We start from the raw sequence: 56106 nt of genomic DNA on the forward strand, positions 1-56106 counted from the left end.
CACGAGATCCTGGAGCACCTGGACGAGCACGCGGTCGAGGCGGACTGCATGGCGACCTGCGTGTACGCCATCTACGACCCGGTCTCGCACCGCATCACGATCGCCAACGCCGGGCATCCGCCGCCGATCATGCTGCACCTGGGCGGCCGCGCCGAGGTCCTGCGGGTCCCGCCGGGGGCGCCCGTCGGGGTGGGCGGCGTGGACTTCGAGACGGTCGAGCTGGACGCCCCGTCCGGCGCCACGCTGCTCTTCTACACCGACGGCCTGGTCGAGTCGCGCCTGCGCGACGTGGGCAGCGGCATCGAGCAGCTGCGGGAACGGCTCGCCGCCACCGCGCAGTTGACCGGCCCCGACCACCCGCCGCCCCTCGAAGCGCTCTGCGACGACGTGCTGGACATGACCGGACACGGGGAGCGGGACGACGACATCGCGCTGCTCGCCGCCCGCTTCGACGGGATCCCGCCCAGCGATGTCGCGTACTGGTTCCTGGACCCGGAGGACTCCGCGCCCGGCCGCGCCCGCCGCCTCGCCCGGGGTGTGCTGGCGCGCTGGGGCCTGGAGGAGCTGTCGGACTCCGTCGAGCTGCTCGTGAGCGAGGTCGTCACCAACGCGGTGCGCTACGCCTCACGGCCGGTGACCCTGCGCCTGCTCCGCACCGACGTGCTGCGCTGCGAGGTCGGCGACGACGTCCCGCAACTGCCGCGCCAGCGCCAGGCCCGCGCCACCGACGAGGACGGCCGCGGCCTGTTCCTGGTGAACCGGCTGGCCAAGCGGTGGGGTGCGACGCGTCTGTCGACGGGGAAGATCGTCTGGTTCGAGATGCCCGCGCCCTGATCCTCTTCGGCGATGCCCGCGCCCTAATCCTCTTCGGCTGCGATGAGGGTGGTCACCCGGACCAGCGCCGGGCGTGGGGGAGTGGAGCCGAAACCGAAGCGGACCGGCGGGGTGACGCTCGTGAGCGCGCCCTGGTCGTGTCCCTCCACGCGGACGGACGCCGAGGTCAGCGCGTGCTCGTCGAGGGCGCAGTAGTACTCGTGGCGTCCGCCTCCCGCCGTGCCGACGGTGCGGACGCCGCGGCGTGCCAGGCGGGCCACGGGGTCGATCAGCCGGCACCAGGCGCGGGTCCGCGCGAGCGGCCGGGGGACGAGGGTGAGCAGGAGCCCGACGCCCGTACGGGCCCCGGTGGCCAGCGTGAGGTCTACCGAGGAGGACCGGACGGCGATGCGGCCGGGGCCCTCCACGGTGAGCGCGACGGGTTCCACCCGGACCTCGTCGAACGTGTACGTGGCCGCGATGTACGCGGCGAGCTCGGCGGTCGGGGCGATGAGGACGCGGTGTCCGTCGGGCCGCTCCATCATGAGGTCGGTCACCGGTCCGAACGGTGACTCCCGCCACATGCCGACGACCAGCCGGACACCGGCCCGGGTGCCGAGTCCCGCGATCGCTCCGTCGAATCGGTCCACGCCGGCCAGCCTAGGCGCTGCGGCGCGGGGTCACGACCGGGGCCACGGCTGGCCGCTGAGCCGCTCGATGCTCGTGTTGAAGCGCTGGAGGTACTGCGCGAAGGCCCGCACGTCGTCCGCCGGCCAGTCCTCGAAGACCTTGTCCAGCTGCTCGACGTGCACCCGCTGCTCCGCGTCGAGGCGGCGTATGCCCTCCTCGGTCAGCCGGAACTTGCGGGCCATGCCGCCGTCGGGGTCCGGGATGCGTTCGAGCAGGCCCGCCCGCATCGCGTGGGCCGTCTGCCGGTTGACGGTCGAGGCGTCGAGCACGAACGCCTCGCTGAGCTGGCCGATCGACATCGGGCCCTGCACCCGGATCCGGCTGAGCATGATGTACGCGCTGCGTTCGAGGCGGTCCGCCTCCCGGCGGCGCTTGTCGTTGCCGAGCTGATGCCAGCCGAGCACCATGTGCTCGAACTCGACCAACTGCGAGGGCTTCTCCATGTGCGTGCGTCCTCCCAGGTCCGACGGTATCGCAGGGTGTGAGCCCGCTCCCGTGTGTGCCCTCTGCATGTGATGTGCACGATACATTGCATGTGTATGCTGCACATCGCTGCACGTGCCGTGCCGACGTGACGCACGAAACGACGCACGTGTCGAAAGAGACTGAGGAGTCCGTATGGATGCCCCCGAGACGACCAGCCGCTCAGGCGCTGTCGTCGCCACGCTGGCGCTCGCCGGTACCGTCGCCGCGATCATGCAGACGCTGGTGACGCCGCTCATCGCCGAGCTGCCGCGGATCCTGGACACGTCGTCCTCGAACGCGGCCTGGGTGATCACGGTGACGCTGCTCGTGTCGGGTGTGTGCGTGCCGGTCTCCGGCCGCCTCGGCGACCTCATAGGCAAGCGCCGCATGATGCTCGTCTGCGCCGTGCCGCTGATCCTGGGCTCCGTGGTGTGCGCGCTGTCCTCCTCCCTCGTACCGATGATCGTCGGACGGGGACTGCAGGGCATGGGCATGGGCATGGTCCCGCTCGGCATCGCGCTCCTTCGCGACGTCGTGCCCACCGAGAAGCTCAGCGGCTCCATCGCCCTGGTCAGTGCCTCCATGGGTATCGGCGGCGCCATCGGCCTGCCGATCGCCGCGGCCGTCGCCCAGTACGCCAACTGGCGCGTGCTGTTCTGGGGCGCGGCCGTGCTCGCCCTGATCGTCAGCGTGATGATCTTCGTCATCGTGCCCGACGTCCCGGCGGGCGCGAAGGGGCAGCGGTTCGACGCGCCCGGCGCCGTCGGTCTCGCCATCGGCCTGGTCTCGCTGCTGCTCGCCATCTCCAAGGGCGCCGACTGGGGCTGGGCCTCCGGCACCACGCTCGGCCTGTTCGCGGTCGCCGTCGTCGCCCTGGGCGTCTGGGGCCTCTACGAGCTGCGCACCCGCGACCCGCTCGTCGACCTGCGCACCACGGCCCGCCCGCGCGTGCTGTTCACCAACGCCGCCTCGATCCTCATCGGCGTCGGCATGTACTCCTTCATGCTGATCGCGCCCCAGCTGCTCCAGTTCCCGAAGGCGACGGGGTACGGTCTCGGCCAGTCGATGCTCGCCGCCGGTCTGTGGATCGCGCCCGGCGGCATCATGATGATGCTGATCTCGCCGCTCGGCGGGAAGCTGATCAACGCGCGCGGCCCGAAGACCGCGCTCATCCTCGGTGCCCTGGTGATCGCCGCCGGCTACGGCGTAGCGCTGCCGCTCATGGGCACGGCCTGGGGCATCATGGTCTCCGGCATCGTGATCAACAGCGGTGTCGCCCTCGCGTACGGCGCCATGCCCGCCCTCATCATGAGCTCGGTGCCGCTCTCCGAGACGGCCGCCGCCAACGGGTTCAACACCCTGATGCGCTCGCTCGGCACCACCATCGGCTCCGCCGTCATCGGTGTCGTCCTGGCCCAGATGACCATCAGCATGGGCGGCTTCACCTTCGCGTCCGAGAGCGGGTTCCGCACCGGCCTGATGATCGGCTGCGGCGTGGCCCTCGTCTCCGCCGCCGTCGCGACCCTCATTCCGGGGCTGCGCGAGCCGGCTGGGGACGCGGCCGCCAAGGGCGAGCCGGCCGACGCCGACCAGGCGCCCGCCGCGGCCTGACCCTCCCAGGTGTGCGCTGTGCCGTCCCACGTGTGTGCGGGTACCGGGTGCCGGTGTTCACACGTACAGCCGCTTTCCGCATGAGGAACGCGTGTGCGGGGAACTGCACGTGGGTCGGTCGACCGCAGCGACACGAGGAGCACGCACGTTGGCACCGCGCACCATGCGTTCCCGTGGAGCGTTCCTCACCCTGGTCAGCGCGTTCGCGTGTGTGATGCTCGGAGCAACGCTTCCCACGCCCATGTACCCCCTGTGGCAACAGGAGTTGGGGTTCTCACCCGTCGTCCAGACGGTGATCTTCGCCTCCTACGCCGTGGGGGTGCTCGCGGCGCTTCTGCTGTGCGGCGGCTGGTCGGACCTCAGGGGGCGCAGGCCCCTGCTCCTCGCCGGACTGCTGTTCTCCCTGGTCAGCAGCCTCGTCTTCCTCGGCGCGGAGGAGGTCTGGATCCTGCTGGTGGGGCGGCTGCTCTCGGGCGTCTCGGCCGGCATCTTCGCGGGGACGGCCACGGCCGCGGTGATCGAGAGCGCCCCCGAACCGTGGCGCGGCCGGGCGTCGAACGCGGCGACGGCCGCCAACATCGGCGGCCTGGGCCTGGGATCCGCGCTCGCCGGGCTCTTCGTCCAGTACCTCCCGGCGCCGCTGAAGCTGTCGTTCGCCGTGCACGCCGCCGCGACCTGCGTCCTCGTCGTCCTGCTGAGGTTCGTGCCGGAGACGGTGGAGCGCGACCCCGCCGCCCGGCTGCGCCCGCGCAAGATCAAGGTGCCGCAGGCGGCCCGGTCCGTGTTCGTCAGCGCCGCGACGGTCGGCTTCGCCGGGTTCGCCGTCACCGGCCTGTTCACCGCGGTGTCCCCGCGCATCGTCTCCGAGGTCGTCGGCGACCCGAACCACGCGCTGGCCGGGGCGATGCCGCTGCTGCTGCTCGGCGCGTCGGCACTCACCCAAGTGGTCCTTCCCCCGGCGCGGACGCGCCTGTTCCTCCTGTCCGGGTGCCTGCTCCTCGCGACGGGCATCCTGCTGGTCGCGCTCTCGGTGCACCTGGCGTCCCTGCCGTTGCTGGCGGTCGGCGCGGTGATCGCGGGGTGCGGGCAGGGCATGTCCTTCGCCAAGGGTCTCGCCGCCGTCAACGACCGGGTCGACTCCGCCGACCGGGCCGCCGTCTCCTCCGCCTACTTCCTCGTCCTGTACGTGGCGATCTCGCTGCCGGTGGTGGGGCTCGGCGAGGCATCGCAGGCGTGGGGGCTGCGCCCGGCGGGCATCTGGTTCTGCGTCGCGGCCGCGGTGCTCGCCGTGGCGGCGTGGGGGTCGCTGGCGTGGCGGCGGGAGGGTGATCGTACGGGTGAGGGTGAGGGTGGTCGTACGGGTGAGGAGCGGGTTCACCGGCCCTGAAGGGCCGCATCGTACGGGTGAGGAGCGGGTTCACCGGTCCTGAAGGGCCGCCCGTTTCCGGCGCTCGCTCGGGTGCCTACCCGCCCGTACGGGATCCGTGGCATATACCGGCGCGAGCCGATCAGTGCGCGGGGTATTGACGCGTACACGCTTAGTGGCTTCCATGGGCGCGGCCCCGGTTTTGACGGGCGGGCGGTGCGGAGCGGGACGCTCCGGACGGTCCGCGGCAGCGTCATGCCGGGTGCCTCGACCCTCCCGTCTCCCACACTCCTCGTCAATCCTCCGCCGCAAAATGGGAGCGCTCCCAAGCTCCGCCGCAGCTCACAGCCCCGCCTCGACGCCCCCTCGAGAGGACCCCCCATGAGACACCCGCCCGCCCGCCGCTCCCGCAACCTCGTAATCGCCTTCCTCGCCACGCTCGCGATCGCCCTCGTGCCCCTGCTCGCCGTGCCCGCCCAGGCGGCTCCCGCGCGCACCGCCTCTTCCCCCTCTTCCTCGGACGCGGCGCTCGCGGCGGCGGGCTCCGGTTACTGGCACACCAGCGGCCGCCGCATCCTCGACGCGCAGAACCAGCCGGTACGGATGGCGGGGATCAACTGGTTCGGGTTCGAGACCGCCAACTACGTCCCGCACGGCCTCTGGTCCCGCGACTACAAGTCGATGCTGGACCAGATGAAGTCGCTCGGGTACAACACCGTCCGCATGCCCTACAGCGACGACATCTTCAAGGGCACGACGCCGACGGGGATCACGTACGCGAACGGGTTGAACAGCGACCTGGAAGGCCTGAACTCCCTCCAGGTGATGGACAAGCTGGTGGACTACGCGGGCTCCATCGGGCTCAAGATCGTCCTTGACCGGCACCGTCCCGACTCCTCGGCGCAGTCGGCGCTCTGGTACACCGCGTCGGTACCCGAGACGACCTGGATCGCCAACCTCAAGGCGCTCGCCGCCCGGTACAAGGGCGACACCGCCGTGGTCGGCATCGACCTGCACAACGAGCCGCATGATCCGGCCTGCTGGGGCTGCGGCGACACGAACACCGACTGGCGGCTCGCCGCCGAGCGGGCGGGTAACGCCGTGCTGTCGGTCAACCCCGACCTCCTCATCTTCGTCGAGGGCGTACAGACCGTGAACGGCCAGTCGACGTGGTGGGGCGGCAACCTCGCGGGTGTGGCCACGGCCCCCGTACGGCTCGACGTGGCGAACCGGATCGTCTACTCGGCCCACGACTACGCCACGAGCGTCGCGCAGCAACCCTGGTTCAACGACCCGTCGTTCCCCGCGAACATGCCCGGCGTCTGGGACAAGAACTGGGGCTACATCTTCAAGCAGAACATCGCGCCGGTGTGGCTGGGCGAGTTCGGCACGACGCTCCAGTCGGGCATCGACCAGAAGTGGCTCGCCGCGCTGGTCGACTACCTCCGTCCCACCGGGACCTACGGCGCGGACAGCATCAGCTGGACCTTCTGGTCGTGGAACCCCAACTCGGGTGACACGGGCGGCATCCTGAAGGACGACTGGCAGACCGTCGACACTGTCAAGGACGGCTACCTGACGTCCATCAAGGCGCCGGACTTCGGCGGCGGCGGGGGAGGGGGCGGGGACGACACCACGGCGCCCTCCACGCCCGCCGGGCTGAAGGTCACCGCCACGACCTCCTCCAGCGTCTCCCTCTCCTGGACCGCCTCCACCGACGACACAGGCGTCACGGCCTACGACGTCTACAGGGGCACCGGCAAGGTCGGGTCCGCGACCGGCACGACCTACACCGACACCGGACTCACCGCGTCGACCCGCTACGAGTACACGGTGCGGGCGCGCGACGCCGCGGGCAACACGTCACCGGCCTCGGCGTCGGTCGCCGCGACGACCTCGGCCGGTTCGGGCGGCGGTTCGTCCGGCTGCACCGCCACGTACAAGGTGAGCAGTGACTGGGGCGGCGGCTTCAACGCCGACGTCACCGTCACCAACACCGGCACGTCGGCCACCACGTCCTGGCAGGTCACCTGGGACTGGCCCGGCAGCCAGACCGTCACCAGCATGTGGAACGCCGTCCACACGCAGACCGGCAAGACGGTGACGGCCCGCAACGCCGCGCACAACGGCACCCTCGCCGCCAAGGCCTCGACCTCGTTCGGCTTCGGCGCGACGCCGGGCGGCGCGGGCACGCCGACGCTCGTCTGCCAGGCGAGTTAGCACGTCACGGCGTCCGCGGCCGGCCGATCGAACCCGGTGGCGGACGCCGGGACACTGGACGGCCTGCGGCGCGTCCACGACCATGACCCGCGTGCCTGCTTCCTGGACGATCAATGCCGAACCCGTCGACGACCCGGCTGTCGACGCCGTGATGCGGCAGTACTTCACGGAGATGGGGCAACGGGTCCTCGGACGAACCGCGACGGACGCCGAACTCCGGACGGTGCTGGCGAGGGACCCGCACCGCGACCTCACCCCGCCGAACGGACAGTTCCTCGTGGCACGGGGCGACGGCCGCGCGTTCCTCGGCTGTGTGGGCCTGCGTCTCCTCGGCGGCACCCCGGGAACCGCCGAACTCAAGCGGATGTACGTGCACCCCGCCGGACGCGGTGCCGGCCTGGGCCGCGGCCTGCTGCTCGCCGCGGAGGAGGCCGCCAGGCGGCTGGGCGCCGAGCGCATCGTGTGCGAGACCAACACGCAACTCACCGAGGCGCGGGCCCTGTACACCCGTTACGGATACGTGGACACGGAGCCGTACGAGGGTCATGGCCGGGCCGATCACTGGTACGCCAAGGAGATCTGAGTCAGGGCGTCACCGGGTTGGTGCGCAGGTGGGCCGTGCCCGAGCGGACCGCCCAGGTGAAGACCGCGAAGGCGAGGGCCGCGACCGTCAGGGAGTCGTAGGGGGCGGGCAGGTGTGCGGAGCCGCCGAAGGTGCCGAGCCAGGAGAGCAGGGTCAGCGCCGCGAGATGGACGACGAGCCAGGCGCCGTGGCGTAGTTCCTGGGCGGGGGAGCGGCCCGCCTCGCGGCGCTGGAGCAGGTACAGGGGGACGCCGACGAGGACGAGCGGCAGGGCCAGGCGCAGGTCGTCCCAGCCCGACCAGTAGACGAACTCGGTCGCGACGGCGAAGCTGACCGGCGCGATCCAGCGCACCCCCGGCATGGCACCGTCCGCGAGCGGCAGCCCACGCGCGCGGTCGTGCGCCCGGAAGGAGGCGACGGCCACCGCCGACGCGGCGTAGATGATGAGATACATGTCGCCCATCACGCTGACGATGTCCTGCCAGCCGCCGAACGGCAGCATGAAGACGATGATGACCGCGAGGTTGAGGACCAGGGCGCGGCGCGCGATCCCGGAGCGCGGGTCGATGCGCATGAAGAAGCGGGGCAGCAGGCCGTTCTTCGCGAGGGCATACGTGTGACGGGCGTCGATCGCCACACCCACGTACGCCGAGCCGCCCGGCGAGACCACCGCGTCGGCGTAGAGCAGGGTGGCGAGCCAGTGCAGGTTGAGGACGAGGGCGAGCTGCCCGAACGGCGACTCGAAGTTGACTCCCTGCCAGCCGTGCGCGAGCAGGGAGTCGGGCACCGTGTAGAGGAAGGCGAGCTGCAGCCCGAGGTAGACGAGGACCGCGAGGCCGATCCCGGTGAGGACGGCGGCGGGGACGGTGCGGCGCGGATTGCGGGCCTCGCCGGAGAAGTCGAGCGGAGCCTGGAACCCGTTCACGGAGTAGACGATGCCGCCGCCCGCGAGTGCGGTGAGACAGGCCGCGTACCCGTACGGCGCGAAGCCTCCGTGGTCGGTGAGGCGGCCTGAATGCGTCCCGGAGAGGAACAGGGCGGCGACGGTGAGGACCGGCACGACGACCTTGAACACCGAGACCAGGTTGTTCATGCGGGCGAAGAGGCGGACCGCGAACCAGTTCAGCGCGGTGAGTAGCACACTCAGCGCGGTGGCGACGCCCAGTCCTGACGCGGTGATGCTGCCGTCGCGGTAGAGCCCGGGGACGTAATGGGCTGCGTACTGCATGATCGCGCTGATCTCGGCGGCGGTGCCGCCCACGGAGAGCAGCACGGACCAGCCGACGACCGTGCCGACGAGCCGCCCGTTCGCGTACAGCGGCCAGCGGACCGTGCCGCCGCCCTCCGGCCTGGTCGCGCCGAGTTCCACCATGACCAGGGCGACCAGGGCGCAGAGCAGGCCCGCCGCGATCCAGGAGAGGAGCGCGGCGGGCCCGGCGGTCTGGGCGGCGTACATGGCGGCGAACAGCCATCCCGAGCCGAGGATGTTGGAGAAGCCGATCGCGGTCAGACCCCAGAACCCGAGGTCCTTGCGCAGCCGGCCCTCCTCGGCGCGGACGTCGGGAGACCCCGCGACCTCCGTCGGCTGTTGCTGCGCCACGTGGCGGACCTCCTCGACGATCACGGACGACGTACGAGGTCAGCGTGCCACGCATGGCGCCGGGTATGCCGAACCGCGGCCCGCGCCGCCCTGTCGGGAGCGGCCGGGGTGCCCGGCGCGGCGGTTTCAGCAGGTGTCCCGTCGGCGCATCGGCGAACTCAGCAGGCGCCCTCGTCGGTCCAGGGGCCCCACTCGGCGGCGCCGGGCTTCTCGTTCTGGGTCCACCACTTGGCTTTCCAGTTGTGCCCGTTGTAGCCGACCTCGTTGCCGGCGGTGTAGACGGCCGTCGCGCTCCAGGCGGTCGCGCAGTCCCCGGTGGGCGGCGTGGTGGGAGGGTCGGTGGGCGGCGTGGTCGGTGGGTCGGTGGGCGGATCGCTGGGCGGGGTCGCGCCCGCGAACTTCACCGAGTACTTGGCGAAGTCCCAGGTGTTCTGCGGGACGCTGGAGCAGGTGCCCGAGGTGCGGCCGCCGTTGTCGGCCGGGGTGCACTGGCGGTCGCGGTTGAGGGACCAGAACGTGAAGCGGTCCATCTTGTGACTCGTCGCGAAGTCCAGGACGGTCTGGAAGTCGGCCTGGGGGAACATCTCGCCGGTGTCGCTGCGGCCGTTCATCCCGGAGAAGCCCTCGTGGGCGTAGGCGGTGGCCTCGTCCCAGCCGAAGGTCGACTGGAGGACCTGATTGAACTTGGTCAGCGCGCTGGTCTGCGAGGCCGCGCCGTTGAAGCCGCCGTCGAACGGCATGATGGAGAAGTTGTTCGGCGTGAACCCCTGCGCCTTGGCCTCCAGCAGCATCTGCTTGCCGAACCAGCCGGTGCCGTCGGCGGTGCCGGCCGTGGTGACAGAGACGTAGAGCCCGGGGTTGTTCTTCTGCAGGATCTTGGCCGCGCCGAGTTCGTTCTTGATGGCGGCGGTGTTCTCGTACTCGGGCTCCTCCAGGTCGAAGTCGATGGCGTGGAGCCCGTACTTGGTGATGACCTGCTGGTACGCGGCGGCGGTCGAGGCCGCGTCCGCACACGCCTGGCCGAGCTTGGTGCCGCCGTAGCCGCCGATGGAGACCGACACGTCGCCGCCCTTGGCGCGGATCTTGTCGATGACCGCGCCGACCTTGGTGTCGGAGGACACCGGCGCCGTCCCGTCCCACGTGGGCGTACAGCCGCCGCCGTTCGGCGCGAGGACGAAGGCGAGCTGGAACGCCTTGAGCCCGGTGGCGTCCATGATGGTGCCCGCGTCCGGCGGGTCGTTGTCCAACGGCATCAGATACGGGGCGGCGGCGTACCACCGATTGCTCAACGCGGCGGCGGCACCGGCCGCGCCCGCGGCGTCCGCCGAACTCGACGCGACGAACGCCGTGGCGGCGAGCGCGGTGGTGGCGACGGCGGTGGCCGCGCCCAGGCATGCGCGCATACGTCTCACTCTGTGACTCCTGTCGTGTCCACTCTCCGGGGGAGAAGGCACAGCTTGTGGAGTGTGAGTGGGACACGTCAATGGATTGGACTGGACCACAGAATGCTTTGGACTAGACCATGCCAACTCTTTGCCACCTGGCGAGGCTCGTGGTGGCGCGACACTAGGTTCGTGAACAGCGCAGGCCGACGAATCCAAGTGCGGCCTCGACCGCCGGCCAGTCCACGATCAGCAACTCGATCTCCACGCCCACCGCTGCGGCGTACGGAAACTGCGTGGCCGCCCCACGTGCGTGATCGATACTGTCGGGCTCCCGGGTCGGCCGTATCGGCGGCTGCCGCGTTCAGGGAGTTCTTGTCGTGACCACTCGGCGAACGACCACTTTGTGGCGTCCCACCGGCCCCGCTGAGCTGGAGTTGCTGCGTGAGGCGGAGTGGCGGGCGTGGCCGCCGCGGTTGCCCGGGCAGCCGATCTTCTATCCCGTGCTCAATGAGGAGTACGCCGTCGCGATCGCGCGGGACTGGAATGTGAAGCACGACGGGGCCGGGTTCGTGACCCGGTTCGAGGTCGACTCGGAGTACCTGCGCAGATACCCGGTCCAGCAGGCGGGCGGCCGCACGATCCTCGAACTGTGGGTGCCCGCCGAGGAGCTTGAGGAGTTCAACCGGCACATCGTCGGTGAGATCCAGGTTGTTCACGAGTTCCGCTGAGTGGCGCGATGCCGTCAGGTTGTGGTCCGGTTGTCGTCAGCTCCACGTCTGGCCGGCCGGTTCCTTGCCGACGCGGACGACGCGGTCCAGGAGGCATGGCTGCGGTTGTCGCGCCAGGACGCCGGCGCCATCGACAACCTCGGTGCGTGGCTGACCACCGTGGTCGGCCGCATCAGCCTCGACCTTCTGCGGTCGGGCCGCACGCGTTCGACCGTTCCTCTCAACCTCGACGACCAGCAGTCAGGGGTCACTGAGGCCACAGAGGTCGCCGTGACACACGACCACGGTCCCGCCCCGGACGAGGTCGTGGCGCTGGGCGACTCCGTGAGCCTCGCCCTGTTGACAGTTCTGGACGCGCTGCGCCCCGACGAGCGCCTGGCCTTCGTCCTGCACGACGTGTTCGCCGGCCCGCACGGCGAGATCGGAACCATCCTCGGCAAGTCGACCGACGCGACGAAGATGCTCACCAGCCGCGTCCGCTGGAAGGTGCGGGGCGCCCGGAAGTGCAGTTCACCGTGCACACCCCGGGCGGACGGTTCGTCACGATCGGGGCGACCGAGGTCGCGGGCCGTGCCCGCGTGGCCGGCGGCGCGGCGCACTGATCCATGCGCAGCCACGGAACGCGGGTTCGCGGCACGCGTACCTTGGGCCCATCATCAGCGAACTTCCCGACCACCCGACGTCAGGAGCATCCGTGCCGGAAGACCGTCCTCCCTACCCGCCGTTCACGCGGGAGACCGCCCTGCGGAAGGTCCAGGCCGCCGAGGACGCGTGGAACACGCGCGACCCGCACCGCGTGGCACTCGCCTACACCCCTGACTCGCAGTGGCGCAACCGGTCCACGTTCCTCACCGGCCGGGAGGAGATCGTCGGCTTCCTGACGCGGAAGTGGGAGCGCGAACTCGACTACGCGCTGCGGAAAAGCCTCTGGTCGTTCGACGAGAACCGGATCGCCGTCCGTTTCCAGTACGAGTGGCATGACGCGGACGGCGCCTGGTGGCGCAGTTACGGCAACGAGCTGTGGGAGTTCGACGAGCGCGGGCTGATGCGACGCCGCGAGGCCAGCATCAACGACATGGCCATCTCGGAATCCGACCGCCGCATCCACGGACCCCGGCCGGCGGACGAGCATGGGCTTGACTTTCCACTGCGGTAGAGCGGTAGAGCAGCCGGGAGTCAGCCACTGACGCCGTCGCCGTCGCCGGGATCCGCCGAAGTCGCGTCAGAACCCGCCGCTCACTGCACGGCGCCGTCCGGGATGCACACGTATCCCTTGCCCCAGCCGTTCCGTTCGACATGGTCGTGCTCCGCGGAGCGCAGGCAGAAGAGCCACGCCTCGCGGTAGGACGGGTCCGTCGCGAGGAGCAGCGGGTCGTTCTGGTCGGTGCGCAGGAGGCGGTCGTACGTCTCGTCGGACAGGACGGCCGTGCCGTTGCCGTTGCCGTGGGTGGTGCCGGTGTCCGTGCCCGGCTCAGGGGTGACGGCCGAGGCGGGCAGGGACCAGAGCCCGGACGCGGCCAGGGCGAGGGTGCCGGTGGCGACGGCGGTGCGGAAGCGCATGGGGATCTCCGAGGGAGGGAGGGGTTGAGGGGGTGGGCATCGCGTGCCCACCCCCTCAACCCCCCGAGCCCCGGCTTGGTCACGGTTGCGCGGGTGGCGCTGTGTCGCGCACACGTGTGCCCCGTCAGCCGCCCGGGCGGCCATTGGCGGCCATTGACCCGCACCCGATTGCTTCCTATGTTGTTTGGAACCAAACGAGTTGGAAGGCCGGTGCGCCCGCACCCCCTTCACGCGCCGGGGCCCCGGCCCACAGGAGGACAGGCCCATGAAGGTCGTCGTCGACAGGAACAAGTGCCAGGACCACGGCCAGTGCGTCTTCGCCGCCCCGGACGTCTTCGGGTTCGACGACGCCGGTCACCTGGCCTACGTCGCGGACGCGGACGACGCGCTGCGCGACGAGGTCGAGGAAGCCGCCGACATGTGCCCCCTCCAGGCCATCCGGATCGAGGACCGCCCGTGAGCGCACCCCTCGTGGTGGTCGGCGCCTCCCTGGCCGGACTGCGCGCCGCCGAGCAGCTGCGCGTCGCGGGCCGGCGCGAGCCGATCACGCTCGTCGGCGCCGAACCCCACATGCCCTACAACCGGCCGCCCCTCTCCAAGGAGGTCCTCGCGGGGACGGCGTCCTTCGACTCCCTCGCCTTCCGGCCCCGCGCCGGCGTGGCCGACGTCGAATGGCGCCTCGGCACCCGGGCCGTACGCGCTGACCTGGACCGGCGCACCGTCGAACTCTCCGACGGCGGGACGCTGACGTACGCCGGGCTCGTCGTGGCCACCGGGATGCGGCCCCGCCGGCTGCGCTGCCCCGGTCCCGCCGCCGGACGGCACACCGTGCGCACCCTGGACGACGCCCGCGCGTTGCGGACCGCCCTGACCCGGCCGGGGGTGCGCGTCGTCGTGGTCGGCGCCGGGTTCATCGGCTGCGAGGTCGCCGCCACCGCGGTGCGGCTCGGGGCCGCCGAGGTCACCGTCGTCGATCCGCTGCCGCTGCCCATGGTCGGGCCGCTGGGCGAACCGCTCGCCCGGTCGCTGCGGGCGCGCCATGAACGGCGAGGCGTCCGTTTCGTCCTCGGCACCGGCGTGGCCGGGTTCGAGGGGGACAGCCGGGTCACCGGCGTACTCCTGGCGGACGGGGCCGTCCTCGCGGCGGACGTGGTGGTCGAATCGGTGGGCTCCGTCGCCAACACCGAGTGGCTCCAGGGCAACGGGCTCGATCTGACCGACGGCGTACGCACCGACGAGCACCTGCGTGTGGGCGATCGCCCGGACGTGGTCGCCGTCGGCGACATCGCACGCTTCCCCAACGCCCGCTACGACGGGGTGCCGCGCCGCGTCGAGCACTGGTCCATCCCCACGGACACCGCCAAGCACGCCGCCAAGGTGCTCGCGGCCCACCTGTCCGGTGCGGGGGCGGACGGGGCGGACCTCGCGCCGTTCGCCCCGCTGCCCACGTTCTGGAGCGATCAGCACGACTTCCGGATCCAGTCGTTCGGCGCACCGGTCCTCGGCAAGGACGACATGCGTGTCCTGGACGGCGACCTCGACGGGGACCCGGTGGTCGGCTACCACCGGGCGGGCCGGCTCGTCGGCGTCGTCGCGCTCGGCGGCCAGGGCGCGGCAGCGGCGGCCGCCCGCTACCGCGCCGCGCTCCTCGAGCCGCCCGTCCCGACAGCCACAGGAGCATGAGATGAGTGGTGTGCGTGGGTACTTCCATCCGAAGACGGCCACGGGCGCCTCGTCCCTGATCCCGTCGCCGCCCTGGCGGTACTCCGGCGATCTGCTCACCGTCGAGTACCGCACGGACCCCGCGTGCGTACGTGAACTGCTGCCCCCGCCACTGGAGTTGACGGACGACGACCCCGGTGCGGTCGCGCTCATCTGGGCCGACTGGCAGTCCTGCTCCGCCGGCGGCCGCGAACTGCTCGACCCGGTGCGCGCCCAGTACAAGGAGGCCTTCGCGGTCGTCCGCTGCCGGTACCGGGGCCGGACCTTCACCCGCTGCGTGTACATCTGGGTCGATAAGGACTTCGCCGTCGCCCGCGGACTGCACCAGGGCTATCCGAAGAAGCTCGGCTCCATCCACCAGACCCGCCCGCACCCCTACGGACCCGCGCCGCGCATCGAGGCGGGCGCCCGGTTCGGCGCCACGCTCGCCGCCGCCGACCGGCGCCTGGCCGAGGCCGTCGTCACGCTGCGCGAGCCGTGCGCGACCAACGGGTTCGTCAACGCCCACCCGATGGCCCACCACCGGTGGCTGCCCTCGATCGAGACCGGCAAGGGCCTGGCCCTCGACGAGCTGATCGAGACCGGCGCCGCTTCCTTCGAAGGCGGCCAACCCTGGACCGGCGAAGCCGAGTTGCACCTGTTCGAGGCGCCGACCGAGGAGCTCGCCCGGCTGGAGATCCGCGAACCGATCGCCGCGTACTACCGCCAGGTCGGCGTCGTCTGGGACGGCGGCCGGCTCCTCGAGTCGAACACGTCCGGGGCCGGATGATGCCCGCCCGCCGACACCCTCAGGAGGCCCGGCACATGCCCGATCCCGCGCACACGCTCACCGTCGCCGGGGTCGCCGTCGACACCCGGCACTGGATCGGCGGCGAGCGGATCGCCTCCGCCGGGACCTTCACCGACGTGTCGCCCGTCGACGGCACCGCCCTGGGCGAGATCGCTCGCGGCACCCCGGCCGAGGCCGACGCGGCCGTCGCCGCCGCCCGAGCCGCCTTTCCCGGCTGGGCCGCCACCCCGCGCACCGAACGCGCCCGTGTTCTGCGCGCCGTCGCCGACGGGGTCGACAAGCACCTCGAAGAGCTGGCCGCCGTCGAGACCGCCGACAACGGCGCGCTGCTGCGCTCGCACCGCCGCGGCGTCATGCCGCGCGTCGCGCACAACTTCCGCTTCTTCGCCGACCGGCTGCTCACCCTCGACCACCCGGACTTCGCGACCCGCGGCCACACCAACCACGTCACTTGGGACCCGGCGGGCCCCTGTGTGCTGATCACGCCGTGGAACGCGCCGCTGATGCTGGAGTCGTGGAAGGTCGCCCCGGCGCTCGCGGCCGGCAACACCGTCGTCCTCAAACCCGCCGAGTGGACCCCGCTGACCGCTTCGCTGCTCGCCGACATCGCGGACCGTGCCGGACTGCCCGCCGGTGTCCTCAACGTCGTACAGGGCTACGGCTCCGAGATCGGCGACGCCCTGACCGGCCATCCCGACGTGCGCCGCATCAGCTTCACCGGCTCGGTGCCCACGGCCCGCCGCATCGCCGCCTCGGCCGCGCCGCACCTGACACCGACCAGCTTCGAGCTCGGCGGCAAGTCCCCGCTGCTCGTCTTCGCCGACGCCGATCCCGACCTGGCCGCCGCTCTCGCCGTGGAGCAGTACGACAACGCGGGGCAGGTCTGCCTCGCCGTGACCCGCATCCTCGTGGAGGAGTCGGTCGCCGACGCGTTCGTGCGCCGCTTCACCGACAAGGTGCGACGGCTGCGGCAGGGCGACCCGCGCGACGACTCCACCGACATCGGGCCGACCATCCACCCCCGCCAGCTGGAGCGCATCGACGGCTTCGTGCGGCGGGCTCTCGCCACCGGCGCCCGCGCGGTCATCGGCGGCCACCGCGTGGCCGAGCGGTACTACGCCCCGACCCTCCTCACCGACGTGGACCAGGACGCCGAGATCGTGCAGGAGGAGGTCTTCGGACCGGTCCTGACCCTGCAGACCTTCCGCGACGGGGACGAGGACGAGGCCGTCCGGCTGGCCAACGGCACCCGGTTCGGCCTGGCCGCCACCCTCGCCACCGGCGACCCCGCGCGCGCCGAACGCGTCAGCGCACGGCTCGTCGCGGGCACCGTCTGGGTCAACTGCTTCTTCGTCCGCGACCTCCAGGCACCCTTCGGCGGCTCGCGCCGGTCCGGCGTCGGACGCGAGGGCGGCAACTGGAGCTTCGACTTCTTCTGCGACCTCAAGAACACCGTCACCGCGCCGAAGGGATGGCAGGGCCATGGGTGAGATCGTCGGGGCGGGGCTGCTCGCCCACGTCCCCACCGTCGTACTGCCGGAGAAGACCCGACTGGAGCTGAACGAGGGCAAGGAGATCACCCTCGTCACCGGGCTCCGGGAACTGCGCGCGGACGTCTTCGAGCGCGACGGCCGCGACGGCCGCGATGACTACGACACCGTGGTCGTCCTGGACTCCCACTGGGCGACCACCGTCGAGTTCGTCGTTACCGCGCACAGCCGCCGCGCGGGCCTGTTCACCTCGGAGGAGCTGCCGCGCGGCATGTGCCGTATGCCGTACGACTTCCCCGGCGACCCCGAACTCGCCGGAAACATCGCGCTGTCCGCCGACCGGCACTCCACCTGGATCACCGCGATCGACGACCCGTACCTGCCGATCTACTACGCCACCGTCAACCTGTGGAAGTACCTCGGCGAGGGCCTGCCGGACAAGCGCTGGGTGACCATCGGCGTCTGCCAGACCGGTGACACGGAGGACCACCTGCGCCTGGGCCGCGCGCTCGCCGACGGCGTCGCCGCCACCCCCGGCCGCCGCGTCCTGCTGATCGCCTCCGGCGCGCTCTCCCACACCTTCTGGCCCCTGCGCGAGCTGCGCGACCACGAGGCCAGCGACCCGGCCCACATCTTCACCCCCGAGGCGCGCGAGGCCGACCTCGAACGCATCGCCTGGTTCAAGGAGGGCCGCCACGACAAGGTGCTCGACACCATGGACGCCTTCCGGCGGTTCAGGCCCGAGGCGAAGTTCTTCCACTACCTGATGATGGCGGGCGCCCTCGGCGGCCACGCCTGCACCGCGACGGCCCGCCAGTACGGGCAGTACGAGAACTCGATCGGCACCGGCCAGGCCCACCTCTGGTTCGACCGCCCCGCGAACGGCTGGACCGGCACCGGAGCCGGTACACCCACCGAGCCCGCCACGCCTCCTCGCAGTCGCGCATAGAAGGGTCCGCCATGACCGAGTACCGCCGCATCCTTCTCGACGGCGCCGCCGTGCAGGTCACGGTCGACGGGGACGAACTCGTCGCCGGTGACGGCCGCCGCGTGAAGGCGGGGGAGGCCCGGCACCTGCCGCCCGTCGTCCCTTCCAAGGTCGTCGCCGTCCACCTCAACCACCGCAGCCGCGTCGAGGAGTTCGGGATCGCCCTGCCGGGCACTCCCACCTACTTCCACAAGCCGACCTCCGCGCTCAACAGCCACCAGGGCGCCGTCGTCCGCCCCGAGGGCTGCAAGTGGCTCAACTACGAGGGGGAGGTCGCCGTCGTCATCGGCAGGAACGCGCGCAACATCGCCCCCTCCGACGCGGGCGCGTACATCGCCGGGTACACCATCGCCAACGACTACGGCCTGCACGACTTCCGCGACACCGACGCCGGGTCCATGCTGCGGGTGAAGGGATCGGACACGCTGTGCCCGCTGGGTCCGGGGCTCGTCACGGACTGGGACTTCCGGGGCAAGCGGCTGCGGACGTACGTCAACGGCGCTGTCGTCCAGGACGGTTCGACGGACGAGATGAAGTGGGACATGCACTACCTCGTCGCCGACGTCGCCCGCACCATCACCCTGTTCCCCGGGGACGTGCTGCTCTCCGGCACCCCGGCGAACTCCCGGCCGGTGCGTCCCGGCGACGTCGTCGAGGTCGAGGTCGAGGGCTTGGGGCGGCTGACCAACCACATCGTCACCGGGCCCACCGCGATCCGGACCGACGTCGGCGCCCAGCCGACCGAGTCCGAGGAAGTGCTGTCCACCGCGCTCGGCGGCGACTGGGAGTTCCGCGGTGTCCGGCCGCCGAAGCGCTGACCGTAGTTCCGCCGACGGGCCAGACGCCCCGCCGAAGCGCTGACCGTAGTTCCGCCGACGGGCCAGACACCCCGCCGAAGCGCTGACCGCAGTTCCGCCGACGGGCCAGGCACCCCGCCGAAGCGCTGATCACAGGTCCACCGACGGGCCAGGCACCCCGCCCGCGCCGCCTTCCGCTCCCCGGAGGTCCGCATGACCACAACCCCCACCCACCACACCTGGCTCCAGCGGGCCAAGGAATTCCGGCCGCCCGGCGCGCACCTGATCGACGGCGCCGAGGAGCCCGGCGACAGCGGGGAGTTCCCCGTCGTCTCACCGCGTGACGGCCAGGTCCTCGGGCCGGTCGCCGACGGCGGCGAGGCCGAGGTGGACGCCGCCGTCGCCGCCGCGCGCCGCGCCTTCGACCTCGGCCCCTGGCCCCGCCTGGCCCCCGCCGAACGAGGCCGCCTCCTCCTCCGTGTCGCCGAACTCCTCGACGCGCACCGGGCGGAGCTGGCGCTCGCCGTCAGCCTGGAGATGGGCAAACCCGTCACCGACGCGTACGACATCGAACTGCGCGCCGTCATCAGCACCTTCCGCTGGTACGGCCAGCTCGCCGACAAGCTCACCGACACCGCCCCGCACACCGCGCCCGACGCCCTCGCCCTCGTCACCCGCGAGCCCACCGGCGTCGTCGGCGCGGTCGTGCCCTGGAACTTCCCGCTGACGCTGGCCGGCTGGAAGATCGCCCCCGCGCTCGCCGCGGGCTGCACGGTGGTCCTCAAACCGTCGGAGAACGCGCCCCTGTCGGCCCTGCTCCTCGGCCGCATCGCCCTGGAGGCCGGACTGCCGCCCGGCGTGCTCAACGTCGTCAACGGCACCGGACCGGTGGCCGGGCGCGCCCTCGGCCTGCACCCCGACGTCGACGTCCTCGCCTTCACCGGGTCCACCGCCGTCGGCCGCCACTTCCTGCGTCATGCGGCGGACTCCAACCTCAAACGGGTCTGGCTCGAACTGGGCGGCAAGTCGCCGAACATCATCCTCCCCGACGCCCCCGACCTGGAGAAAGCCGCCGCCACCGCCGCCTGGGGCATCTTCTTCAACCAGGGCGAGATGTGCACCGCGCCCTCCCGCCTCCTCGTCCACACCTCCATCGCCGACCAGGTCACCGAGGCCGTCGTGGACCGCGCCCGCGCCCTGCGCGTCGGCGACCCCCTCGACCCGGCCACCGAGATGGGCGCCCTCGTCGGCGAGCGGCACCTGGCCCGCGTCCTCGACCACGTCCGCGCGGGCGCCGACGACGGGGCCCGCCTGCGCACCGGCGGCGCCCGCACCCTCACCGGGACCGGCGGTGCCTACCTCGAACCCACCGTCCTGGACCGGGTCTCCCCGGACAGCCGCCTCGCGCGCGAGGAGATCTTCGGCCCGGTCCTGTCGGTACTGACCTTCGACGACCTCGACGAGGCCGTGGCCCTGGCCAACGCGACCGAGTACGGCCTCGCCGCCGGGCTGTGGACGGCCGACCTGTCGACGGCCCACCAGGTCTCCCGCGCGCTCAGGGCGGGCACGGTGTGGGTCAACTGCTACGAGGAAGGCGATTTGACCGTCCCCTTCGGAGGCGTGAAGCGGTCGGGCAACGGCCGCGACAAGTCCGCGCACGCCCTGGACAAGTACACGGACCTGAAGACGACCTGGATCCAGCTGTGACGGCCGACGCCCCGCGGCCGGCCGCGCATCCGGCGGCACGCCCGCTCATCGCCGTCCCCGCCCGCTTCGCCGCCACCACCTCCGCCCTGCGGTACGCGGCCGAGGTCAACGCCCGCGCCCTGATCGACGCCGTCTGGCGGGCGGGCGGCGAACCGGTCGGCGTCCACCCCGCCGACCCGGCCGACCACGACGTGGCCGCCCGGCTCGCCCGTTTCGACGGCGTCCTGCTCCCCGGCGGCGGCGACCTCGCCCCGCACCGCTACGGCGCCCACCAGGCCCACGCGGCGGTCTACGACGTCGACGACGTGCAGGACGCGTTCGACCTCGAAACCGCCCGGCACTCCCTGGCGAACGGGCTCCCGCTGCTCGCGATCTGCCGCGGACTGCAGGTGGTCAACACCGCCCTGGGCGGCACCCTGCACCAGGACATGGGCGGCCCGCGGCGCGAGCACCGGCACATCCGCCAGTCCGTCTCCCTGGCCCCCGGCTCGGTGGTGGCACGGATCACCGGGACGGACAAGATCGAGGCGTCCTGCTACCACCACCAGCACGTGGACCGGCTCGGGGAGGGGTTACGGGTGACGGCCCGCGCCGCCGACGACACGGTCGAGGGCGTCGAACTCGCGGACAGCCCGGCCCTGTTCGTGGCCGTGCAGTGGCACCCTGAGGACACCGCCCACGAGGACCCGGCCCAGCAGCGGCTCTTCGACGCGCTCGTACGGGCCGCGGCGGACGGACGCTGACCGGATCACAGCGCGCCGCGTGCCGTGTCCGCGCCGCGCCCAGTGAAGAAAGCGATTGACCCCCACCGCCCCGTTCGTGCAGCATTCCCGGCCGTGACGACGACCGACAGCGCGCAGGAACAGCCCGCCTCCGGACCGGAACGCGGGCCCGGCCGCCGCCCCCTCGCCCTCGTCACCGGCGTGGGCCGCACCGTCGGGATCGGCGCCGGTGTCGCCCGCGGGCTGGCGGCGTCCGGGTGGGACATCGCCTTCACCTACTGGAGCCCGTACGACGACCGGATGAGCTGGGGCCGCGAGCCGGGTGAGAGCGACGCGATCAGCCGGGAGCTGGAGGGGCTCGGGGCCTCCACCGCCGCGATCGAGGCGGATCTCGCCGACCCGGACGCCCCGGCCCGCGTCTTCGACGAGGTCGAACGGCGGATGGGCCGCGTCACCGGCTTGGTGATGTGCCACTGCGAGTCCGTGGACTCCGGGCTGCTCGACACCACCGTCGAGAGCTTCGACCGGCACTTCGCCGTCAACGCGCGCGCCACCTGGCTGCTCGTCCGGGAGTTCGGGCGCCGTTTCGACGGCGCGCACGGGACCGGCCGGATCATCGCCCTCACCAGTGATCACACGGTCGGCAATCTGCCGTACGGGGCGAGCAAGGGCGCCCTGGACCGGATCACACTGGCCGCCGCCCACGAACTGGCCCACCTCGGGGTGACCGCCAACGTGATCAACCCGGGCCCCGTCGACACGGGCTGGATGCCGGACGACGTCCGGGAACACTGCGTCCGCGGAACCCCGCTCGGCCGGCTCGGCACACCGCGCGACACCGCGCACCTCGTGGACTTCCTCTGCTCCCCGGAGGGCGGATGGCTCAACGGCCAGCTGCTGATGAGCAACGGCGGGCTCGCGTAGGCGGGCGGTTCACAGGCGGCCCGCCTCCACGATCCGCCGCAGGAAGCGGCGGGTGCGTTCGTGCCGCGCGTCCTCGAACACGGCCTGCGGCGTGCCCCGTTCGAGCACGACCCCGTCCTCCAGGAAGCACACCTGGTCGGCGATCTCGCGGGCGAACGCCATCTCGTGAGTGGCGAGCACCATGGTCATGCCCTGCTCCTTCACGTCGCGTACGACGTCGAGGACCTCGCCCACCAGCTCCGGGTCGAGCGCGGCCGTGATCTCGTCGAGGAGCAGAAGACGGGGGCGTACGGCGAGCGCCCGCACGATCGCGGTCCGCTGCTGCTGGCCTCCGCTGAGCCGGTCCGGGTACTCCCGCGCCTTCGCGCCGAGGCCGAGCCGTTCGAGGAGTGCCATGCCGCGCTCCTCCGCCTCCTCGCGGCTCAGTCCGTGCACCCGGCGCGGCGCGAGGGTCACGTTCTGCAGGACGGTCAGGTGCGGGAAGAGGTTGTACGCCTGGAAGACGACGCCGATCCTGCGGCGCACGGCGTCGGCGTCGGCCCGCGGGTCGGTGATCTCCTCGCCGTCCAGCCAGATGGCGCCGTCGTCGATCTCCTCCAGGAGGTTGGCGCAGCGCAGCAGCGTCGACTTGCCCGAGCCCGAGGCGCCGATCAGCGCGGTCACGGTGTGCGGGGCGACCTTCAGGTCCACGTCGCGCAGTACCACCGTGGCGCCGAACGACTTGCGCACGGACTCCATCCGCAGCACCGGCCCGGTCATACGAGTCCTCCTTGTGCCCGGCGCCGGTCCATCCGGGCCGTCACCCAGTCCGTGAACCGTGTCATCGGGATGGTCAGCGCGATGAAGGCGAGGCCGGCGATCACGTAGGGCGTGTAGTTGAAGTCCTTGCCGGCGATGATCTGCGCCGCGTACACGGCGTCCACGGCGCCGCCGATCGAGACGAGACCCGTGTCCTTCTGCAGCGACACCAGGTCGTTGAGGAGCGGCGGCACCACGCGGCGCAGCGCCTGGGGAAGCACCACGTAGCGCAGCGCCTGGCGGCTGCTGAGCCCGAGGGAGCGCGCCGCGGCCCGCTGGGAGGGGTGGACCGCCTCGATCCCGGCGCGGAACACCTCCGCCACGTAGGCCGAGTACGTGAGGACGAGCGCGGCCCCGCCGAGCAGGACCGGGTCCGTCGTCACCCCCTGGAGGCGGAGCGCCGGAACCCCGAAGATGACCATCAGCAGGCAGATGATGAGCGGCAGTCCGCGGAAGAAGTCGGTGTACGCGGTCGCCAGCGCGCGCAGCGGGAAGAAGACGGGGCCGCGCAGGGTGCGGGCGAGGGCGAGCAGCAGGCCGAGGACGAGCACACATGCCCCGCACACCACGAGGAGACGCAGGTTCAGCCAGAGCCCTTCCAGGACGTCGGGGAGGGCCACGCGTGCGTAGTGCGCGCTGAAGAACGTCTCCTTCGTGCGGTCCCAGCCGGGGGAGTTGACCACGATCAGGGTCAGCGCCGCGACCGTCAGGACGGTGCTGGCCACGGCCAAGCCGGCGGAGCGTCGCGCGCGGGTCCTCTTGTAGCGGTCCCGCGCGAGACGGCGTGCGGACGGGACATAGGTGTCGTCGACCGTGAGCGGCTGTTTCTCCGCACTCACTTGAGCACCGGGGCGTCGACCGCTTCGGACAGCCACTTCTTCTCCAGGGCGGCGAGCGTGCCGTCCTCGCGGAGTGCGTCGACCGCGCGCGTGACGCACGACGTGAGGGTGGACTGCTTGTCGAGGACGAGACCGAACTGCTCGGGTGTGCCGGTGCCGTTCTCGAACTGGCCCACCACCTTCGCGTCGGTGACCTCGGCCCCGGTGATGTAGAAGGCGGTCGGCAGGTCGACGACGATGGCATCCACCTGGCCGTTCTTCAGCGCGGACTTGGCGAAGTCGTTCTTCTGGTAGACGGCGGGCTTCTCGCTCGGCCGCACCACGTCGTTGATGTAGTCGAGGCTGGTCGTGCCCACCTGGGCGCCCAGCTTCACGCCCTTGAGGTCGGCGACGGTCTTCGCGCCCGCGGCCTTGGAGGACTTGAGGGCGACGACGGCCTGCCTGACGTCGTAGTAGCCCGACGAGAACGCGACAGCCTTCTTGCGCTCGTCACTGATCGACACCTGGTTGATGTCGAAGTCGAACTTCTTGGCGCCGGGCGCGAAGGAGCTGTTGAACGGCACGGTCTGCCAGACGACCCGGTCCTTCGGGTAGCCGAGGCGGTCCGCCACCGCGTAGGCGACCGCGGACTCGAAGCCCTTGCCGTTGGCCGGGTCGTCGTCCTCGAACCAGGGGGCGTAGGCGGGCTTGTCCGTGCCGACGGTCAGCTTGCCCGAGGCCACCGTCGCGAGCTTGCCGGACGCACACGAGGCGGCGGTCGTGGGGGCGTCCCCGGTCTGGTTGTCGGGCTCGGGCGCGCAGGCCGCGACGGCGGTGAGGAGGAGGGCGGAGCAGACGGCGAGCCGCGCGGTGCGGTGGACGGAATGCATGCCGGGAGACTGTCAGCGCGACGCCCCTCCTGTCGAGGTCGGACGGTGTGAAGTCCGCTATGTGGGAACGGGTGTTGCGGGTGTGTGAAGCCGCCGGCGGAGCGTCCCGCGCAGGTGTCTTCATGTCGCGGAAGTGACGTGCTGTGTCCGCCGTGCCACGTGTGCGACGCGGCTGTGTGCACGCATGACAGACGTGTGACATGTCCATGGAATCCCTTCACCGGCGCCTGTCCGGAGGCGGAAGGTCGCTCTGCGGCACCGACCCGGGTGCCGCGCCCCGCACCTCTCGCAGAGAAGGACATCTCTCATGGCAGCAGTGCGTACGACGAAGCGGCGGATCGCCGCGTCCCTTGCCTCGACGGCCGCGGTGGCGGCGGTGGTCGGAGCCCTCGCCGTGCCTCCCGCGCAGGCGGCGGCGCCGGCCGGGCCGACGGGCACGGTCCTCGGAGCGAACTCCGCGCAGGCCGTGCCCGGCAGCTACATCGTCACCCTCAAGAAGAGCGCCGGCTTCAAGGCGACCGCCGCGCGGGGCGAGAACCTCGTCTCCGCGTACGGCGGCACGGTCAGGCGGACGTTCACCTCCGCGCTCAACGGCTACGCCGCCACGCTGACCGCCGCCGAGGCCGGCAGACTCGCGGCCGACCCCGCCGTCGCGTCGGTCGAGCAGGACCAGCGGGTGCACACCACCGGCACCCAGACCAGCGCGCCCTGGGGCCTGGACCGCATCGACCAGGCCAACCTCCCGCTGAACGGCAGCTACACCTACCCCGACAGCGCGGGCGGCGGCGCGACCGTCTACGTCCTGGACACCGGCGTCCGCATCACCCACAAGGACCTCGCGGGCCGGGCCTCGTACGGCTATGACTTCGTCGACAACGACGCCACCGCGCAGGACGGTTACGGCCACGGAACGTTCGTCGCCACCGTCGCCGCGGGCAGCACCTACGGCGTGGCCAAGAAGGCGAAGGTCGTCGCGGTACGGGTCCTCGGCAACGACGGCTCCGGTACGACGGCCGGGGTCATCGCGGGCGTCGACTGGATCACCGCGCACCACGGCGCCGACTCCGTCGCCAACGTCTCCCTGGGCGGCGGGGCCAGCACCGCCCTCGACACCGCGGTGAAGAACTCCATCGCCTCGGGCGTCACCTACTCCATAGCCGCCGGCAACTCCGGCGCGCCCGCCGCCAACTACTCACCCTCCCGCGTCCCGCAGGCGCTCACCGTCGGCGCGACGACGAGCTCGGACGCCCGCGCGAGTTACTCCAACTACGGCTTCACGGTGGACCTCTTCGCCCCCGGCTCCACCATCACGGCCGGCTGGAACAGCTCCGACACGGCCACCTACACCGGCAACGGCACGAGCCACCAGCGAGGCATGCCGCGCTCCGCAGGGGGCGCGGCATTGCGCTTGCCGCGCGGGGAAGGTCACCGGGTCACGTCGGCGCGGGTCGTGCCCATGGAGAGGGCCGCGACCCAGTTGATGGAGGCCGTGCCGGTGTCGGTGCCGAAGTAGGTGCCCCAGCGGGGCTTGTTGCCCAGGTCGTCCCAAGTGCGGGCGCCGGTCCGGGAGGCGAACCGCGTGCCGTCCAGGTAGACGGACAGGGTTCCGGCGCCGCCCGCGTCCGTGGTGATGCCGAGCTGGACGGAGTGCCATTCCCCGGCCGTCCACGGGGTGGTCCCGATGGATATCCAGGTTTCGCCGGGAGCCACGTACCAGACCTTGAGCCGGTCGTCCTCGACCTTCATCAGGACCGGGTAGTTCTGGCTGTTCTGGTCGTTGGTGCCGTTGGACTTCCACTGGAAGACGGTCTGCGCGTCACCGGTCTTGGTCATGGAGTCCCAGCCGAACCAGTACGTGCTGTCGTCCTCGAAGGCGTACTCGCCGGCGGAGGTGCGAACACTGTGCGCCTCGCAGCGCGGCGTCCCGACCGGCTTGTTGAACTTGAAGAAGGTGCCGTGGCCGTCGCCCCAGTTGCCCGTGGTGACGGAGCCGGGGCTGTCGCAGAGCGTGGTCGCGAAGACGCCGACGCCCTGAGCCGCATCCGCGTCCCAGATGACGGACGCCTGAGCGGGGGACGCCGCCAGGACGGTGGCGCAGGCGGTGGCGGCGGCTGTGCAGATCCAGGCACGCAGTGGGGTGCGGTACATGGGTCACCTCTTCGATCGGTGGGTCGATGCGCGCCCCGTTCTAACGAAGACAGTCGAAACGCTCAATAGTTTCCACGAAGTTGATCGTTTCGATCGTTCGGGGGCGTGGTGGCTGCCGTACCGTGTCAGCCGCAGGTTCCAGCAGTCGACGACGTCATCTGGGGAGCGGACCGTGGCCGAGAGAGAAGCGCTGGTCGGCGGGGCGGTCAACGCGGGCGCGGTCTTCCGCGTCGGAGACCTCGTCGAACGCCCCGCACCGCGCACGGCACGCGCCCTGCACGCTCATCTCACCGCGCTCAAGGAGCAGGGGTTCGACGCCGCCCCGGAGCCGGTGGCTCTCACGGCGGACGGCCGGGAGAGGCTGACGTTCGTCCCCGGCGATGTCGCACTGCCGCCGTTCCCGCACTGGGCGATGACCGAGGGAGCGCTGTGCTCGGTGGGCCGTCTGCTGCGGCGCCTGCACGACGCCGCGACGGCCGTCGAGGTGGACGAAAGCGCCGAGTGGCCGCGCGCGCTGAGCGATCCGGCCGGCGGAACCATGCTGTGCCACAACGACGTGTGCCCGGACAACGTCGTGTTCCGCGACGGCCGGGCCGCGGCGCTCATCGACTTCGACATGGCGGCGCCGGGCCGGCCGGTGTGGGACGTCGCCATGACCGCCCGCTACTGGGTACCCCTGCTCGACCCCGCCTCCAGGGCGGACCTCTACCCCGCGGGCCTCGATGCCCCGTCCCGTCTGCGCACCCTCGCCGACAGCTACGGCCTCTCCCCGCGGGACCGCGCCGACCTCCCCGCCGTCCTCGAACAGGCCACCGCCTCCTGCCGCGCTTTCGTCGCGGCCCGCGTGGCCGACGGCGACCCCGTCTACGTCGAGACGCTGGCACGGCGCGGAGGATGGCAGCGGTGGGACCGCGTGCAGGAGTGGCTGGCGGCGCGGCGCGGGGCGTTGGCTGCCGCGCTGTGACGGCCGCGCGGACGGCCGCGCGAACGGCCGCCGGCCGCGTCGGTCAGGCGCGGACGAGCGGGGTGTCGACCAAGTGTTCCGCCAGGAACCACGCCTGGCGTTCGCCGGTCCTGATGATTTGGGAGACCAGGACGTCGTTGGAGCCGTCGTCGCCGAGTTCGGCGGTGCGGGCGGCGGCGTCATGGGCGTCGATCAGGATGGTCTCGTGGGCCTCCAGCAGGCGGGAGAGCATCGCCGGAACCTCCTCCACGCCGTCCGGGGGCCGCGGGATCGAGGTGATCTCGGCGACGTGCCGGGCGTCACCGATCGCGACGCCGCCCAGGGACTGGACGCGCTCGGCGAGGGTGTCGATCAGTTCGAGCTGTTCCCCGGCGTGCTTGTCCAGGACGATGTGCAGCTGGTAGAAGGTCGCGCCGCGCATCAGCCAGTGGTGCTTCTTGTAGAGGCCGTGCAGGATCTGGGTGTCGGCCAGGACCTTGTTGAGGCGCTGGCAGGCGTACATCCGGGCCTCGTAGGACAGGCCGACGGGGAACTGCTTGACGGTGCCGAACTCCTGGATCACCTCGCCCTTCTGGTGCAGCCACGGCTGACTGCCATGCGTGGGCGTGGAGTTGCTGGTCATGGTCGGTCTCCTGGGGTGCGGTGGTACGGAGGTGACGACGTTAGGCGGCGGCGGACGGAGGACTTGCCGGTGAGCGCATGGGTATGTGTCCGCCAGTGCACTCGACATGTGTGTGCGCTGTCAGGTCACACCTCGTGCGCTGACGGTCAAGTGGCCCGCTCCTCCCCTTCTAGCTTTTCGGCATCGCCCGCCGGAGTGTCCGGCGTGGGCGAACGAAGTGCTGAGGAGCTCTCATGTCCGATGTCGTCGAGCCGGTCACCCCGGTCCTCGAGCCCGCGGCGGCCGCTTTCGCGGAGGCCACCGCCCGTCCGCCGTTCCTGTTCGAGCTGGCGCCCGCCGAGGGGCGCAAGGCGGTCGACGAGGTGCAGTCGGGTCCGGTCGAGCTGCCCGAGGTGGACGAGGAGTGGGTGACCGTCCAGGGCGGCCCCACCGGCAGTGTGCGGGCGCGGATCGTGCGGCCCGCCGGGGTCGCCAGAACGCTTCCGGTGATCTTCTACATCCACGGCGCGGGCTGGGTGTTCGGCAACGCGCACACCCACGACCGCCTGGTACGCGAACTCGCCGTCGGCGTCGGCGCGGCCGTAGTCTTCCCCGAGTACGACCTCTCGCCCGAGGCCCGCTACCCGGTCGCCATCGAGCAGAACTACGCGGTGGCCCGCTGGGTCGTCACCGAGGGCGCCTCGCACGGCCTCGACGGCCAGCGCCTCGCGGTCGCCGGTGACTCGGTCGGCGGCAACATGACCGCCGCCCTGACGCTGATGGCCAAGGAGCGCGGCGACGTTCCCCTGCTCGGCCAGGTGCTCTTCTACCCGGTGACCGACGCGAGCTTCGACACCGGCTCCTACCACCAGTTCGCGGAGGGCTACTTCCTGCGCCGCGACGGCATGCAGTGGTTCTGGGACCAGTACACGACCGACGAGAGCGAGCGCGCGCAGATCACCGCGTCGCCGCTGCGGGCCACCACCGAGCAGCTCGCCGGGCTGCCGCCGGCCCTCGTCATCACGGGCGAGGCCGACGTGCTGCGCGACGAGGGCGAGGCGTACGCGAACAAGCTGCGCCAGGCCGGGGTGCCGGTCACCGCGGTCCGTTTCCAGGGCGTCATCCACGACTTCGTGATGCTCAACGCGCTGCGGGACACGCACGCCGCCGAGGCCGCCATCACCATGGCCGTCCGCACCCTGCGCACCACCCTCGGCACCCGCTGACGCGCGCGGCCTCCGCCCACACCCCCGACCTCCCACCCTCTCCCAGGAGACACACCGATCATGGCCACTGAAGCCACCGCCACCCCCACCGTCGTCCTCGTGCACGGCGCCTTCGCCGACGCCGCCAGCTGGTCCGGCGTCATCGCCGAACTGCAGAGCCAGGGCGTCCCCGTCGTCGCCCCGCCCAACCCGCTGCGCGGTCTGGCCTCGGACGCCGCGTACATCGCCTCCGTGGCCGCCCAGATCGACGGCCCCGTCGTCCTCGTCGGCCACTCCTACGGCGGCGCGCTGATCACCGTCGCCGGTACCACGGAGAACGTCGTCGGCCTCGTCTACGTCGCCGCCTACGTCCTCGAAGAGGGCGAGAGCCTCGGCGAGCTGCAGGGCCGCTTCCCGCTCTCGCCGCTGGTCAGCAACTTGAAGGAGGCCACCTACCCGGTCGACGGCGCCGCGCCCGCGACCGAGGTGACCATCGCCGCCGACGCGTTCCCGGCGATCTTCGCGGCGGACGTGCCCGCCGACGTCACCAAGGTCCTCGCCGTGGCCCAGCGGCCGCTGGCCGCCGCCGCGTTCGAGGAGAAGGCGAGCGCCGCCGCCTGGCACACCAAGCCCGCGTGGGCCCTCGTCGCCGGTGGCGACCAGGCCATCAACCCCGAGGTCGAGCGGTTCGGCGCGGAGCGCGCCGGCGCCACTGTCGTCGAGCTGGAGGGCGCCTCGCACGCCGTCGCCGTCTCGCGCCCCAAGGACGTCGCGGGCCTCATCCTCGACGCCGTCCGCGCCACCAGCTGACGTACGGGGGCCCGGCCGCGCGGCCGGGCCCCGCTCACCGTGCCGGTGCGGTGCGCAGGCTGCGCCACTCCCGCGGGGAGACGCCGTAGGCGCCGCGGAACACCCGGCTGAAGTGGGCGGGGTTGACGAACCCCCAGCGCTGCGCCACGGACGCGACCGAGGGCCTGGCCCGGCCGCCCCGGGCCAGCTCACGGGCGCACTCCTCCAGGCGGCGGCGCTGCACCAGGCGGCCGACGGTGATGCCCTCGTCCTGGAAGAGGCGGTGCAGGTAGCGCACGGAGATGTGATGCGCCCTCGCGATGTCCTCGGGGGACAGCGCCGGGTCCGTCAGATGCCGGTCGATGTGGTCGCGGATGCGCGTCACCAGGTGGGCGCGGCCGGTGTCCGCTCCGGCCCGGTCGTTCCTGGCGTGCTCGGCGACCAGGACCGCGAAGAGGTCGACGACGCTGGAGGCCAGCCGGGTCGCGACCGCGGGGGAGTAGGCGCCGGCGGAGTCGGTCAGTGTCGTCAGGAAGGGGCGGAGGACCGCACCGCAGCCGTCACCGGTGCCGAGCGCGGTGGCCGTGACGCGGCGCAGGTCCTCGTCGGCGACGGCCAGGGCGCGGCGGGGGACGTGGACGAGCCGGGCCGCGAACGGTTCGGGGTGGTCCATGAAGAACGGGCGGGCGGTGTCGTACACGAACAGGCCGCCCCGGCCCACGTCGGCGCGTCGGCCGTCCTGGGTGAGGACGGTCCGGCCCGTGAGCTGGACACCGATCACGACGAACCGGTCGGTGGAGCGGGCGATGTGCTGGGCCCTGTGACTGACCTGGTGCGGGTCCGCCTCCACGGTGCGGATGCGCAGGCAGCCGACCCGGGCGGTGACGAAGCGTCCGGTGAACGGGCCGTCACCGCCGTCACGGGTGACGGCGGTCGGTATGTCGACCGTGGCCATCGCGGTGCGCCAGTAGTCGAGGCGGTCGCCCTCGGACACCGCGTCAGTGGTCAGCACCGGAGTCATCCGGCTCTCCTCTCCATGCACACCCCTGGCGGAGAGCTCGGGTCCGCGGCGCACATGGATCCGGCCGGGAGTTCGGTGCCTGGTCCTGCGCGGATGCCCGGACGGCAACGTCGTCGCCCGGTTTCTCCGCCATGTCCAGACAATCAGGGCGCGCGGACGGTCGCCAGGCAGGAAGCAGGCAGAAGTTCTGCCGGTGACACCGGGCTACTGTTCCCGTTCCATCCCGGCCAGGTGCTGCCGCGCGTCCGTGAGCGCCTGCGGTGCGGCGTCGGAGCCGAGCGCGAGGCAGCGCGTGAAGGCTTCCCGTGCCTGTTCCTCCCGCCCGGCGGAGAGCAGCAGCAGCCCGAGACGGACGAGTTCGCTGCTCTCCTGCGTGAAGTTGTCCGCGTCGTGCCAGAGGTCCGCCGCGATCCGGCGCTCCGCGACCGCCTCGTCCCACTCCTCCAGCCTGGCCAGGGCGTGCGCCATGCCGGAGTGCAGCCCTGCCCGCACGAAGTCCGCGATGTGCGGGGCGATGCGGTCTCCCGTCCGGTCCAGGAAGGCGAGCGTGGAGCGGAAGGACGCGAGGGCTGCCTCGGCACGGCCGTCCTGGGCCAGGGTGAGGGCGTGCCCGTGCCGCGCGTTGAGACTCCCGTGCAGATCGCCTGCCGCCTCGAAGAGCCGGCCGGCCCGCTCCATGTGGTCGACGGACGACGCGTACTCCTCCAACTTGCGCAGCGCCCAGGAGCTGTAGAAGTGCGCCCACGCCTCCTGGACGGTATCGCCCGCGCGCTCGGCGGCGGCCAGCGCCTCGGCGGACCGGGCGAGGCTGTCCTGGAAGCGGCCCTCGCACAGCAGCAGGGCCCACGCGTGGTAGTTGAGCTGCGTCGCCTCGATGAGCGGGTCGTCCAGGGCGCGGGCGGCGCGGACGGCGGTGTCGAAGACCTCGGGCCAGTGCCCCCAGAAGATCCACTGGTCGGAGAACCAGTGCAGCGCCTCGGCCACCTCCACGACCAGGCCGTGCTGACCGCCGGCGGCGACCGCGCGCAGGGCAGCCAGCCAGTTGGCGCCCTCGGTCTTCAGCCACCGCATCGCCTTGTCGGCGGAGGACAGGTCGACCGACCCCCGCCAGTCGGCCGGCGGCGCGCCGTGGCCGGGTTCGAACCAGCGGCCCGCCACCACCGTCGTCTCCAGGAGCCAGTGGTGCAGGTCGGTGCGGGCCCGCTCGACGTCCCCCGGGTCCTCCTCGGCGGTCAGCCGCGTACGGGCGAAGAGGCACACCAGGTCGTGCAGGCGGTAGCGGTCCTGCTCGCCGCCGAGCAGGCCGACCTCGACCAGTTCCTCCAGGGTGTCCTCGGCGTCGTACAGGCGCTGGCCGGTGAGGCGGGCGGCGGCAGCGGCGCTCGTGTCCGGCCCCGGGACGAGGGAGAGGCGCCGGAAGAGGCGGGCGGCCGTGGGGGTGAGCTGACGGTAGGACAGGTCGAAGGCGGCGGAGACCCGGAGGTCACCGGCGGCCAGCGCGTCCAGGCGCCGCTCGTCGAGGGCGAGGCGGTCGGCGAGGCGGCGCAGGGACCAGCCGGTGCGGGTGGCCAGCCAGTTGCCCGCCACTCGCAGCGCCAGCGGCAGATGGCCGCAGCGGTACGCGACCTCGGCGAGCGCCGCCGGATCGGCCCCGGCGCGCTCCGCCCCGACCAGGGTGGTCAGGAACGCGGCGGCCTCCTCCGGGCTCAGTACGCCCAACTGCAGCCGGTGCACGCTCTCGAGCCCGGTGAGCATGCGCCGGCTCGTCACGAGGACCATCCCCGCACCGGCGCCCGGCAGGAGCGGGCGGACCTGGGCCTCATCGCGGGCGTTGTCCAGGACCAGGAGCGTGCGACGCTCTGCGAGCATCTCCCGGTACAGCCCCGGATGCCCCTGCGGCCCGGCCTTCGCCAGGTCCCGGTCGGGCACCTGGAACGCCTTGAGGACACTGAGCATCAACTCGGCGGGCGCGGGCGGCTCGTCGTCCATGCCACGCAGATCGAGGACGAGCTGCCCGTCCGGAAAACGACCCGCGAGCGTACGGGCGGCGTGCAGCGCGAGGGTGGTCTTCCCGGTACCGGGCGGCCCGGAGACGGCGACGGTCACGGGGACGCGGGCGATCGTGGCACCACTGGGCCTCCCGGTCCCGTCGGCCACCGCCACGGACCTAGCGGCGCTCTCGGGCCCACCGGCCGTCTCGGGATCGCGGGCTGTCACGGGCCCACCGGCGCTCTCGGGCCCGCCAGCTGTCATGGGCCCGCGGGCCGTCTCGGGCTCGCCCGCTGTTACGGACCCGCGGGCTGTCATGGGTCCGCGGGCCGTTTCGGGATCGCGGGCTGTCACGGGCCCGCGGGCGCTCTCGGGTCCGCCAGCTGTCTTGGGCCCGCGGGCCGTTTCGGGATCGCGGGCTGTCACGCGCCCACCGGCGCTCTCGAATCCGCCAGCTGTCATGGGCCCGCGGGCCGTCCCGGGGTCGCTGGCTGTCACAGGCTCGCCCGCTGTCTCGTGCTCGCCCGCTGTCTCGGGCTCGCCGGCTGTCACGGGATCGTGGGCGCTCTCGGGCCCACCGGCGCTCTCGGGCCCGTCGGCGCTCTCGGGCCCACCGGCTGTCACCGGCCCACGGGCACTCACGGGCCCACCGGCCGTCACGGGCCCACCGGCCGTCACGGGATCACCGGCCCCCACGGGACCACCAACCCCCACGGAACCACCAGCCCCCACGGGACCACCGGCCCTATCGGGGCTGTCGGTCGTCACCGGCCAACCAGACCCCACGGGACTGCCGTCAGGCACTGGCGGCGTCGCGAGTGCGACGAGTTTTGCGATTTCGGGCTCGCGGCCCACGAAGTCGTCGATGCCGCGGGGGAAGGCGCGCACCCCGGACGGGCTGTAGCCGGCGTCGCGTCCGCTGCGCGCGACGGACAGGAGGCGCTCGCGCTCCGCCTCGCCGAGGCCGAGCCCGTCCGCGAGGGCGGCCACCGTACGGCGCTGCGGAGCGGCCCGCCGCCCCCGCTCCAGGTCCCCGATGCCCCGGACGCTGACGCCCGACGCCTCCGCGAGACCCTCGATGGTCAACGACGCCGCGAGCCGCAGCTCCCGCAGCGCGGCCCCGAACGCCCCGCGCTCCCCGCTCACCCACCCGCTCCTTCCCGCACGCCCTTGCCGTTCCCCCGGCGTGACCCGTAGATCTTATGCAAAACCCGAGGTCGGGGGCGTAGCGGGCCGGTTCGGGTACGGTCCGCCCGCCGCGCCCGCCGACAAAGACGTGGACAACGACCGCGGTGATCGTGGACGCTTCGCGCGATGACCAGAACCGATGACACCCCGCCCGCCTGGGACGAGCGCACGCAGCTCACCACGTTCCTCGACTACGCGCGCGACACCGCCCGCGCCAAGTGCGAAGGCGTCTCCGCCGAGAACGCACGCAGAGCGCTCCTGCCGGGATCGCCGCTGATGACCCTGTGCGGGGTGATCAACCATCTCCGCTGGGTCGAGTACTACTGGTTCCAGGTGGTCCTCCTGGGCGAGGAGGACCAGGGCCCGTGGACCGACGAGGACCCCGACAGGGAGATGCGGATCGCCGTCGACTTCCCGCTCGCACAGTTGCTTGACGAGTACGCGGAGCAGAGCGCCCGCTACCGGGAACTGGTGGCCGGGAGCGACCTGGACCGGCGCGCCGAGCGAACCGTCCGCGACGGGCTCCACGTCGACCTGCGCTGGATCCTGCTGCACCTCACCGAGGAGACGGCCCGGCACAACGGCCACCTCGACATCCTGCGCGAGCTGCTCGACGGAACGACGGGCGACTAGAGGCACGTTCAGGTCACGCGTCGACGATGTCGACCGCGATGCCCGTCGCGCGGCGGGCCGCCCCCGAGGGCGTGTGCGCCGGCCCGGCCGCCGTGTCGGTGCCGTTGGCGACCGCCGCGGACTCGGCGCCGGCCCAGCTGAACACGCCGCGCGCCATGGTGGAGGTCTCACGCGCGGCGCGGTCGCGGTGGACATCGGCACGGACCCGGCGATCCACTGGTCGTCGGGAGCGGCGAGCGCCGCGGCCTCGGCACACCGCACGGGGCAGCGCTGGCCGTGGGGTCACTCCTCCTGCATGACGGCGACACGGATACCGGCCCGACCGCCTCTACTGCCCCGATGCCGCACCGGAGTTGAGGGACGCCGCCCCCACCCCCACCCGCAGCATCGGACGCGGCGTCGACGTCACCACCAGTACCGCCGCCACGACCACCACCGCCCCCTCGACAGGATCGGCCAGCGTCCACAACGCCCCGGGCAGAAGCACCCGTTCACACAGGTGCAGGGCGATCGCCCTCCCGGTCCACGTCCGCGCCCCGCACACCACCACCCCGGCCGTCGACGTCGCCCCGAGCAGCAGCACCCAGAACACCGGGGGAGCATGCCGGTCCAGTACCAGCGGGGTCAGCGCGGACGCCCCGTACGACATCGCCGCCAGCGTGCCCAGGACCCGTACCGAGGTCCGTACCCCGCACCGCACCGGCAGGGTACGGCTGCCCGCGCGGCGGTCCTGGTCCACGTCGTGGATCGCGAGCAGGAGATTGCTGAACGTGCCCTGCAAGCCCAGTGCCAGTGCGGGCAGGAGCAGTGCGGGCTGTGGCCAGACGGAGCTGAAGCACGCCCCGGCAAGCAGCGGGCACGTCCAGCCCGCGAAGCCCGAGGCAGCGTCGCCCCACAGTCCGCGGCCCTTGAGCCCGGCCCCGTACGCGGCGTAGGAGACAGCGGCGAGCAGCACGAACAGCAAGGAGTGCCACGCGACGACGGCGTCGAGCACCAGCGTGCCGGACGCCAGCACGACCGCCGCCCACTTCGCGGCGCTCGCCGTCAGCCGCCCCGACGGGATCGGCCGGTGCGGCTTGTCCACGAGGTCGTCGGCCCGGGTCAGCCAGTCCGCGGCGTACAGCGCGCCCGCGCAGCCCGACAACCCGGAGACGATTGCGAGCAGCACGGCGGGGACCTGAGGAACAGGTGCCGCCAGCGTGGCGCCGAGTCCGCCGACGACGGCCACGACCACGAGGTCGTACAGCCGCAGCGTCTCCGCGTGCGCGCGCACACGGTCCCAGCGGCCCACCACCCGGCCCGCACGTGCCCCCGCGTCCTCCGACTCATTCATCGGCCTGTCAACGATCACGGCCCTACGGTGTCACCACCGGTCCCTACCAGCGCACCCGGAGTTCGCTCAGGCCGCGCATGAGGCTCGCCCGCCACTTGGGTGTGCCGTCCCCGTCGAACGCGAGGCGGGGGAAGCGGTCGAGCAGGAGGCGCAGGGCCAGAGTCGCCTCCAGGCGGGCCAGCGGGGCGCCGAGGCAGTGGTGCAGGCCGTGCCCGAAGGCGAGATGGGCGCGGGTGGAGGCCGGGTCGCGGCGGATGTCGAAGCGTTCGGGTGCGGGGAAACGCGCCGGGTCGCGGTTGGCGGCGGCGATGGACAGGACGACCCGCGCACCGGCCGGTATGCGCACGCCTCCGAGGTCGACCGGTTCGACGGGGTAGCGGTAGGTGCCCGCCGGGGCCGGGGACTCGAAGCGCAGGGTCTCCTCCACGGCGCCCTCGACGAGACCCGGGTCCGCGCGCAGGGCGGTGAGCTGTTCGGGGTGGCTGAGCAGCAGCTGTACGGAGTTGGCGATGAGGTTGACGGTGGTCTCGTGCCCCGCGACCAGCAACAGGAAGGCCATACCGAGCAACTCCTCGGGCGCGAGCCGGTCGGCATCGGCGCCGTCGCCCTCACGGGCTCTGTCGTGCGCGCGGACCAGCGCGTGCAGCAGGTCGCTCTCCGCCGCGTCCCGCTGCCGTCGCTTCTCCTCCGCGAGCCCGGCGAGGTAGCCGGCCATCTCCCGGGACGCCCCGGCGGACCCCTCGGGGTCGTCGAGGGCGACGACTTGTGTGGACCACGCCCGGAAGGCGGCGCGGTCCGCGTCCGGCACGCCGAGCAGCTCGCAGATGATGGTGAGCGGCAGCGGATACGCGTACGCGGCCACGAGGTCGGCGCGGCCGTCGGCGGCCACGGCGTCCAGGAGCGCACCAGCCGCCTCCTGGACGCGCGGACGCAGCGCCTGCACGCGGCGAGCGGTGAACTCGCGGGCCACCAGGGTCCGCAGCCGGGTGTGGTCGGGCGGGTCGACCTGGAGCATGTTGCGGCCCACGGCGTACAGCCCGTCGTCCTCGAAGTCGGCGGAGTGCCGCACGTCGTTGCGCAGCCGGGGGTCGGCGAACGCGGCGCGAACCTCGGCGTGCCCCACCACCAGCCACGACTCGTCCCCGGTGGGGAAGCGGACATGGTGAACGGGGCCGCGCGCCCGCAGCGCGGTGAACGCGGCATAGGGGTCGGTGACGAAGTCGTCCGTCAGGTCGGCGAGGGGGACGGTGGGGTGCTGGTGCGTACGCATGGCGACTCCCGGCGGGCGGCGGAACAGAAGTGGGGAGAGATCCCCGTTTGCCTGTCGGGAGTGACCGTAACATGAGGCGGGGAGTGCTCCCCGTTTGATCCCCCGCGCCCGAGAGCCGCCCTGCGACGGTGCCGTGGACGTCGACGGAGTCGATGCGGCGGGAACAGGCCGCTTCGTCCGGGGCCGGGCGGCCGGGAAAGAGAGCGGTGTAGTCGTCCAGCGGCGTGCTCCCGGCCGGTCATCCCCTCGCCGGGCACGGGCCGCTGCCCGTACAGGCGCTGGCCGACCAGACCTGGGTGGAGGACAACGACGGCTCCGCGGCCCTGCTGCGCCGGCACGCCGCCCGCGCCGGAGTCAGCCCCCGCATCGACCTCACCGCGGCCGACCTGCTCGGCAAACTGGCCCTCGTCGCGACCGGCCACGCCATCGCGCTGATCCCCGGCGTCCTGACCCGCGCACTACGTGCCGACGTCACCACGGCACCGCTCGTCGACCCCCCGACCCGCAGCATCTACGCGATCACCCCGCACCGGAACACCCACCCCGGCGCGGCGCCCCTCCTGGACGAACTCGCGACCGCTTTCCGCTGAGAGCGGCGGCCGCACGGCGCCCGGTGCGGCGGACCGCCACGCCGGCCGCACAGCGGTCGACGGGTTCACGCACGGCACTGTGCCCCAGCACAACCCCAACGCCTCTTCACTGTGCGTACGGCTCCGGAACACCTCCGTCCCCTGTACGCGGCGGCGGGTGGGCTGGTGCCATGCCCCGCATGTCTTGCGCGACGCGATCAACTCCGCCCCCGTACAGCCTCGTTCACCGTGACAGACCTTGTACGCGGGAGCGTCGGTCGTGAGCGGGGGCGACGGGCAGTCGTTCGCGCTCGTGGTGTTTCTCGGTTTCGTCGCCGTGTCGTTGCTCCTGTGCGGGCTCGCGGCGGCGGACGTGGACGACCCCGAGCACTTCTACGCGGGCGGGAGCGCGGCGTTCGGGCCGGTCGGCGGCGGGCTCGCCATCGCCGGGGACTACATCTCCGCGGCCACCCTCCTGAGCACCACGGGCGCGGTCGCCCTCGACGGCGCCGACGGCATGCTCTTCGCCGCCGCCACCGTCCTCTCGCTCTTCCTGCTCATGCGGATCCTGGGCGAACCCCTGCGCCGTGGCGGCGTGTTCACCCTGGGGGACTTCCTCACCGACCGGCTCCGTGACCCGTCCCTACGCCGGGCGCTCGGCATCGCGGGCCTCGTCGTCCTCGCCCCGCTGCTCCTGGTGCAGCTCACCACCGCGGGCCGCATCATGACCGCGATGTTCGGCCTGCCCGAGTCCGCGCTGACGTGGTGCACGGTCACCGGCGGCGCCCTCATGATCTGCTACGCGGCGGTGGGCGGAATGCGCGGCGTCGGATACGTCCAGATCCTCAAGGTGGGCGTGGCCCTCACCGCGCTGCTGCTGCTCGCCGGCATCGTCCTCGCCCGGTTCGGCTGGTCGCCGGTCGGCCTCTTCGACGCGGCCCGCCACCAGTCGGGAGCAGGAGCCGATTACGCGCTGCCGGGCCTGCACTTCGGTCACTCCCCGGCCGGCCGCCTCGACCTCATCAGCTTCGAGGCCACCCTGCTCATCGGCGCCGCCTGTCTGCCGCACGTCACCATGCGCCTGCATCCGCTGCGGGACGCCCGCACCGCCCGCCGCGCCGTCGGCTGGGCGGTCGGACCGGTCGCGATGGTGTGCGCCGGGGTGGTCGTGGCCGGGCTCGGCGCCTGCGCGCTGATCGGCCGGGACGCCGTCCGGGCCGCCGACCCCGGCGGAGCGACCGCGCTGCTCATGGTCACCGGCGCGCTCGACCCCGTGGAGGGCGGAGCGCGGCACAGCATGCTCTTCGCGATCGTCGCGTGCGCCGTCTTCGCGACCACCCTCGCGGCCGTCGCCGGGATCACCCTCGCCGCCGCCTCCAGCATCGCGCGCGACTTCCGGGAGCGGCCCGCGCGGGGGACGGGCGACCGGTCGGCGGCGCGGGAGATCCGGCAGGCGCGCGTGAGCATCGTCGTCGTGGGCGTCGTCGCCGTCGTGTGCGCGGCCCTCCTCGCGGACCGCGGCACGATGACGCTGATCGCGCTGTCGTTCACGGTGTCCGCATCGGTCCTCGCGCCGGTGCTGCTGTACACGCTGTTCCTGCCGGGTTTCTCCGCCACGGGTGTGCGCTGGATCGTCTACGGGACCCTGCCGCTCGTCGTGGTGCTGCTGACCGGGTCCCCGGCGATGACCGGCTCGCCCGTCGCGGTCTTCCCCGGCCACGACATCCACTGGTTCCCGCTGCAGACACCGGGGCTCCTCACCATCCCGGCCGGTTTCCTGCTCGGCCTCGTCGGCCGCACACGTGTGAGCGCGGTGCGGCCACATGCCCGTACCCCCTACGACGAGGTGCGGACAGGCGGCTGATCCGGACGTGTTCCGGCGTACCGGCTCTCCGGCCGCACCAGCCCGAGATGTCCGCGCAGCGTGTCGCTCGTGTAGGCCGTACGGAAGGCGCCCCGGCGCTGGAGCGCCGGGACCAGCCGCCGGGTGATCGCCGTCAGGTCGTGCGGCAGGACGGCGGGGCGCAGCCGGAACCCGTCGAGCCCGGCGGAGCGGCGGTCCAGGAGGAGGTCGGCGAGTTCGTCGGGGGTGCCCGCGAAGATCTCGGCGTCGGAGGTGAGCGGCGCGCCCGCGAGGTCGTCGAGGCGGGCCAGCCGGCGCGCCGCCTCGCCGGGCGTGTCGTCGAGGAGGACCAGCAGGTCGGCGAGGACGAGGAGCGGCTGGGCCGTACGGTCGCGCCCGGCCGATGCCACCGCCGCGTCGACCTCGCCGAGCACCGCCTTCGTGCCGGCCCTGTCGTGCGGGGTGACGAAGACGATGTCGGAGGCGCGCGCCGCGAACTCGTACGGCACGGAGGCGTGCGCGAGACTCGCCACCGGCGGTTGGCCCTGGGGCGGGCGGGGGGTGACGGAGGGGCCGCGGACACTGAAGTGCGGCCCCTCGAAGTCGATGTGGTGGATCTTGGCGCGGTCGATGAAGCGGCCGGTGGCGACATCACGGATCTCCGCGTCGTCCTCCCAGCTGTCCCACAGGCGGCGTACGACCTCCACGGCGTCGGCGGCCTCGTCGAACAGCGGGCGCAGGCGCGCGGCGATGCGTTCCGGCTCGCGCGCCTCCTCGTCGGTGAGCTGCGGAGTCGTACGGCGGCCGAAGTGGGCGGCGTCCGCGGCCCGTGAGGCGATCTGGGGACGCCAGCCCGCACGCCCCGTGGCGGCGAAGTCGAGCGTGGCGACGGCCAGGGAGAGGTGGAACGGTTCGGTGTGCGTGACGTTGGCGGTCGGTATGAGCCCGATGTGCCGGGTCAGCGGGGCGAGCCGGGCGGCGAGCAGCACCGCGTCGAGGTTGCCGCGCACCTGGTCGGTGCGGTCGTCGGGGCGGTGGAAGGCGGCGGACTGCGGGCCCAGCGAGTCCTCCAGGGTGACGAAGTCGAGCAGCCCGCGCTCGGCCTCCGCCACGAGAGCGGCCCAGTACTCGGCGGTGAACAGCTCGGCGGGCCGGACCCCGCTCGTACGCCAGGCCGCCGGGTGCCAGCCCGCACCGTCGAGGGCGACGGCGAGGTGGAAGGGGGTACCGGTCATCGCGTCGTGCTGCCTTCCTGCGAGGACGTACGGGCATGGGTGCGGGGGCGCGCCGGGCCGAGGCCCAGATGGTCGCGAAGGGTGGTGCCGGTGTACTCCGTGCGGAAGACGCCGCGCTCCTGGAGCAGCGGGACGACACGGTCGACCACGTCGTCGAGGCCGCCGGGGGTCAGGTGCGGGACCAGGACGAAACCGTCGGCGCCGCCGCTCCGCACGAAGTGCTCGATCGCGTCGGCGACGGTGCGCGGGCTGCCGACGAAGGTCTGCCCGCCGTGCACCTCGGTGACGAGTTCGCGGATGCTGAGACCGCGCTCCTCCGCCAGCGCCCGCCAGCGGCGCGCCGTTTCGAGGCGGCCGGTGCGGAAGACGGAATGGCCGCGCAGGAGGAGCGAGTCCGGATCGGGGTCGACGTCGGGCAGGGGCCCGTCGGGGTCGTAGGCGGACAGGTCGCGGCCCCACACCCCTTCCAGGTGGGCGAGGGCCGTCTCCGGGCCGACCTGGGCGCGGGTGATCTCGTCGGCGTACGCGGCGGCCTCCGCGTCGGTGTCGGCGACGACAGCGGTGGCGGTGGGCAGCACCTTCAGCTCGTCGTGGGTGCGGCCGTGCCGGGCGAGGCGGCCCTTGACGTCGCGGTAGAAGGCGCGCGCCTCGTCCAGGCGGTTGTACTTGCTGAAGATGACATCGGCGTCGGACGCGGCGAACTCGCGGCCCGCGTCCGACTCCCCGGCCTGGATGACCACCGGGTGGCCCTGCGGGGCGCGGGGCGAGGTGAAGCGGCCGCTGATGTCGAAGTGCTCGCCCTGGTGCGCGAACCGCCCGGTGCCGGGACGGCGCAGGAAGTGGCCCTGTGCGGTGTCGTCGGCGAGGGCGTCGTCGTCCCAGCTGTCCCACAACTGCCGCGTGGCAGCCAGGAACTCGGCCGCCCGCGTGTAGCGGTCTGCCTCCTTCAGGAAGCCGCCCCGGCGGAAGTTCTCGCCGGTGAAGGCGTCGAAGCTGGTCACGACGTTCCAGGCGGCGCGACCGCCGCTCAAGTGGTCCAGGGTGGCCAGCCTGCGGGCGACTTCGTAGGGCTCGTTGAAGGTCGCGTTGACCGTCGCGGCGAGGCCGAGGCGCCGGGTGACGGCCGCCAGCGCGGCAAGCACCGTCAGGTTCTCGGGGCGGCCCGCGACGTCGAACTCGTAGAACTCGTCCTTGTGCTCGCGCAGCCGCAGGCCCTCGGCGAGGAAGAAGAAGTCGAAGAGGCCGCGCTCCGCCGTGCGGGCCAGCGCGGCGAACGACTCGAAGGCGATCTGGCTGCGCGACCTCGGGTCGGACCATACGGTCACGTTGTGGATGCCGGGCAGCTGCGCGGCGAGGATCACCTGTTTCCCGGCCGGGGCGGTCACGGTTGTCCTACCTCCTGATGGTGGGGTGTGCCCCGAGCCTGCACGAGCGCCGACGGCGGCGAACAGGCCAAGGGCCCCTATTTCACGCCGTGTTCATGGCCGGAGCGGGTGCGGGGTGGTGTAACGCACGGTGTTGTCGAGGGTCACGCCGTGGCTCTTCACCTCGATGGCGATACGGTCCCCGTCCGCGATCCGGAAACCGTCGTGGAAACTGGCCTCGTCGGCGCCGAGCAGCAGGTAGTTGACGAGGCCGGGCCTGCGCACGGCGGGGAAGGTGAAGAAATACGCGGCCATGTCGGCGATGCGGAAGTACAGCGCGTCGTCGCCGCAGTCGAAGGAACCCTCCCACGCGGTGGCGCCGTCGCGGACGATGGTGGTCCTGCCGGTCACGGAGGCGGGCGGCGGGCCGAGGAAGAGCCAGGGCGCGAGCGCGGTGTCGCACAGCTTGCAGTACGGGTTGTAGCCAGGGTCCTTGCGGTGCAGGCCGATGTCGCACAGGTCGTTGCCGAAGGTGTAGCCGGCGTAGTGCGGGGTGCCGTCGGCGTCGTTGACGTAGACGAGGGCGACCTCGGGCTCCTCGATGAGCGCCACGGGAGCGGCGGGCACGACGAGATCCTCACCGGGCAGCCGCGCCCAGTCTCCGAAGCCCTTGAAGAACCACTTCGGCGGCGTGAACTCCCCGTCCTCCGGCGCCTTCTCGCCGCCCCACTTCTTGGTGTGGGTGCCCATGAAGCCGCTGAGCAGCGCGCTGCCCGTGGCCTCCGGCAGCAGGGGCGGGCGCAGCCGCAGCTCCGGGTCGTCGGCGGGCACGGTGACGGACTCGGCTGTCGGGAGCGCGGCCCGGACCGCCTCGGGCGAACCGTCGGTGGTGAGAAACGTGTCGGTGAGGGTGTGTGCGTCGACCGGGTGGAGGGTGAGCGCGGCGCCCGGCCCGGGCAGGCCGAAGCCGACGTGGCGGCGGCCCCGGTAGGTGGCTTCGTAGAGCACGGGAGGCACGGGGGACGGGGCGTCGAGTTCGGGCATGGGGAAGTCCTCGTTCCGTAGCAAGGGGTGTGTGTCAGGTGTGCGCAGGGGAGGTGAGGTGGGCGAACGCCGTTCCTACGTGGTCGAGCGCGGCGTCGATCCACGGCAGCCGCAGCGGGTCGGAGGCGTCGAGCGCGGCCTGCCGCTCGTCGTCGGTGGTGCCGTAGAGGCGGCTGGTGGCGACGCGCAGCCGCAGCGGATCGCCGGGTTCACCGAAGGCGCGGGCGGGCAGCACGCCGACGCCGTGCCGGTCGAGCAGCCACCGGGCGGCGGACTCGCCGCCGGTCACGCCGAGCGCGGTCAGCCGCTCCCGGCGCGGTGCGAGATCCGGGTACAGGTAGCAGGTGGCGACGACCGGGGCCAGTTCGGCGCCGGCGTCCGTGAGCCGCGCGGCGACGGCCCGCGCCACCGTGGCGTGCAGCCGCCTGCTCGCCGCCACCCGCGCCACCACCTCGGGCGGTTCGGCCAGGGCGTAGGCGGCGGCCTCCTGCACCGGGGCGGGCGGGCTCGACCAGATCTGGCTGGCCACCGAGGCGAGCGCCGTGTGCAGGGTGTGGCCGGGCTCGCCGTCGGGCAGCCGGGCGACCCCGGTGCGCCAGCCCCCGACGGCGAGGTTCTTGGTGAGACCGGAGGTGACGACGGTGCGCTCCGGCGCGTACCTGGCCGGGGAGACCGGGGGAGCGGCGGGGTCGTGCACGAGGTCGTGGTAGATCTCGTCGGAGATGATGAAGAGGCCCACATCGCGTGCCACGGTGGCGAGTTGCCGTACCGTCTCGGCCGGTGCCACGTTTCCCGTGGGGTTGTCGGGGACCGTCACCACGACCGCGCGCGGGTCGCGGCCCGCCTCCCGGGCGCGGACGACCGCCTCGCGCAGCAGCTCCGGGTCGGGCACGCCGCCGCGCCCCGGCGCCACCGGTACGGGCAGGGGTGTGCCGCCCGCGAGCCGGGTCTGGGCGCCGTAGCTGACCCAGCCCGGGACCGGGACGACCACGTCGCCGCCGATCGCCAGTTGCAGCGCGAACAGGAGCGCCTTGCTGCCCGGCCCCGCCACCACCTGCTCCGGTGCGGTGGCCAGACCGCGCCGCGTCCAGTACCCGGTGGCGGCGGTACGGAGTGCGAGGCTGCCGGTGACCGGTCCGTAGGCGGTGCGGTGGGCGGCGCCTGCCAGGCGTGCGGCGAGTTCGGGCAGGACGGGCAGGCCGATCTCGCCGCTGGCCATGGGCAGGATCCGCTGTCCGGCGCGTTGTCTGCGGGCCAGCACCGCGTCGGCCGCGAGCGTCGCGGACATGGGGACCGGGGTGGGCATCAGTGCTCCGTATCAGGGGCGGTCGGGTCAGTGCACGGCGGGCGTGGGGTTGGCGGGTCAGCGCTCGGCGGGCGTTGGGTGGTCGGGTCGGCGCTCGGCAGAGGTGGGGTGGTCGGGTCGGCGCTCGGCGGGCGTGGGGTGGGCGGGTCAGTGCTCGCCGGGCGTGAAGCGGGTGCGGAGCACGGCCTTGCGGACCTTTCCGGTGAGGGTCTTCGGCAGCGCGGGCACCGCCTCGACCCGGTCGGGCAGGAACCGCTCGCCGTGCCCCTGGGCGCGCAGATGGTCGCGGACGGCGTCGAGCGTCGGCCCTGTGCCGCCGTCGCGGGGCACGACGACGGCGAGGATCGTCGCGTCGTCCAGACCGACCAGCGCCGCCTCGACGGCCGCCGGATGCGTGCCGATGGCCCCCTCCAGCTGGGCCGCCGGGGCCACCTCCCCGTCGCGGACGATGGCGTCGCGGGCGCGGCCGAGGACGCGGATGCCGCCGCGGCCGTCGTCGCGGGCCAGGTCGCCGGTGTCGAACCAGCCGTCCGCGTCCAGCTCGGCGGCGAACGCCTCCGGGCGCCGGTGGTAGCCGAGCGCGAGGGAGGCGCCGCGCACCCGGAGCCGGCCGACGCCGCCCGCGCCGCCGTCCGGCAGGGGGTCGACACGTGTCTCCATGGCGTCGATGGCGCGGCCGTTGCTGTGTGCCGCCCAGCCGTCGGGGTCGTCGGGGCGGGTGGTGGTCACGGGCCCGTTCTCCGACATGCCCCACAGCGAATGGGCGCGGGCGCCGAGCGTGGCGCGCACCTCCTCGGCGAGGGAGGCCAGGACCGGGGCGGAGCCGATCACGACATGGCGCAGGCTGCTCGTGTCGCGCGGGGCGGCGCGCTGGGCCTCCGCCACGTCGGCGAGAGTGGCGGGAGGCCCGTAGAGCAGGGTGGCACCGTAGCGCTCGACCAGGTCGAGGAGCGCGGGGTTGTCCCGCAGGTCCTGGAAGGCGACGGTGCCGCCGAGCAGCACACCCGCCAGCACACCTTGCGCGAAGCCGGAGTAGTGGACGAGAGGGGTGGAGACGGCGACGACCCAGTCGGGGCCGAGGCCGAAGGCGTCGACGTACCCGCGCACCGCCGAGTGCACGGTGTTCTGGCTGTGCAGAACGCCCTTGGACTCGCCGGTCGTGCCGGAGGTGAACAGCACCACGAACGGTTCGTCGGCGGTGAGTTCGCGGCCTTCGAGGTCCTGTGCCCGCAGGTTCTCCCACGGGGTGGCGACGAAGTGGTCGTGGAAGGAGCGGACGCCCTCCGGCGCCGGACCGCCGCCGACGGCGAACACATGCCCCAGTTCGGGCAGTTCGGCCCGCAGCCCGGCGACGGTGGCCGCGAGCGGCACACCCTCCCAGTCCGGCAGGGTCACATGGACCCGGGCCCGGGTGAGTCCGAGCCGGTGGCGCAGCTCGTCCTCCGGGCAGACGGGGGAGATCGGGACGATGACCGCGCCGACCCGGATGGTGGCGTACATCAGCGCCACCAGCTCCCACCGGTTGGGCAGTTGCACGGCGACCGCGTCGCCGCGCCGGACGCCCAGGTCGAGCAGGGCCCCGGCGAACCGGTCGGTGAGCCGGGCGAGTTCGGCGTAGTCGAGGGTGTCGGTGCGCGACTCCTTCAGGCGGCGTGCGGCGATCGCGAGCTTGCGGGGCCGCTCGCGGGCCTGGCGGCGCAGGTCGTCGAGGAAGGTGTCGGTGCGCCACCAGCCCCGTTCCAGATACGTGTGCCGCGGGGTATCGGGCCGGACGAAGTCCGCCGTGAGGGCGCTCATCGGCGTCCCTCGCGCTCCGCGCGGCGCACGGACAGCAGCTCGGCCAGCGGGTCGCCGGCCTGCCCCGCGGCGATGTCCAGGAGGTCACGGGTGTTGGTGCGCACCCGGTCCGCGACCCAGTCGAAGACCCACTCCTTGCGGGCGTCCGCGGACAGGTCGAAGGGGACGACGCGGGTGACCGCGAGCGCGGCGGAGGCGGCGCCGCCGATGTTGGCGATCACGCCGGGCACCAGGTGGGCGCCGGAGGCGGTGACCTTCTCGCGGGCGGCGTCGGTGGAGGCGAGGTTGGCGCCCTCGACGACGAGCCGGGCCCGCAGCCGGTGCGCGTTGGCCTCGGTCAGCGCGTGCTTCTGCGCGGCGAGGACCAGCAGGTCGGCGTCGACGTCCAGCCACGCCTCGGGCTCGGTGGAGGTGGTGACGTGCTGGGGCAGCCGGGAGCGGTCGATGCGGCCGTAGGTGTCGGTGACGGCGATCAGGTCGTCCACCGGGAGCCGGTCGGCGCTGATGGTGCCCCCGACATCGGCGACGCCGACGACCGTGTGGCCGCGCGTCTCCAGGAAGCGGGCGACGGCCCGGCCGACGGCGCCGAACCCCTGGATGACGACGCGCGCCGGCCCGCTGCGGCCCCCTGCCTCCAGGGCGGTGAGCGCGGCGGTCCCGACACCGTGCCCGGTGGCGTCGATCAGCGGCTCGTAGTACGTGCGCCAGTCCACGGGCATGTCCGGGGCGCCGCGCCGGAAGCGCGGGTCGTACCCGGCCTCGGCGAAGAAGACGGCCCGGTCGGCGGGGGTGACGCCCATGTCGATGCCGAGGTGGATGCCGCCGTGCAGGAGGGGCTTGACGGTGCGGCCGAAGGTGCGGAAGGTCTCCTCGCGGGCGGCGCCTTCGCCGGTGGCGCCGTCGGAGACGATGCCCGCCTTCGCGCCGCCGATGGGCAGCTTGGCGAGCGTGAACTTGTGGGTCATGTCCCGGGCGAGACCCGCGACTTCCTCCTCGGTGACGGTGCCGGTCATCCTGGTGCCGCCCATGGCAAGTCCGTCGACCAGGGTGTCCACCACGACCCAGCCGCGCAGCGGGCCGCCGCTGCCGTTGAGGTGGACGGTGAAGGCGGGTTGTTCGTTGTCTGCCGTGAAACTCATGGCCGGGGTCCTTCGCGGGGTCGGGGTCATCTTCGGAACAGCGGGGCAGGGTGGGGTTCAGCGGTTCAGGTGTGGCTCAGCGGTACAGGTATGGCTCAGCGGTACAGGTCGGCGAAGCCGCGCAGGATCTCCAGGCCGTCCTTGCGGAACTCCAGGTGCGCCTGCGAGCCGTGGATGCGGCCGTCGTCGGAGCGCAGGAACTCGACGGGCGCCTGCGCGGAGCGGCCGATGGAACGGAAGCCGGGCGGGGCCGCCTCCAGGTAGAGGGTGTGCCGGTGGAAGACGGTCACCTTGGGCTTGACGTAGGTGAAGAGGGGCTCGTCCTTGTCGACCTCGGCCTCGTGACCGCCGACGCGCTGCGGGCCCGGGACGAGCCGTCCGCCGGCCTGGGTGGCGAGCAGCTGCATGCCGCCGCAGATCCCGAAGACCGGGAGGCGGGAGCCGAGGACGAGGTCGACGAGGGGCTTGTAGTGGTCGAGGTCGTAGGCGCGGACCTTGGTGCCGCTGAGCACGACCGCCTGGTAGCGGCCGTCGAGCCGGTCGGGCAGCGAGGCCACGTCGGTCGTCTCGGTCCGCGCACCCAGCTCCTCGAAGCGGGCGCGGAGCTGGGGCAGGGACAAGGTGCCGTTGTTGACGAGGAGGACGCGGGGGAGGACGCGGGGTTGTGGCACGGGGGCGCTCCAGGGGCGGAAGGGGGGACGTGGGCCGTCGGGTTCAGGCCGCGGGCCGGGCCGCCTCGGGGGCGATGACCGTGCCGGTGCGGGCGGCGAGCAGGTCGCTGACGCTGCCGCTGCCGAGCACCACCGAGGGCACCCCGCGCTCCAGCGCCTCACCGGCCGCGCGCAGCTTCTTGCGCATGCCGCCGGTGGCCTTCGTGTCGCGGAACCGGGCCGCCGCGCCGGCGTCGATCCGGGTGACGGGCTCGCCGTCCACCAGCAGATGGGGCACGTCCGTGACGAGGACGAGGGTGGCGGCGCCCACCGCTCCGGCCAGCGCGGCGGCGGCGCGGTCGCCGTCGGTGTTGACCTCCTGCCCGGCCGCGTCGCGGGCGAGCGGGGTGATCAAGTGGGCTCGTCCCGGCCGCAGTTCGCCCAGGGGTCCGGGGTCGACGGCGGTGATCGGCCCGACCAGGTTGTCCAGTTCGACGAGCCGCTTCTCACGCCACCACCAGCGCTCACCGGCGCCCGCCGCGACGATCCCGTCGCTGCCGAGCAGCCGCCGCGCGGTGACGCCGCGCCGTTCCAGGCGGTCGAGGACGTCCGCGCCGAGCCGCGCGCTGACCGTCTTGATGTCGGCGATCACCTCGGGCGTGGTCCACCGGCTCTGGTTGCCGTAGCGGTCGCGCAGGACCGCGGCCGGGTCCGCGTGCCGCCCGCCGAGCCGCTTGAGCGGCTTGGACCAGCCGTGCACGAGGATCAGCGGGCGGCGCCGGGCGTGCTCGGCGAGATCGTCCCACCAGGGGTCCGACAGGTCGTCGAGGGCGCTGCCGCCCAGCTTCACGACGAGGGGTGCGGTGCTCACGCGGGCATCACCGGCTGCATGGTCAGTCCTGTCTCCTCGGGCAGGCCGAAGCGGAGGTTGGCGGCCTGCACGGCCTGTCCGGCGGCGCCCTTGACGAGGTTGTCGAGCGCGGCGAGCACCACGATGCGTCCCGCGTCGGGGTCGTGGAGCACCGTCACGTCGCAGTAGTTGGAGCCGAGGACGGCCTGCGGATCGGGTACGGGGATGAGCGTCTCGGTGTGCCTTCGTACGCGTACGAAGGGCTGCCCCTTGTAGAAGCGCAGGTAGGCGCGGTGCAGCTCGCGCTGGTCGACCGGCCCGGCGGGGAACGCGTAGGTGCTGGTGAGCAGGCCGCGCACGTGCGAGACGCCGTACGCGGACATGCTGAGGGAGCCGATGGCGCCGGCCCCTTCACCGGCCTTGCCGGCCCTGCCGGCCCTGCCGGACGCGCGGGCATCGCAGGCATCGCGGACATCGCGGGTTTCGCGGGCGAGGAAGTCACTGACCTCGGCGGCGTGCCGGTGGCCGGTCGGCGCGTACGGGGCGATGGCGCCGTTGCGCAGGGCGTGCAGGTCGGTGGCGCGCAGTTGGAGGCCGCCCCCGCTGGAGCCGCTCTTGCCGTCGACGACGACGGTGGTGAGGTCCAGGCCGAGGCCCAGGGTGAGCGGGGCGAGGCCCAGGGTGAGGGCGGTCGCATAGCAGCCGGGCAGAGAGATGAGCGCGGCGTCCGGGAGCCGGTCGCGGACGAGCTCGGGGACGCCGTAGACGAAGCGCTCGGCGAGGTCGGGGCGGCGCTGCACCTTCGGGTACCAGCGGTCGTGCAGCTCGGGGGTGCGGATGCGGAAGGCGCCGCTGAGGTCGACGAGGGCGGGGACGCGGTCGGCGAGCAGCGCGGCCAGGTCGGCGGAGACGGGCGCGGGTGTGGCGAGGAAGAGGACGTCGACGCGGTCGGCCACGTCCTCGGTGACGGGCTCCACGGCGAGCCCGAGGCCCTGGCGCAGGTTCGGATGGAGTTCGGCGGGGCGTCTGCCGATGTGGGAGGAGCCGCCCAGGAAGGTCAGCTCGAACTCCGGGTGCTGGGCGATCAGCCGGATGAGGTCGCCGCCCGCGAGCCCGGAGGCGCCGGCGATCCCTGCGCGGATCATGCGAGCAGCTCCTGTACGTAGCGGCCGACGGCGGACGGGACGTCGGCCCCGGTGGCGGTGGCCACGGCCCGGAAGCCGGGGGCGTGGTTCACCTCGTTGACGACGAGTCCTTCGGGGGTGCGGAACAGGTCGACGCCGTAGATTCCGGGGCCGAGGACGTCGATCACCGCGTCCACGGTCTTGGTGATCTCGGGCTCGTGGTCCAGGGCCGCCCGGGTGTGGTCGCCGAGCGCGGCGTTGTTGCGCCAGTCGGCGCCGCCGGGCGCGAACTCGGCGACGGCGACGAGCTCCCGGCCGACCACCAGGCAGCGCACCGAGCCGCCGCCGAGGAACGGTTCGACCAGCGCGGCCTGCTCGAAGGCGTGGCCGAGGTCCTCCACGTAGTCGTAGACGGACTGGGCGGTGTCGGCGTCGCGCAGCAGGGTGACGCGTTTGCCCATGCCGCCGAAGACGGGTTTCAGGACGACGGGCGGCGGGAGTTCGGCGAGGGCGCGGGTGAAGTCCTTGCGGGACAGGACGAGGCGGTGCTCGGGCACGGGCACGTCGGCGGTGCGCAGCGCGGCCCGCAGGGCGGCCTTGTTCTCGCAGGCGTGGATGGCGGAGGCGGTGTTGAGGGTCGGGACCCCGGCGGCCTCGGCGAGGGTGGCGATCAGTCCGCCGCGGGTGTAGCTGCGGCTGCGGACGAGCAGCAGGTCGAAGTCGGCGACGGAGGACGCGTCGGCCGAACCGAGGCACAGGGACTCGTCGTTGACCCAGGTGACGGAGAGGCCGAGGGCGGGGCCGGCCTCGATGAGGCGGCGCTCCTCCCAGGCGATCCGGTCGGCGACGACGCCGATCTTCGGGATTCCCAGGGCCATCTCACTGGCCCCAGTCGCGCAGCTGGACCTCGATGGTGTCCAGTGTCAGCACACCGTCGACGACGCTCTCGACGCGCAGCGTCAGCAGGCACTCGGGGCAGGACAGGGTCTCGCCCGGGCCGATCGGCGGCACGGTCAGCTCCGTCTCGCACTCGGGGCAGACGCCGGAGAGGGTGGCGGTGGTCATGGAAGCACTCCGATGATGGGGATGAGGTGGGGGCGGTGGTACGGGTGGCACGGGTGGTACCGGTGGTACGGCCGGTCAGGCGGCGGTGAAGTCGACGGCCGCCTTGCGGATGGCGTCGCGGTCGAGCAGCGGGCGCCCGTTCTCCTCCTGCCGTGCGGCCAGCCACGGGGTGAAGGCGGCGACGTCGACATCGAGCCCCGAATCGGTCAGGGCCCAGCCGACCAGCGCCGTGGTGAGCCGGGTGCGCACCTTCAACTCGCGTGTTTTGCCGACGAGTTCGGCGGGCAGCGTCTCGTACGCCTCCGGGTGGGTGAGCTGGCCGGGCAGTTCGTAGGCGAAGGCGTGCGCGGTGGTGGGACCCGGCTGGAACGCCTCGCCTAGCTGGGCTCCGCGCAGCGCCAGGCGGGACAGTTCGGTGAGGTGGCGCAGGTCGAAACGGGTGTCGCCGTGGAGGACGCGGAGCGCGGTGAGGAGTTCGGCGAGCGGCGCGTTGCCGCCGCGCTCGCCGATGCCGCCGACGGTGGCGGAGACCCACTGCGCTCCCGCGCGGACGGCGGCCAGCGAGTTGGCGACGGCCAGGCCGAGCATGTTGTGCGAGTGGATCTCGATCTCGGCGCCGTCGATCTCCGTCAGGCCACCGATGACCTTCTCCATCTGCCAGGGCGACAGATACGCGACGGTCTCGGCGAGCCGGAAGCGGTCGGCGCCCGCCTCGAACCCGGCGGCCACGTACGGCACGAGCCGCTCGGCCGGGGTGCGCGCCCCGTCCTCGCCGCTGAACGTGACGTGGAAGCCGCGCTCCTTCGCTTGGCCGACGGCCGAGCGGACCAGGGCGGTGAGCAGCTTGGCGCTGGGTGTGCCGAGCTTCAGCACGGCGTGCTGTTCGGAGGTCGGGATGGAGTACATCACGTGCCGGACTCCGAGCCGTTCGGCCTCGTCGAGCGCGGTGGCGACCTGCCGCCGGTCGCGTACGACAAGGAGCGTCATGCTGCGCTCGGGGGTCACCGCCTCGTGCGTGGCGAGCACCAGGTCGGCGTCCTTGGAGCCCGGTCCGGACACCATGCCGACCTCGACGAGGTCGACGCCGGTGGCCACGAGCAGGCGGGCGATGGCGGCGGCGTCGCGCGGGCCGAACTCGACGCCCGCCATGTGCGCGGAGTCGCGCAGCGTCGCGTCGGATATCCGGGGCGACACCGCCGGGACCACCGGGTCTCCGGCGCCTTCCACTTCTGTCATGTCACTCACTCCTTCTGATTCGGCGAGTCCGGCGCGGCACTGCGAACAGCCTCCGATTTCACCGGCACGGAAAACAAGGGAACCCCGGTGAAGCCTTGAGAAGAAGTGTCAAGCAATGTCAGGAACGCGAGAGTCGGCGAAAGAAGGGTGCGGCCACGACAAATAGTCGGCGTATTTCGCATCCGCGTTTATCGCGCGCCCTAATGTGCGCGCATGGACCTGTTTCCCCTGCCCCGACTGGGCATAGTCGTGCCGCCGGAGAACCCCACGGCGGAACCGGAGTTCCACCAGTTCCTCGGCGGCCGCGTCAACGTCTTCACCACGCGCTTCCCCCTCACCCCGGGCCTCGGGCTGCGCCCCATGCTGGAGACGTACAACGACGTCCTGCCCGACACTCTCGGCTCCTTCGGGGCGTTGCGCCTGGACGCCGCGGTGGTGGCGTGCAGCGCCTCGCACTATCTGCTCGGCCCGGACGGCGACCGGGACTTCTGCGCGCGGCTCTCCGCCCGCTCCGGTCTCCCGGTGGCCTCCTCCACGCAGGCGGTCCTCGCGGTCGCCGCGCCTCTTGGCCTGCGCCGGGTGACGCTGGTGTCGCCGTACGAGCCATGGCTGACGGAGACCTCCCGCGCCTTCTGGGAACGGGCCGGTCTCACGGTGGACGCCGTGGTGCCCGTACCGCTGCCCGACGGCGGGCACGACCCGTACCGGGTGACGGCCCAGGACCTGCTCGACCGGCTGGACGCCGCGCTGCCCGACGACGACCGGCCGCTCCTGTTCACCGGCACGGGCATGGGCACGCTCGCCGTCCTCGCCGAGCTGGAGCGGCGCCGGCCCGGCCGGATCGCGCTCACCTCCAACCAGGCGTCGGCCCGGTGGGCGCTGGACGTGACCGGCGCCCACGCCCTCGCGGTGCCGGACGCGGCGGTACCGCACCCGGTCGCAGCGCCGGACGCGGCCGTGCCGCACCCCGTCACAGCGCCGGACGCACGTGTCCCATCCGGTAACCGACGCCCCGCACCGTGATGATCCAGCTGCTTGCGCCGAGTTTCGCGCGCAGGCTGCTGACATGGGTGTCGATCGTGCGGCTCGCGTGCCCCCATTCGCTGTCCCAGACCCGGGCCATGAGTTCCTTGCGGGAGACCACCGTCGCCGGGGTCTCCGCGAGGAGGTAGAGCAGTTCGAACTCCTTCGCGGTGACCGGCACGAGCCGGTCGGCCACGCGTACCTCCTGAGTGCGCGGGTCGAGCCGGAGCGGGTCGAGCGCTATGGGCTCGGCGCCGCGCGGAGCGGCGGGCCGGGCCCGGCGCAGCACCGCTTCCGCGCGGGCGGCCAGCTCGCGGAACCCCCAGGCGCGCACGACGCAGTCGTCGGCGCCCGCCTGGAGGGCGAGGACCCGGCCGAGCTCGTCCTCGCCGTCGGCGATGGCGATGAGCGGCACGTCGCCGTCGTCGCGCAGCGTGCGGCACACCCGCAACCCGTCCAGGTCCGGCAGCTCGAGGGAGAGCAGCACCAGATCGGCCTCCCGGTGGGCGCGCAGCGCCATCGCGCCGGTGCCGACGCTGCGCGCCGCGTACCCCTGGCGCCGCAGGTTGCGCATGGTCTCCTCGGCGGTGTCGGGATCCCGCTCCACCACCAGCACGCTCCTCATGACCGTGTTCGTCCTTCCCCGTTGAGTCCGTTGGGTTCGTTGGGTTCGTTGAGCCCGTTCTGCCCGTTGTGGTGGTACGGGCCCGGCGCGATGCCCCGAGCCCGCTCATGCGTGTGTGCTGCTCAGACGCGCGTGTGCGTACGCGGCCGAGAGCAGCGTCATGTGGTGGTGCCAGCCCGGGAAGGAGCGGCCCGCGAAGTCGGCGAGGCCGTACCGCGCGCGCAGGGCCGCCAGCGCCTCGGTGGTACGGGCGCGGGCCCGCAGCAGCGCGAGGACCTGCTCTGCACCCGCGCCGGCGACATCGGTGAGCCAGTGCCGGGCCGGGCCGTCCCCGCCGGGCGGCGCGCAGCCGAGGAGGCGGTAGGGGCGTTCGGGCGCGAAGCCGGGCAGCCGGACCGGGCCCGGGTGGACGTGCACCGCCGGGTACGGGCGGCGCAGCAGCAAGGGCTCGAGGAGGGCGCCCGCGCCGCTGATACCGGGGCGGGCGTGGCGCAGCTCCAGGTCCGGCGGCACCTCGGCGACGACCGTACGGTCCTGGCGGGCGAGCGCGGCGAGGACGGCGGCGGCCTCGGTGTAGCGCGACAGATCGAGCACCCAGGGCAGTCCCGCCGGTCCTGTGCGGGCGGGTTGGCCGGTGGCGAGGTCGAGGATGTGCAGGCCCGCGGGGCGCGGCAGCTCGGTGAGCGGCACGCGTGCGCGGGCGCGCAGGGGGCGGTCAGCCGCCCAGGGACCGTCAAGGACCAGGTGCCAGTCGACGGCGAACGCCTCGCCGGGCGCGGCCAGGAACAGGCCGAGCGCGCGCTGGGCGTTGACGGTGCGCCCGTCGGCCGGGTCCGTCCGGCTGTGCACGCCGACCGTGTGCGCCCCGGTCTTGGGCACCACGAGGTCCACGACCGTCCATGCGTACGGTCGCACGCGCGCGGCCACGAGGCCGGTGAGCCGGGACCGGACCGGGCGCCAGTCCCAGGGGCTCGCGTTGACGAACTGGTGCAGGCTCTTGGCCGCGGCGGGCGGCAGGTTCAGCGTCCTGACCAGCCGGAGCGGGGTCTTGCGGCCCGGGGTGTGGGCGAGGGCGCGCAGGTGTGCCTGCGCCCACCGGCGCTGCTCGGCGCGGCGCAGGGAGCCGAACACCTCCGCCGTGAACTCCCGCAGCGCCGCGTCGCCTTCCTGGCGGGTGCCGGTCTCGCTCGACCCCATCTGACGTGCGCCCCCTCGTGATCGCCGGACCGGACGCAAAAAGTACCGCCTGTCGGCGGTATTTCGGCCACGAGTTCGGGGACTTTCCCATGTGCGGCTCTGAGCAGGGTGAATGCGGGCCGAGCCGGTCCGGGCCTTTGTTCCCGAGCGTTCCCGAGCGTTCCCGAGGGGGTGGAAGTCCGTTTATGAAGACCGTTCCGGTGCCGTCCTGACCTGGCTGTTGAGGCGAAT

Annotated in this window: 52 protein-coding genes and 3 pseudogenes (1 of these 55 running past the window's edge); 25 read left to right on the top strand and 30 right to left on the bottom strand. The window is 72.8% G+C overall.

Translation table 11 applies throughout. The features are described 5' to 3' along the window. Positions 1 to 834: the end of an ATP-binding SpoIIE family protein phosphatase gene (locus tag N5I75_RS35625; RefSeq protein ID WP_476684297.1), read on the top strand. The gene continues 1461 nt to the left of window position 1, outside the view; the window shows 834 of its 2295 coding nt (coding positions 1462–2295); its start codon lies beyond the left edge, outside the window; it ends in the stop codon at positions 832 to 834. Positions 835 to 857: 23 nt separating this feature from the next. Here N5I75_RS35625 and N5I75_RS35630 read toward each other — a convergent pair whose 3' ends face one another. After that, entirely contained in the window at positions 858 to 1463 is a 606-nt protein-coding gene (locus N5I75_RS35630; protein ID WP_476684298.1) for a hypothetical protein, read from the bottom strand. Between the two features lie 30 nt (positions 1464 to 1493). Beyond that, complete coding sequence (locus N5I75_RS35635; protein ID WP_476684299.1) at positions 1494 to 1946, bottom strand: MarR family winged helix-turn-helix transcriptional regulator; 453 nt, start codon at positions 1944 to 1946, stop codon at positions 1494 to 1496. A 175-nt stretch (positions 1947 to 2121) separates the two neighbouring features. Here N5I75_RS35635 and N5I75_RS35640 point away from each other — a divergent pair, with 175 nt between their 5' ends. The 4 genes from N5I75_RS35640 (at position 2122) to N5I75_RS35655 (ending at position 7748) form a co-directional block, all read left to right on the top strand. Next, the gene (locus N5I75_RS35640; protein ID WP_476684300.1) at positions 2122 to 3579 is read left to right on the top strand and encodes an MFS transporter; all 1458 of its coding nucleotides are present in this window, start codon (positions 2122 to 2124) and stop codon (positions 3577 to 3579) included. Positions 3580 to 3742: 163 nt separating this feature from the next. Continuing rightward, complete coding sequence (locus tag N5I75_RS35645) at positions 3743 to 4966, top strand: MFS transporter (RefSeq protein ID WP_476684301.1); 1224 nt, start codon at positions 3743 to 3745, stop codon at positions 4964 to 4966. A 360-nt stretch (positions 4967 to 5326) separates the two neighbouring features. Next, positions 5327 to 7165 (top strand): cellulase family glycosylhydrolase, encoded by a 1839-nt coding sequence (locus N5I75_RS35650; RefSeq protein ID WP_476684302.1) that lies wholly within the window; start codon positions 5327 to 5329, stop codon positions 7163 to 7165. 91 nt (positions 7166 to 7256) lie between these two features. Beyond that, positions 7257 to 7748, top strand: coding sequence for a GNAT family N-acetyltransferase (locus N5I75_RS35655; protein WP_476684303.1), 492 nt, complete (start codon positions 7257 to 7259; stop codon positions 7746 to 7748). A gap of 1 nt (position 7749) precedes the next feature. Here the strand turns inward: N5I75_RS35655 and N5I75_RS35660 are convergent, their stop codons facing one another. Together N5I75_RS35660 and N5I75_RS35665 are read right to left on the bottom strand one after the other, a co-directional pair. Continuing rightward, positions 7750 to 9348, bottom strand: a complete 1599-nt coding sequence (locus N5I75_RS35660; RefSeq protein ID WP_476684304.1) for an APC family permease — start codon at positions 9346 to 9348, stop codon at positions 7750 to 7752. A gap of 158 nt (positions 9349 to 9506) precedes the next feature. Beyond that, positions 9507 to 10760 (bottom strand): carbohydrate-binding protein, encoded by a 1254-nt coding sequence (locus N5I75_RS35665; protein WP_476684305.1) that lies wholly within the window; start codon positions 10758 to 10760, stop codon positions 9507 to 9509. Between the two features lie 350 nt (positions 10761 to 11110). Between N5I75_RS35665 and N5I75_RS35670 the strand changes: the two genes are divergently transcribed. The 3 genes and pseudogenes from N5I75_RS35670 to N5I75_RS35680 all read left to right on the top strand — a co-directional run bounded on the left by N5I75_RS35670 (position 11111) and on the right by N5I75_RS35680 (position 12617). Beyond that, entirely contained in the window at positions 11111 to 11461 is a 351-nt protein-coding gene (locus N5I75_RS35670) for a hypothetical protein (RefSeq protein ID WP_476684306.1), read from the top strand. Between the two features lie 66 nt (positions 11462 to 11527). After that, positions 11528 to 12057 (top strand): annotated as a pseudogene (locus tag N5I75_RS35675) (sigma factor-like helix-turn-helix DNA-binding protein); the annotation flags it as partial. A gap of 98 nt (positions 12058 to 12155) precedes the next feature. Then, positions 12156 to 12617, top strand: coding sequence for a nuclear transport factor 2 family protein (locus N5I75_RS35680; protein WP_476684307.1), 462 nt, complete (start codon positions 12156 to 12158; stop codon positions 12615 to 12617). Between the two features lie 80 nt (positions 12618 to 12697). Here N5I75_RS35680 and N5I75_RS35685 read toward each other — a convergent pair whose 3' ends face one another. Further along, positions 12698 to 13021: a hypothetical protein gene (locus tag N5I75_RS35685; RefSeq protein WP_476684308.1), complete on the bottom strand. Its 324-nt coding sequence runs from the start codon at positions 13019 to 13021 to the stop codon at positions 12698 to 12700. Between the two features lie 265 nt (positions 13022 to 13286). Here N5I75_RS35685 and N5I75_RS35690 point away from each other — a divergent pair, with 265 nt between their 5' ends. From N5I75_RS35690 to N5I75_RS35730, 9 genes are all read left to right on the top strand, one after another. Continuing rightward, positions 13287 to 13481, top strand: coding sequence for a ferredoxin (locus N5I75_RS35690; RefSeq protein WP_476684309.1), 195 nt, complete (start codon positions 13287 to 13289; stop codon positions 13479 to 13481). Continuing rightward, complete coding sequence (locus N5I75_RS35695; protein WP_476684310.1) at positions 13478 to 14704, top strand: NAD(P)/FAD-dependent oxidoreductase; 1227 nt, start codon at positions 13478 to 13480, stop codon at positions 14702 to 14704. The genes N5I75_RS35690 and N5I75_RS35695 overlap by 4 nt, the downstream gene beginning before the upstream one ends. Position 14705: 1 nt before the next feature. Beyond that, complete coding sequence (locus N5I75_RS35700) at positions 14706 to 15512, top strand: acetoacetate decarboxylase family protein (RefSeq protein ID WP_476684311.1); 807 nt, start codon at positions 14706 to 14708, stop codon at positions 15510 to 15512. 35 nt (positions 15513 to 15547) lie between these two features. Beyond that, positions 15548 to 17023, top strand: a complete 1476-nt coding sequence (locus tag N5I75_RS35705; protein WP_476684312.1) for an aldehyde dehydrogenase — start codon at positions 15548 to 15550, stop codon at positions 17021 to 17023. Then, positions 17016 to 17972 (top strand): 3,4-dihydroxyphenylacetate 2,3-dioxygenase, encoded by a 957-nt coding sequence (locus tag N5I75_RS35710; RefSeq protein ID WP_476684313.1) that lies wholly within the window; start codon positions 17016 to 17018, stop codon positions 17970 to 17972. Before N5I75_RS35705 ends, N5I75_RS35710 begins: the two co-directional genes overlap by 8 nt. 11 nt (positions 17973 to 17983) lie before the next feature. Beyond that, positions 17984 to 18829: a fumarylacetoacetate hydrolase family protein gene (locus N5I75_RS35715; protein WP_476684314.1), complete on the top strand. Its 846-nt coding sequence runs from the start codon at positions 17984 to 17986 to the stop codon at positions 18827 to 18829. A 192-nt stretch (positions 18830 to 19021) separates the two neighbouring features. Beyond that, positions 19022 to 20515, top strand: a complete 1494-nt coding sequence (locus tag N5I75_RS35720) for an aldehyde dehydrogenase (protein WP_476684315.1) — start codon at positions 19022 to 19024, stop codon at positions 20513 to 20515. Next, entirely contained in the window at positions 20512 to 21258 is a 747-nt protein-coding gene (locus tag N5I75_RS35725) for a gamma-glutamyl-gamma-aminobutyrate hydrolase family protein (protein WP_476684316.1), read from the top strand. Before N5I75_RS35720 ends, N5I75_RS35725 begins: the two co-directional genes overlap by 4 nt. Before the next feature lie 93 nt (positions 21259 to 21351). After that, a complete protein-coding gene (locus N5I75_RS35730; RefSeq protein WP_476684317.1) occupies positions 21352 to 22161 on the top strand; it encodes an SDR family oxidoreductase in 810 nt (269 codons plus the stop codon). Between the two features lie 9 nt (positions 22162 to 22170). Here N5I75_RS35730 and N5I75_RS35735 read toward each other — a convergent pair whose 3' ends face one another. Genes N5I75_RS35735 through N5I75_RS35745 form a run of 3 tightly spaced genes read right to left on the bottom strand, consistent with a single transcriptional unit; the run spans position 22171 to position 24667 of the window. Further along, on the bottom strand, positions 22171 to 22920 hold the full coding sequence (locus tag N5I75_RS35735) for an amino acid ABC transporter ATP-binding protein (RefSeq protein WP_476684318.1): 750 nt from the start codon (positions 22918 to 22920) through the stop codon (positions 22171 to 22173). Next, on the bottom strand, positions 22917 to 23798 hold the full coding sequence (locus tag N5I75_RS35740; RefSeq protein ID WP_476684319.1) for an amino acid ABC transporter permease: 882 nt from the start codon (positions 23796 to 23798) through the stop codon (positions 22917 to 22919). The genes N5I75_RS35735 and N5I75_RS35740 overlap by 4 nt, the downstream gene beginning before the upstream one ends. Further along, entirely contained in the window at positions 23795 to 24667 is an 873-nt protein-coding gene (locus N5I75_RS35745) for an ABC transporter substrate-binding protein (protein ID WP_476684320.1), read from the bottom strand. Before N5I75_RS35745 ends, N5I75_RS35740 begins: the two co-directional genes overlap by 4 nt. Before the next feature lie 307 nt (positions 24668 to 24974). Here N5I75_RS35745 and N5I75_RS35750 point away from each other — a divergent pair, with 307 nt between their 5' ends. After that, the gene (locus N5I75_RS35750) at positions 24975 to 26180 is read left to right on the top strand and encodes a S8 family peptidase (protein ID WP_476684321.1); all 1206 of its coding nucleotides are present in this window, start codon (positions 24975 to 24977) and stop codon (positions 26178 to 26180) included. Here N5I75_RS35750 and N5I75_RS35755 read toward each other — a convergent pair. Further along, positions 26093 to 26815 (bottom strand): heparin lyase I family protein, encoded by a 723-nt coding sequence (locus tag N5I75_RS35755; protein ID WP_476684322.1) that lies wholly within the window; start codon positions 26813 to 26815, stop codon positions 26093 to 26095. The two genes, N5I75_RS35750 and N5I75_RS35755, sit on opposite strands and share 88 nt — an antisense overlap. A 172-nt stretch (positions 26816 to 26987) precedes the next feature. On the opposite strand from N5I75_RS35755, the gene N5I75_RS35760 reads away from it, so the two are divergent. After that, the gene (locus N5I75_RS35760; RefSeq protein WP_476684323.1) at positions 26988 to 27779 is read left to right on the top strand and encodes a phosphotransferase; all 792 of its coding nucleotides are present in this window, start codon (positions 26988 to 26990) and stop codon (positions 27777 to 27779) included. 43 nt (positions 27780 to 27822) lie between these two features. On the opposite strand, the gene N5I75_RS35765 is transcribed toward N5I75_RS35760, so the two are convergent. After that, a complete protein-coding gene (locus tag N5I75_RS35765) occupies positions 27823 to 28401 on the bottom strand; it encodes a Dps family protein (protein WP_476684324.1) in 579 nt (192 codons plus the stop codon). A 233-nt stretch (positions 28402 to 28634) separates the two neighbouring features. On the opposite strand from N5I75_RS35765, the gene N5I75_RS35770 reads away from it, so the two are divergent. Together N5I75_RS35770 and N5I75_RS35775 are read left to right on the top strand one after the other, a co-directional pair. After that, on the top strand, positions 28635 to 29606 hold the full coding sequence (locus N5I75_RS35770; protein WP_476684325.1) for an alpha/beta hydrolase: 972 nt from the start codon (positions 28635 to 28637) through the stop codon (positions 29604 to 29606). A gap of 60 nt (positions 29607 to 29666) precedes the next feature. After that, positions 29667 to 30395: an alpha/beta fold hydrolase gene (locus tag N5I75_RS35775; protein ID WP_476684326.1), complete on the top strand. Its 729-nt coding sequence runs from the start codon at positions 29667 to 29669 to the stop codon at positions 30393 to 30395. 34 nt (positions 30396 to 30429) lie between these two features. On the opposite strand, the gene N5I75_RS35780 is transcribed toward N5I75_RS35775, so the two are convergent. The 3 genes and pseudogenes from N5I75_RS35780 to N5I75_RS35790 all read right to left on the bottom strand — a co-directional run. Then, entirely contained in the window at positions 30430 to 31395 is a 966-nt protein-coding gene (locus N5I75_RS35780; RefSeq protein WP_476684327.1) for a helix-turn-helix domain-containing protein, read from the bottom strand. Between the two features lie 204 nt (positions 31396 to 31599). Further along, entirely contained in the window at positions 31600 to 33612 is a 2013-nt protein-coding gene (locus tag N5I75_RS35785; protein ID WP_476684897.1) for an ATP-binding protein, read from the bottom strand. Between the two features lie 720 nt (positions 33613 to 34332). After that, positions 34333 to 34530, bottom strand: a pseudogene (locus N5I75_RS35790) (helix-turn-helix domain-containing protein); the annotation flags it as partial. 168 nt (positions 34531 to 34698) lie between these two features. Between N5I75_RS35790 and N5I75_RS35795 the strand changes: the two are divergent. Then, positions 34699 to 35205 carry a DinB family protein gene (locus N5I75_RS35795; RefSeq protein ID WP_476684328.1) on the top strand — a complete coding sequence of 169 codons (507 nt, stop codon included), beginning with the start codon at positions 34699 to 34701 and terminating at the stop codon, positions 35203 to 35205. A 13-nt stretch (positions 35206 to 35218) separates the two neighbouring features. On the opposite strand, the gene N5I75_RS35800 is transcribed toward N5I75_RS35795, so the two are convergent. The 3 genes from N5I75_RS35800 to N5I75_RS35810 all read right to left on the bottom strand — a co-directional run bounded on the left by N5I75_RS35800 (position 35219) and on the right by N5I75_RS35810 (position 37808). Further along, positions 35219 to 35422 carry a hypothetical protein gene (locus N5I75_RS35800; RefSeq protein ID WP_476684329.1) on the bottom strand — a complete coding sequence of 68 codons (204 nt, stop codon included), beginning with the start codon at positions 35420 to 35422 and terminating at the stop codon, positions 35219 to 35221. Positions 35423 to 35533: 111 nt separating this feature from the next. Next, positions 35534 to 36556 carry a UbiA family prenyltransferase gene (locus N5I75_RS35805; protein WP_476684330.1) on the bottom strand — a complete coding sequence of 341 codons (1023 nt, stop codon included), beginning with the start codon at positions 36554 to 36556 and terminating at the stop codon, positions 35534 to 35536. 25 nt (positions 36557 to 36581) lie between these two features. Then, entirely contained in the window at positions 36582 to 37808 is a 1227-nt protein-coding gene (locus tag N5I75_RS35810; RefSeq protein WP_476684331.1) for a cytochrome P450 family protein, read from the bottom strand. Between the two features lie 224 nt (positions 37809 to 38032). Here N5I75_RS35810 and N5I75_RS35815 point away from each other — a divergent pair. Together N5I75_RS35815 and N5I75_RS35820 are read left to right on the top strand one after the other, a co-directional pair. Beyond that, positions 38033 to 38398 (top strand): annotated as a pseudogene (locus tag N5I75_RS35815) (LysR substrate-binding domain-containing protein); the annotation flags it as partial. Between the two features lie 259 nt (positions 38399 to 38657). Further along, the gene (locus tag N5I75_RS35820) at positions 38658 to 40241 is read left to right on the top strand and encodes a sodium/solute symporter (protein ID WP_476684332.1); all 1584 of its coding nucleotides are present in this window, start codon (positions 38658 to 38660) and stop codon (positions 40239 to 40241) included. Here N5I75_RS35820 and N5I75_RS35825 read toward each other — a convergent pair. From N5I75_RS35825 to N5I75_RS35880, 12 genes are all read right to left on the bottom strand, one after another. Beyond that, positions 40214 to 41455 (bottom strand): LLM class flavin-dependent oxidoreductase, encoded by a 1242-nt coding sequence (locus N5I75_RS35825; protein ID WP_476684333.1) that lies wholly within the window; start codon positions 41453 to 41455, stop codon positions 40214 to 40216. The genes N5I75_RS35820 and N5I75_RS35825 overlap by 28 nt on opposite strands. Further along, a complete protein-coding gene (locus N5I75_RS35830) occupies positions 41452 to 42840 on the bottom strand; it encodes an NtaA/DmoA family FMN-dependent monooxygenase (protein ID WP_476684334.1) in 1389 nt (462 codons plus the stop codon). The genes N5I75_RS35825 and N5I75_RS35830 overlap by 4 nt, the downstream gene beginning before the upstream one ends. Before the next feature lie 93 nt (positions 42841 to 42933). Then, a complete protein-coding gene (locus N5I75_RS35835; protein ID WP_476684335.1) occupies positions 42934 to 43863 on the bottom strand; it encodes a fumarylacetoacetate (FAA) hydrolase in 930 nt (309 codons plus the stop codon). A gap of 34 nt (positions 43864 to 43897) precedes the next feature. Continuing rightward, positions 43898 to 45169, bottom strand: coding sequence for a pyridoxal phosphate-dependent aminotransferase (locus tag N5I75_RS35840; protein ID WP_476684336.1), 1272 nt, complete (start codon positions 45167 to 45169; stop codon positions 43898 to 43900). 147 nt (positions 45170 to 45316) lie between these two features. Beyond that, positions 45317 to 46966, bottom strand: coding sequence for an AMP-binding protein (locus N5I75_RS35845; protein WP_476684337.1), 1650 nt, complete (start codon positions 46964 to 46966; stop codon positions 45317 to 45319). Next, on the bottom strand, positions 46963 to 48105 hold the full coding sequence (locus N5I75_RS35850; RefSeq protein WP_476684338.1) for a Glu/Leu/Phe/Val dehydrogenase dimerization domain-containing protein: 1143 nt from the start codon (positions 48103 to 48105) through the stop codon (positions 46963 to 46965). Before N5I75_RS35850 ends, N5I75_RS35845 begins: the two co-directional genes overlap by 4 nt. A gap of 95 nt (positions 48106 to 48200) precedes the next feature. Next, entirely contained in the window at positions 48201 to 48776 is a 576-nt protein-coding gene (locus tag N5I75_RS35855) for a type 1 glutamine amidotransferase (protein WP_476684339.1), read from the bottom strand. A 43-nt stretch (positions 48777 to 48819) separates the two neighbouring features. Continuing rightward, on the bottom strand, positions 48820 to 49626 hold the full coding sequence (locus tag N5I75_RS35860) for an amino acid kinase family protein (protein WP_476684340.1): 807 nt from the start codon (positions 49624 to 49626) through the stop codon (positions 48820 to 48822). After that, positions 49623 to 50750 carry an N-acetyl-gamma-glutamyl-phosphate reductase gene (locus tag N5I75_RS35865; protein WP_476684341.1) on the bottom strand — a complete coding sequence of 376 codons (1128 nt, stop codon included), beginning with the start codon at positions 50748 to 50750 and terminating at the stop codon, positions 49623 to 49625. The genes N5I75_RS35860 and N5I75_RS35865 overlap by 4 nt, the downstream gene beginning before the upstream one ends. After that, positions 50747 to 51607, bottom strand: a complete 861-nt coding sequence (locus N5I75_RS35870; RefSeq protein ID WP_476684342.1) for an ATP-grasp domain-containing protein — start codon at positions 51605 to 51607, stop codon at positions 50747 to 50749. The genes N5I75_RS35865 and N5I75_RS35870 overlap by 4 nt, the downstream gene beginning before the upstream one ends. Position 51608: 1 nt before the next feature. After that, complete coding sequence (locus N5I75_RS35875; RefSeq protein ID WP_476684343.1) at positions 51609 to 51794, bottom strand: lysine biosynthesis protein LysW; 186 nt, start codon at positions 51792 to 51794, stop codon at positions 51609 to 51611. A gap of 75 nt (positions 51795 to 51869) precedes the next feature. Then, positions 51870 to 53030, bottom strand: coding sequence for an isopropylmalate synthase (locus N5I75_RS35880; protein WP_476684344.1), 1161 nt, complete (start codon positions 53028 to 53030; stop codon positions 51870 to 51872). Positions 53031 to 53243: 213 nt separating this feature from the next. Between N5I75_RS35880 and N5I75_RS35885 the strand changes: the two genes are divergently transcribed. Further along, positions 53244 to 54053 (top strand): maleate cis-trans isomerase family protein, encoded by an 810-nt coding sequence (locus tag N5I75_RS35885; protein WP_476684345.1) that lies wholly within the window; start codon positions 53244 to 53246, stop codon positions 54051 to 54053. On the opposite strand, the gene N5I75_RS35890 is transcribed toward N5I75_RS35885, so the two are convergent. Both N5I75_RS35890 and N5I75_RS35895 read right to left on the bottom strand, forming a co-directional pair. Beyond that, on the bottom strand, positions 54001 to 54678 hold the full coding sequence (locus N5I75_RS35890; RefSeq protein WP_476684346.1) for a response regulator transcription factor: 678 nt from the start codon (positions 54676 to 54678) through the stop codon (positions 54001 to 54003). The two genes, N5I75_RS35885 and N5I75_RS35890, sit on opposite strands and share 53 nt — an antisense overlap. A 105-nt stretch (positions 54679 to 54783) precedes the next feature. Beyond that, positions 54784 to 55875: an IS701 family transposase gene (locus tag N5I75_RS35895; RefSeq protein ID WP_476684347.1), complete on the bottom strand. Its 1092-nt coding sequence runs from the start codon at positions 55873 to 55875 to the stop codon at positions 54784 to 54786. Positions 55876 to 56106: the final 231 nt, after the last annotated feature.

Source organism: Streptomyces sp. R818 (assembly GCF_056172735.1).

Excerpts from the sequence above, each read along its gene's own strand:
- N5I75_RS35755 (WP_476684322.1), bottom strand. The coding sequence starts at position 26,815 with ATGTACCGCACCCCACTGCGTGCCTGGATCTGCACAGCCGCCGCCACC.
- N5I75_RS35890 (WP_476684346.1), bottom strand. The coding sequence starts at position 54,678 with ATGAGGAGCGTGCTGGTGGTGGAGCGGGATCCCGACACCGCCGAGGAG.
- N5I75_RS35690 (WP_476684309.1), top strand. The coding sequence starts at position 13,287 with ATGAAGGTCGTCGTCGACAGGAACAAGTGCCAGGACCACGGCCAGTGC.
- N5I75_RS35795 (WP_476684328.1), top strand. The coding sequence starts at position 34,699 with ATGACCAGAACCGATGACACCCCGCCCGCCTGGGACGAGCGCACGCAG.
- N5I75_RS35850 (WP_476684338.1), bottom strand. The coding sequence starts at position 48,105 with ATGAGTTTCACGGCAGACAACGAACAACCCGCCTTCACCGTCCACCTC.
- N5I75_RS35875 (WP_476684343.1), bottom strand. The coding sequence starts at position 51,794 with ATGACCACCGCCACCCTCTCCGGCGTCTGCCCCGAGTGCGAGACGGAG.
- N5I75_RS35865 (WP_476684341.1), bottom strand. The coding sequence starts at position 50,750 with ATGATCCGCGCAGGGATCGCCGGCGCCTCCGGGCTCGCGGGCGGCGAC.
- N5I75_RS35720 (WP_476684315.1), top strand. The coding sequence starts at position 19,022 with ATGACCACAACCCCCACCCACCACACCTGGCTCCAGCGGGCCAAGGAA.
- N5I75_RS35780 (WP_476684327.1), bottom strand. The coding sequence starts at position 31,395 with ATGACTCCGGTGCTGACCACTGACGCGGTGTCCGAGGGCGACCGCCTC.
- N5I75_RS35845 (WP_476684337.1), bottom strand. The coding sequence starts at position 46,966 with ATGAGCGCCCTCACGGCGGACTTCGTCCGGCCCGATACCCCGCGGCAC.
- N5I75_RS35775 (WP_476684326.1), top strand. The coding sequence starts at position 29,667 with ATGGCCACTGAAGCCACCGCCACCCCCACCGTCGTCCTCGTGCACGGC.
- N5I75_RS35645 (WP_476684301.1), top strand. The coding sequence starts at position 3,743 with ATGCGTTCCCGTGGAGCGTTCCTCACCCTGGTCAGCGCGTTCGCGTGT.
- N5I75_RS35885 (WP_476684345.1), top strand. The coding sequence starts at position 53,244 with ATGGACCTGTTTCCCCTGCCCCGACTGGGCATAGTCGTGCCGCCGGAG.
- N5I75_RS35745 (WP_476684320.1), bottom strand. The coding sequence starts at position 24,667 with ATGCATTCCGTCCACCGCACCGCGCGGCTCGCCGTCTGCTCCGCCCTC.
- N5I75_RS35895 (WP_476684347.1), bottom strand. The coding sequence starts at position 55,875 with ATGGGGTCGAGCGAGACCGGCACCCGCCAGGAAGGCGACGCGGCGCTG.
- N5I75_RS35810 (WP_476684331.1), bottom strand. The coding sequence starts at position 37,808 with ATGCGTACGCACCAGCACCCCACCGTCCCCCTCGCCGACCTGACGGAC.
- N5I75_RS35825 (WP_476684333.1), bottom strand. The coding sequence starts at position 41,455 with ATGACCGGTACCCCCTTCCACCTCGCCGTCGCCCTCGACGGTGCGGGC.
- N5I75_RS35700 (WP_476684311.1), top strand. The coding sequence starts at position 14,706 with ATGAGTGGTGTGCGTGGGTACTTCCATCCGAAGACGGCCACGGGCGCC.
- N5I75_RS35840 (WP_476684336.1), bottom strand. The coding sequence starts at position 45,169 with ATGCCCACCCCGGTCCCCATGTCCGCGACGCTCGCGGCCGACGCGGTG.
- N5I75_RS35880 (WP_476684344.1), bottom strand. The coding sequence starts at position 53,030 with ATGACAGAAGTGGAAGGCGCCGGAGACCCGGTGGTCCCGGCGGTGTCG.
- N5I75_RS35750 (WP_476684321.1), top strand. The coding sequence starts at position 24,975 with ATGGCAGCAGTGCGTACGACGAAGCGGCGGATCGCCGCGTCCCTTGCC.
- N5I75_RS35770 (WP_476684325.1), top strand. The coding sequence starts at position 28,635 with ATGTCCGATGTCGTCGAGCCGGTCACCCCGGTCCTCGAGCCCGCGGCG.
- N5I75_RS35685 (WP_476684308.1), bottom strand. The coding sequence starts at position 13,021 with ATGCGCTTCCGCACCGCCGTCGCCACCGGCACCCTCGCCCTGGCCGCG.
- N5I75_RS35715 (WP_476684314.1), top strand. The coding sequence starts at position 17,984 with ATGACCGAGTACCGCCGCATCCTTCTCGACGGCGCCGCCGTGCAGGTC.
- N5I75_RS35650 (WP_476684302.1), top strand. The coding sequence starts at position 5,327 with ATGAGACACCCGCCCGCCCGCCGCTCCCGCAACCTCGTAATCGCCTTC.
- N5I75_RS35710 (WP_476684313.1), top strand. The coding sequence starts at position 17,016 with ATGGGTGAGATCGTCGGGGCGGGGCTGCTCGCCCACGTCCCCACCGTC.
- N5I75_RS35705 (WP_476684312.1), top strand. The coding sequence starts at position 15,548 with ATGCCCGATCCCGCGCACACGCTCACCGTCGCCGGGGTCGCCGTCGAC.
- N5I75_RS35765 (WP_476684324.1), bottom strand. The coding sequence starts at position 28,401 with ATGACCAGCAACTCCACGCCCACGCATGGCAGTCAGCCGTGGCTGCAC.
- N5I75_RS35635 (WP_476684299.1), bottom strand. The coding sequence starts at position 1,946 with ATGGAGAAGCCCTCGCAGTTGGTCGAGTTCGAGCACATGGTGCTCGGC.
- N5I75_RS35870 (WP_476684342.1), bottom strand. The coding sequence starts at position 51,607 with ATGGCCCTGGGAATCCCGAAGATCGGCGTCGTCGCCGACCGGATCGCC.
- N5I75_RS35640 (WP_476684300.1), top strand. The coding sequence starts at position 2,122 with ATGGATGCCCCCGAGACGACCAGCCGCTCAGGCGCTGTCGTCGCCACG.
- N5I75_RS35835 (WP_476684335.1), bottom strand. The coding sequence starts at position 43,863 with ATGCCCGAACTCGACGCCCCGTCCCCCGTGCCTCCCGTGCTCTACGAA.
- N5I75_RS35735 (WP_476684318.1), bottom strand. The coding sequence starts at position 22,920 with ATGACCGGGCCGGTGCTGCGGATGGAGTCCGTGCGCAAGTCGTTCGGC.